Origin of the sequence: Streptomyces sp. NPDC058674 (assembly GCF_042716505.1) — a bacterium.
Taxonomy (GTDB): Bacteria; Actinomycetota; Actinomycetes; order Streptomycetales; family Streptomycetaceae; genus Streptomyces.
In genome coordinates this window covers 1-45,824 of sequence record NZ_JBHXSC010000058.1, presented here as the reverse complement: position 1 = coordinate 45,824, position 45,824 = coordinate 1, and the positions used below count along the sequence as shown (strand labels likewise).

47 protein-coding genes and 8 pseudogenes are annotated in these 45,824 nt (G+C 70.2%); 30 read left to right on the top strand and 25 right to left on the bottom strand.

All coding sequences use genetic code 11. The annotated features are described in order from the left end of the window. Positions 1–161: 161 nt before the first annotated feature. Entirely contained in the window at positions 162–1,115 is a 954-nt protein-coding gene (locus tag ACFWU6_RS25585) for an ABC transporter substrate-binding protein (protein WP_383983256.1), read from the bottom strand. Between the two features lie 369 nt (positions 1,116–1,484). Here ACFWU6_RS25585 and ACFWU6_RS25580 point away from each other — a divergent pair, with 369 nt between their 5' ends. Further along, positions 1,485–2,924 (top strand): pre-peptidase C-terminal domain-containing protein, encoded by a 1,440-nt coding sequence (locus tag ACFWU6_RS25580; protein WP_383983254.1) that lies wholly within the window; start codon positions 1,485–1,487, stop codon positions 2,922–2,924. 130 nt (positions 2,925–3,054) lie between these two features. Here the strand turns inward: ACFWU6_RS25580 and ACFWU6_RS25575 are convergent, their stop codons facing one another. Continuing rightward, positions 3,055–3,348, bottom strand: a complete 294-nt coding sequence (locus ACFWU6_RS25575) for a hypothetical protein (protein WP_383983253.1) — start codon at positions 3,346–3,348, stop codon at positions 3,055–3,057. A gap of 159 nt (positions 3,349–3,507) precedes the next feature. Between ACFWU6_RS25575 and ACFWU6_RS25570 the strand changes: the two genes are divergently transcribed. The 3 genes from ACFWU6_RS25570 (at position 3,508) to ACFWU6_RS25560 (ending at position 7,158) form a co-directional block, all read left to right on the top strand. Beyond that, positions 3,508–4,533 (top strand): BtrH N-terminal domain-containing protein, encoded by a 1,026-nt coding sequence (locus tag ACFWU6_RS25570; protein WP_383802760.1) that lies wholly within the window; start codon positions 3,508–3,510, stop codon positions 4,531–4,533. Between the two features lie 571 nt (positions 4,534–5,104). Next, the gene (locus ACFWU6_RS25565) at positions 5,105–5,686 is read left to right on the top strand and encodes a carbonic anhydrase (protein WP_383983252.1); all 582 of its coding nucleotides are present in this window, start codon (positions 5,105–5,107) and stop codon (positions 5,684–5,686) included. After that, positions 5,683–7,158, top strand: a complete 1,476-nt coding sequence (locus ACFWU6_RS25560; RefSeq protein ID WP_383983250.1) for a SulP family inorganic anion transporter — start codon at positions 5,683–5,685, stop codon at positions 7,156–7,158. The genes ACFWU6_RS25565 and ACFWU6_RS25560 overlap by 4 nt, the downstream gene beginning before the upstream one ends. Positions 7,159–7,294: 136 nt before the next feature. Here ACFWU6_RS25560 and ACFWU6_RS25555 read toward each other — a convergent pair whose 3' ends face one another. From ACFWU6_RS25555 to ACFWU6_RS25525, 7 genes are all read right to left on the bottom strand, one after another. Further along, the gene (locus ACFWU6_RS25555; RefSeq protein ID WP_383983248.1) at positions 7,295–8,224 is read right to left on the bottom strand and encodes an NAD-dependent epimerase/dehydratase family protein; all 930 of its coding nucleotides are present in this window, start codon (positions 8,222–8,224) and stop codon (positions 7,295–7,297) included. A 247-nt stretch (positions 8,225–8,471) separates the two neighbouring features. After that, positions 8,472–8,696 carry a hypothetical protein gene (locus tag ACFWU6_RS25550; RefSeq protein WP_383983246.1) on the bottom strand — a complete coding sequence of 75 codons (225 nt, stop codon included), beginning with the start codon at positions 8,694–8,696 and terminating at the stop codon, positions 8,472–8,474. Between the two features lie 354 nt (positions 8,697–9,050). After that, a complete protein-coding gene (locus ACFWU6_RS25545; RefSeq protein WP_383802770.1) occupies positions 9,051–9,209 on the bottom strand; it encodes a carbohydrate-binding protein in 159 nt (52 codons plus the stop codon). Positions 9,210–9,369: 160 nt separating this feature from the next. Further along, the gene (locus tag ACFWU6_RS25540) at positions 9,370–10,302 is read right to left on the bottom strand and encodes a DMT family transporter (RefSeq protein ID WP_383802772.1); all 933 of its coding nucleotides are present in this window, start codon (positions 10,300–10,302) and stop codon (positions 9,370–9,372) included. Between the two features lie 142 nt (positions 10,303–10,444). Then, the gene (locus ACFWU6_RS25535; protein ID WP_383983244.1) at positions 10,445–11,350 is read right to left on the bottom strand and encodes a thioesterase II family protein; all 906 of its coding nucleotides are present in this window, start codon (positions 11,348–11,350) and stop codon (positions 10,445–10,447) included. Beyond that, positions 11,347–12,747, bottom strand: a complete 1,401-nt coding sequence (locus tag ACFWU6_RS25530; protein WP_383983242.1) for an acyl-CoA synthetase — start codon at positions 12,745–12,747, stop codon at positions 11,347–11,349. The genes ACFWU6_RS25535 and ACFWU6_RS25530 overlap by 4 nt, the downstream gene beginning before the upstream one ends. A gap of 303 nt (positions 12,748–13,050) precedes the next feature. After that, positions 13,051–13,335, bottom strand: a complete 285-nt coding sequence (locus tag ACFWU6_RS25525) for a hypothetical protein (RefSeq protein WP_383983240.1) — start codon at positions 13,333–13,335, stop codon at positions 13,051–13,053. Between the two features lie 309 nt (positions 13,336–13,644). On the opposite strand from ACFWU6_RS25525, the gene ACFWU6_RS25520 reads away from it, so the two are divergent. The 3 genes from ACFWU6_RS25520 to ACFWU6_RS25510 all read left to right on the top strand — a co-directional run bounded on the left by ACFWU6_RS25520 (position 13,645) and on the right by ACFWU6_RS25510 (position 15,045). After that, the gene (locus ACFWU6_RS25520) at positions 13,645–14,052 is read left to right on the top strand and encodes a hypothetical protein (protein WP_383802780.1); all 408 of its coding nucleotides are present in this window, start codon (positions 13,645–13,647) and stop codon (positions 14,050–14,052) included. Between the two features lie 3 nt (positions 14,053–14,055). Then, positions 14,056–14,406: a protease inhibitor I9 family protein gene (locus ACFWU6_RS25515; RefSeq protein WP_383983260.1), complete on the top strand. Its 351-nt coding sequence runs from the start codon at positions 14,056–14,058 to the stop codon at positions 14,404–14,406. A 126-nt stretch (positions 14,407–14,532) separates the two neighbouring features. Next, the gene (locus tag ACFWU6_RS25510; protein ID WP_383802781.1) at positions 14,533–15,045 is read left to right on the top strand and encodes a GNAT family N-acetyltransferase; all 513 of its coding nucleotides are present in this window, start codon (positions 14,533–14,535) and stop codon (positions 15,043–15,045) included. 139 nt (positions 15,046–15,184) lie between these two features. Here the strand turns inward: ACFWU6_RS25510 and ACFWU6_RS25505 are convergent, their stop codons facing one another. Then, positions 15,185–15,418: a hypothetical protein gene (locus ACFWU6_RS25505; RefSeq protein WP_383802783.1), complete on the bottom strand. Its 234-nt coding sequence runs from the start codon at positions 15,416–15,418 to the stop codon at positions 15,185–15,187. Positions 15,419–15,865: 447 nt separating this feature from the next. Between ACFWU6_RS25505 and ACFWU6_RS25500 the strand changes: the two genes are divergently transcribed. Next, positions 15,866–16,222 carry an STAS domain-containing protein gene (locus ACFWU6_RS25500; RefSeq protein WP_383802785.1) on the top strand — a complete coding sequence of 119 codons (357 nt, stop codon included), beginning with the start codon at positions 15,866–15,868 and terminating at the stop codon, positions 16,220–16,222. A 203-nt stretch (positions 16,223–16,425) separates the two neighbouring features. Here the strand turns inward: ACFWU6_RS25500 and ACFWU6_RS25495 are convergent, their stop codons facing one another. Next, positions 16,426–16,908: a hypothetical protein gene (locus ACFWU6_RS25495; RefSeq protein ID WP_383802787.1), complete on the bottom strand. Its 483-nt coding sequence runs from the start codon at positions 16,906–16,908 to the stop codon at positions 16,426–16,428. Positions 16,909–17,173: 265 nt separating this feature from the next. Here ACFWU6_RS25495 and ACFWU6_RS25490 point away from each other — a divergent pair. Further along, positions 17,174–17,556 (top strand): annotated as a pseudogene (locus ACFWU6_RS25490) (transposase); the annotation flags it as partial. Between the two features lie 36 nt (positions 17,557–17,592). Here the strand turns inward: ACFWU6_RS25490 and ACFWU6_RS25485 are convergent. Beyond that, positions 17,593–18,099 (bottom strand): hypothetical protein, encoded by a 507-nt coding sequence (locus tag ACFWU6_RS25485; protein WP_383811618.1) that lies wholly within the window; start codon positions 18,097–18,099, stop codon positions 17,593–17,595. 297 nt (positions 18,100–18,396) lie between these two features. Here ACFWU6_RS25485 and ACFWU6_RS25480 point away from each other — a divergent pair. Then, a pseudogene (locus tag ACFWU6_RS25480) lies at positions 18,397–18,702 on the top strand (transposase); the annotation flags it as partial. A 393-nt stretch (positions 18,703–19,095) separates the two neighbouring features. Here ACFWU6_RS25480 and ACFWU6_RS25475 read toward each other — a convergent pair. Next, positions 19,096–19,929: a 2OG-Fe dioxygenase family protein gene (locus tag ACFWU6_RS25475; protein ID WP_383983238.1), complete on the bottom strand. Its 834-nt coding sequence runs from the start codon at positions 19,927–19,929 to the stop codon at positions 19,096–19,098. A gap of 241 nt (positions 19,930–20,170) precedes the next feature. Here ACFWU6_RS25475 and ACFWU6_RS25470 point away from each other — a divergent pair, with 241 nt between their 5' ends. The 4 genes from ACFWU6_RS25470 to ACFWU6_RS25455 all read left to right on the top strand — a co-directional run bounded on the left by ACFWU6_RS25470 (position 20,171) and on the right by ACFWU6_RS25455 (position 23,534). After that, positions 20,171–21,724 (top strand): alpha/beta hydrolase, encoded by a 1,554-nt coding sequence (locus ACFWU6_RS25470; RefSeq protein ID WP_383983236.1) that lies wholly within the window; start codon positions 20,171–20,173, stop codon positions 21,722–21,724. Between the two features lie 445 nt (positions 21,725–22,169). Next, positions 22,170–22,604, top strand: a complete 435-nt coding sequence (locus ACFWU6_RS25465) for an RNA polymerase sigma factor (protein ID WP_383983234.1) — start codon at positions 22,170–22,172, stop codon at positions 22,602–22,604. Continuing rightward, positions 22,549–23,091: a M48 family metalloprotease gene (locus tag ACFWU6_RS25460; RefSeq protein ID WP_383983232.1), complete on the top strand. Its 543-nt coding sequence runs from the start codon at positions 22,549–22,551 to the stop codon at positions 23,089–23,091. The genes ACFWU6_RS25465 and ACFWU6_RS25460 overlap by 56 nt, the downstream gene beginning before the upstream one ends. Positions 23,092–23,297: 206 nt before the next feature. Beyond that, positions 23,298–23,534 (top strand): hypothetical protein, encoded by a 237-nt coding sequence (locus ACFWU6_RS25455; protein WP_383802799.1) that lies wholly within the window; start codon positions 23,298–23,300, stop codon positions 23,532–23,534. A 67-nt stretch (positions 23,535–23,601) separates the two neighbouring features. Here the strand turns inward: ACFWU6_RS25455 and ACFWU6_RS25450 are convergent. Beyond that, positions 23,602–23,826, bottom strand: a pseudogene (locus ACFWU6_RS25450) (transposase); the annotation flags it as partial. Between the two features lie 663 nt (positions 23,827–24,489). Here ACFWU6_RS25450 and ACFWU6_RS25445 point away from each other — a divergent pair. The 4 genes from ACFWU6_RS25445 to ACFWU6_RS25430 all read left to right on the top strand — a co-directional run bounded on the left by ACFWU6_RS25445 (position 24,490) and on the right by ACFWU6_RS25430 (position 26,933). Continuing rightward, on the top strand, positions 24,490–24,738 hold the full coding sequence (locus ACFWU6_RS25445; RefSeq protein WP_383983230.1) for a hypothetical protein: 249 nt from the start codon (positions 24,490–24,492) through the stop codon (positions 24,736–24,738). Between the two features lie 89 nt (positions 24,739–24,827). Further along, a complete protein-coding gene (locus ACFWU6_RS25440) occupies positions 24,828–25,346 on the top strand; it encodes a MarR family winged helix-turn-helix transcriptional regulator (protein ID WP_383983228.1) in 519 nt (172 codons plus the stop codon). A gap of 145 nt (positions 25,347–25,491) precedes the next feature. After that, positions 25,492–25,965 carry a hypothetical protein gene (locus tag ACFWU6_RS25435; RefSeq protein WP_383983226.1) on the top strand — a complete coding sequence of 158 codons (474 nt, stop codon included), beginning with the start codon at positions 25,492–25,494 and terminating at the stop codon, positions 25,963–25,965. Between the two features lie 101 nt (positions 25,966–26,066). After that, entirely contained in the window at positions 26,067–26,933 is an 867-nt protein-coding gene (locus tag ACFWU6_RS25430) for an NmrA family NAD(P)-binding protein (protein ID WP_383983224.1), read from the top strand. A 119-nt stretch (positions 26,934–27,052) separates the two neighbouring features. Here the strand turns inward: ACFWU6_RS25430 and ACFWU6_RS25425 are convergent, their stop codons facing one another. From ACFWU6_RS25425 to ACFWU6_RS25410, 4 genes are all read right to left on the bottom strand, one after another. Continuing rightward, positions 27,053–27,199 carry a hypothetical protein gene (locus tag ACFWU6_RS25425; RefSeq protein ID WP_383983223.1) on the bottom strand — a complete coding sequence of 49 codons (147 nt, stop codon included), beginning with the start codon at positions 27,197–27,199 and terminating at the stop codon, positions 27,053–27,055. A 125-nt stretch (positions 27,200–27,324) separates the two neighbouring features. Then, positions 27,325–27,588 (bottom strand): hypothetical protein, encoded by a 264-nt coding sequence (locus tag ACFWU6_RS25420; RefSeq protein WP_383983221.1) that lies wholly within the window; start codon positions 27,586–27,588, stop codon positions 27,325–27,327. Between the two features lie 138 nt (positions 27,589–27,726). Next, positions 27,727–28,617, bottom strand: coding sequence for a DUF1206 domain-containing protein (locus ACFWU6_RS25415; RefSeq protein ID WP_383983220.1), 891 nt, complete (start codon positions 28,615–28,617; stop codon positions 27,727–27,729). Positions 28,618–28,663: 46 nt separating this feature from the next. Continuing rightward, complete coding sequence (locus tag ACFWU6_RS25410; protein ID WP_383983218.1) at positions 28,664–28,882, bottom strand: hypothetical protein; 219 nt, start codon at positions 28,880–28,882, stop codon at positions 28,664–28,666. Positions 28,883–29,566: 684 nt separating this feature from the next. Between ACFWU6_RS25410 and ACFWU6_RS25405 the strand changes: the two genes are divergently transcribed. The 6 genes and pseudogenes from ACFWU6_RS25405 (at position 29,567) to ACFWU6_RS25380 (ending at position 33,907) form a co-directional block, all read left to right on the top strand. Beyond that, a complete protein-coding gene (locus ACFWU6_RS25405) occupies positions 29,567–30,004 on the top strand; it encodes an NfeD family protein (RefSeq protein WP_383983216.1) in 438 nt (145 codons plus the stop codon). Positions 30,005–30,008: 4 nt separating this feature from the next. Next, positions 30,009–31,061, top strand: coding sequence for an SPFH domain-containing protein (locus ACFWU6_RS25400; protein ID WP_383983214.1), 1,053 nt, complete (start codon positions 30,009–30,011; stop codon positions 31,059–31,061). Between the two features lie 148 nt (positions 31,062–31,209). Continuing rightward, positions 31,210–31,437: pseudogene (locus ACFWU6_RS25395) on the top strand (D-alanine glycine permease); the annotation flags it as partial. Between the two features lie 267 nt (positions 31,438–31,704). Then, on the top strand, positions 31,705–33,027 hold the full coding sequence (gene nhaA / locus ACFWU6_RS25390; RefSeq protein ID WP_383802819.1) for a Na+/H+ antiporter NhaA: 1,323 nt from the start codon (positions 31,705–31,707) through the stop codon (positions 33,025–33,027). Further along, on the top strand, positions 33,027–33,488 hold the full coding sequence (locus ACFWU6_RS25385) for a hypothetical protein (protein ID WP_383983212.1): 462 nt from the start codon (positions 33,027–33,029) through the stop codon (positions 33,486–33,488). Before nhaA ends, ACFWU6_RS25385 begins: the two co-directional genes overlap by 1 nt. Before the next feature lie 119 nt (positions 33,489–33,607). After that, a complete protein-coding gene (locus tag ACFWU6_RS25380) occupies positions 33,608–33,907 on the top strand; it encodes a hypothetical protein (protein ID WP_383983210.1) in 300 nt (99 codons plus the stop codon). Positions 33,908–34,195: 288 nt separating this feature from the next. Here ACFWU6_RS25380 and tpg read toward each other — a convergent pair. From tpg to ACFWU6_RS25345, 7 genes and pseudogenes are all read right to left on the bottom strand, one after another. Further along, a pseudogene (tpg, locus tag ACFWU6_RS25375) lies at positions 34,196–34,421 on the bottom strand (telomere-protecting terminal protein Tpg); the annotation flags it as partial. A gap of 9 nt (positions 34,422–34,430) precedes the next feature. Next, positions 34,431–35,090 (bottom strand): annotated as a pseudogene (locus tag ACFWU6_RS25370) (transcriptional regulator); the annotation flags it as partial. Between the two features lie 524 nt (positions 35,091–35,614). Continuing rightward, positions 35,615–36,406, bottom strand: a complete 792-nt coding sequence (gene istB, locus ACFWU6_RS25365; RefSeq protein WP_383983208.1) for an IS21-like element helper ATPase IstB — start codon at positions 36,404–36,406, stop codon at positions 35,615–35,617. Next, positions 36,403–38,058: an IS21 family transposase gene (istA, locus tag ACFWU6_RS25360; protein WP_383983258.1), complete on the bottom strand. Its 1,656-nt coding sequence runs from the start codon at positions 38,056–38,058 to the stop codon at positions 36,403–36,405. The genes istB and istA overlap by 4 nt, the downstream gene beginning before the upstream one ends. A gap of 153 nt (positions 38,059–38,211) precedes the next feature. Continuing rightward, positions 38,212–39,062: pseudogene (locus ACFWU6_RS25355) on the bottom strand (transcriptional regulator); the annotation flags it as partial. A 2-nt stretch (positions 39,063–39,064) separates the two neighbouring features. Continuing rightward, positions 39,065–39,289: pseudogene (locus tag ACFWU6_RS25350) on the bottom strand (transposase); the annotation flags it as partial. Positions 39,290–39,353: 64 nt separating this feature from the next. Then, positions 39,354–39,947: a TetR/AcrR family transcriptional regulator gene (locus ACFWU6_RS25345; RefSeq protein WP_383802825.1), complete on the bottom strand. Its 594-nt coding sequence runs from the start codon at positions 39,945–39,947 to the stop codon at positions 39,354–39,356. 108 nt (positions 39,948–40,055) lie between these two features. Here ACFWU6_RS25345 and ACFWU6_RS25340 point away from each other — a divergent pair, with 108 nt between their 5' ends. The 6 genes from ACFWU6_RS25340 to ACFWU6_RS25315 all read left to right on the top strand — a co-directional run. Beyond that, the gene (locus ACFWU6_RS25340) at positions 40,056–40,676 is read left to right on the top strand and encodes a flavodoxin family protein (protein ID WP_383983206.1); all 621 of its coding nucleotides are present in this window, start codon (positions 40,056–40,058) and stop codon (positions 40,674–40,676) included. After that, the gene (locus tag ACFWU6_RS25335; protein ID WP_383983204.1) at positions 40,673–41,752 is read left to right on the top strand and encodes an NAD(P)H-dependent flavin oxidoreductase; all 1,080 of its coding nucleotides are present in this window, start codon (positions 40,673–40,675) and stop codon (positions 41,750–41,752) included. The genes ACFWU6_RS25340 and ACFWU6_RS25335 overlap by 4 nt, the downstream gene beginning before the upstream one ends. A 1,001-nt stretch (positions 41,753–42,753) precedes the next feature. Further along, positions 42,754–43,626 carry a hypothetical protein gene (locus ACFWU6_RS25330; protein ID WP_383802833.1) on the top strand — a complete coding sequence of 291 codons (873 nt, stop codon included), beginning with the start codon at positions 42,754–42,756 and terminating at the stop codon, positions 43,624–43,626. A 54-nt stretch (positions 43,627–43,680) separates the two neighbouring features. Continuing rightward, positions 43,681–44,304, top strand: a complete 624-nt coding sequence (locus ACFWU6_RS25325) for a hypothetical protein (RefSeq protein ID WP_383802835.1) — start codon at positions 43,681–43,683, stop codon at positions 44,302–44,304. Between the two features lie 280 nt (positions 44,305–44,584). Continuing rightward, positions 44,585–45,418, top strand: a complete 834-nt coding sequence (locus ACFWU6_RS25320; RefSeq protein ID WP_383802838.1) for an MBL fold metallo-hydrolase — start codon at positions 44,585–44,587, stop codon at positions 45,416–45,418. Between the two features lie 225 nt (positions 45,419–45,643). After that, positions 45,644–45,824 (top strand): dienelactone hydrolase family protein (locus tag ACFWU6_RS25315; protein ID WP_383983202.1); only part of this gene is annotated, 181 nt, incomplete at its 3' end.

Genomic DNA, 45,824 nt, shown 5'->3' with positions numbered 1-45,824 from the left:
GTCGTTCTTGGCGAGGGAGCCGGCCGTGCCGGCGAGCGCGGCGGCGGCGGCCGCGGCGGCCGCCCAGCGTCCGTAGTGGCGGACGGGGACGACCTGCAACTCGTCGTCGGGAGTGGGATCTTGGCGGGTCGCGCCGGCGGAGGCGGTTGCGGCGGCCATGGTCAGTTCACCCCGGCGTTCTTCGTGGCCTCCTTGACGGCGATGGAGGCAACGCCGTACTTGTCGAAGATCTTGGTGACCGTGCCGTCGTCGATCAGGGCCTGCAGGGCCCGCTGGATGGCATCGCTGAGCTCGGGGAGCTTCTTGGACACGGCGATGCCGTTGGGGGAGGCTCCGTAGCCTCCTGCCGCCGCCGGGTCGTCGACGACCTCGAAGGTGTTGCCGCCGTCGGCGGTCTTCGCGGTCCAGCCCGCGGCCGGCTTCGTCTGGACCTGGGCGACGACCTTGTCCGAGCGCAGGGCGAGCTGGGCGTCGGAGTCCTTGGGGAAGGTCTGGATGTCGATGGCGGCCCTCCCCGCCTCCTTGCATGCGGTCTGGTGTGCTTTCAGGAGGTCGAGCTGGTTGGTCGCCGCCTGGACGGCGACCTTCCTGCCGCACAGGTCGGTCAGGGTCGCGATCTTCTCGGGGTTCCCCTTGACCACCATGATCCCGGAGCCGGAGACGGAGTAGTCGACGAAGTCGACGACCGCCTGCCGCTCCTTGTTGTCGGTCATCGCGGACATGGCCGCATCGAACTTCCCGGCGTGGATCGCCGGGACGATCCCGTCGAACTTCTGCGGGGCGAACGCGAACTTCACGCCCAGCTTGGCCCCCAGGGCCTGGCCGAGGTCGTAGTCGAGTCCGGTCAGCTCCGGCTCGCCCTCGCTCACGAACATCTCGAAGGGGGCGTACGGCACGTCGGTGGCCACCCTCACCGTCCCCGACTTCCTGATCGCCGCGGGGAGCGCGTCATGCAGGGCCTTGTCCTGTCCGATGGTCACTCCCGCGACGGCGAGCTGCTCCCTCGCGGCCGCGGGGGCGGGGTCGGTGGTGTCCGAGCAGGCAGTGAGCGTGACGAGCGCGGTCGTGGCAGCGAGTGACGCTGCGAGCAGGTAACGGGTCGGACGGGTGTTCATCAGGATCGAACCTCTCCGGTCTCGGGCCGACGGGAGTGTTCGCCGTCGGCTGCAGACTGGAAGTTACAGAACATGCAGATCCTTGGCTAGATGTAGCGCCCATTACATCCGGGTACGCATCCGTTTCGGACACCTACGACTCTCGCTCACGCCTCTTCTCAGGAGGTCAAGCACCCTGACCGACAGCGCGCGCGGCGAATATCGCCGTACATCTACCGTGATTCTTCCGCGGCTTGTAAGTTCCGCTACCACAGCGAAGCCGGTGGGCGGGAGAGCGTGACGCGCCCCCTCCCGTCCCGAGGCATCGCCCAGCCGTGCCCGCGTGCCGGGCTCACCCCCTCATCCCCTCCCCCACCCTCCGGAGCATCCATGGGCATCCAGTCCGGGCGGGCGAAGGCGGCCTCGGCCGTCGTCGCTCTCCTCACCCTCGTCAGCACGCTCACCGCGGCAGGTTCAGCCGAGGCGGCCGCCACCCGCATCCGCTTGGGCAGCGCCTCGGACGTCAGCCGCGCGTCCTGGCAGGGTCCCGCCTTCACCATGAACGGTGACGGCAAGATGATCCCCGCGTCCATGAGCGCCGCCATCGACGCCATCCGCGGCACTGCCGGGAGTCTTGACGTCGTCGTCATCGCCGGGTCCGCCCCGACCACCGGAAGCCCCACTCCGGAGTGTGACGCCGCCCTGGCCCTGCCCGGCGTCAACTCCTGCACGAGCTGGACCCTCACCGCGGCCTCGGACGGCGGCAACAGCCAAGTGAACGCCGACGTCCGCAACGCGGAGTTCGTGTACTTCGCGGGCGGCGACCAGTGCCGCTACGCCGCCTGGAAGGGCAGCGCACTGGAGGCGTCCGTGGAATCGGTCGTGGCCAAGGGCGGCGGGTCCGGGGGCGGCAGCGCCGGCCACCACGTCAACAGCCCGGTGGTCTACGACGCGTGCAAGGGCAGCGTCACCAGCGCCGAGGCCCTCGCGAACCCCTACGACAGCTACGTCACCTTCACCACCGGCATGTTCGACTGGCCGAACTACGGCGGAGTCATCAACGACTCGCACTTCGCCGCGCGCGATCGGATGGGCCGCACCATGGCCTTCGTGGCCCGCGCGATCAAGGACGGCCGGACCTCGGGCGGCAAGGCCTGGGGCGTCGGCGTCGAGGAAGGCAGCTCCCTGCTCCTCGACAAGAACGGAAAGGCGACCCTCTACGGCAAGGAGGCCTACGTCGTCCTCGGCGACCACCAGCCCGAGCGAGCGACCTCAGGCAAGCCCCTGAGCTTCTCCGACTACAAGATCTGGCGTCTCGGCCCGGGGCAGAGCCACGACTTCAAGAACCGGCCCGCCTGCGGCTACTACCTCCGCAGCGTCACCGACGGCGTCATCGACGCCAACCCCTACTCCGGCACCCCCCGGACCACCTGTGAAGCACCCGGCGGAACGACCCCGCTGGCCGAGACCGAGGCCAACGACACCCGCGCCACAGCCGACGACGCCACCGCCCTGGCCTACCCCGCCGCACTCACCGGCACCATGAAGTCGACCACCGACCGCGACCACTTCCGCATCTCCCTGGTGGCCGGCGAGCAGATCACCGTCCAATGCACCATCCCCGACGGGGCTTACGACGCCGACCTCTATCTCCTCGACTCCACCGGCAGCACCATCAGCAGGTCCGTGAACGACGGAGTGGGCGCAGACGAGTCCCTCACCCACACCAGGACCGCCACGGGAAGCGGCACCTACTACATCGAACTCGACGCCTACCGCGGATCGGGCAACTCGCCCTACACCTGCGCCCTTACGAAGACGAAGCCCTGACCTCTCGCGCCGAAAGAGCCACAGGCGCCGCGTAGTTCGCCGTACTCCCGAGCCGGCGGCCCGGGTGGACGGGCCCGGCGTCAGCCGGGCCCGTCGTGCGAATCGGCGGTGCGGCGGCCGTCAGCCCGTCTCAGTTGCCGATGCCGGAACTGCCGATGCCCGAGTTGCCGATGCCGTGGCTACCGATGCCCGTGTTGCCCAGGCCCGCGTTGCCCAGGCCCCAGTTGGCGACACCGGCGTTGCCGATGCCGTCGTTGGCGATGCCCGCGTTGCCGATGCCGTCGTTGGCGATGCCCGCGTTGCCTACGCCGTCGTTGCCGATGCCCGCGTTGCCTACGCCGCGCCCCGGCCCCGTGTCGTCAGCACTGGCTGCCCCGGCACCGCAGATGACCAGCAAAGCCGCGGCACCCAGCGCGGTCGTCACACGGAGAATGGTTGTGCGCATCGTCCTGTACCTCTCAGTTTGCGGATCTTTGCTCACTATCTGTAGCACGCGAATCCATCCAATATGGGGATGAATGCCCGAAAATACCGTGTCGTCTTCGCGGCGTTGCCGCATGGCGAGGGAGGAAGAATGAGCGGCATGACCATGGTGGAAGACATCGACGCCCGCGGTATGCAGCACTGTGAGACCACGGCCCTGGGCGTGCTGCTGCGACACGAGGGGCTCGACTTGTCCGAGCCCATGCTGTTCGGGCTCGGCTCCGGGCTGTCCTTCATCTACTGGGACAGCAAGAGCATGGGCTTCCCCTTCCTGGGAGGCCGGGTCAAGCCGTTCGAGCTCACCAGGCGCCTGGCCGCCGTACTCGGACTCGAGCTGCTGGTCGGGGAGACGACTTCTGAGCGAAAGGCGTGGCAGAACGTGGCGGCGCCTATCGACGCCGGTCGGCCGGTCGGCCTGCAGCTCGACAGCTACCACCTGGACTACTTCAGCACCAAGACGCACTTCGGCGGGCACGTCGTGGCCATGTACGGCTACGACGAACGGGACGCCTACCTGGTGGACACCGACCAGCAGGGTGGAGCCGTCTCGACCAGCCTCGCCGGCCTGGCCAGGGCCCGGGCCGAGCGCGGCCCCATGACCGCCAGGCACCGCTCCTTCACCCTCACGGTGCCCCGCAGCCTGACGCCGCCTCGGGACGGCATCATCCCTGCGATCAAGACCTGCGCCGAGGCCTTCCTCCGCCCGCCCATCGCGAACCTGGGCTACCGGGGCATCGAGAAGGCCGCCGAACAGGTGCCCACGTGGTTGCGGCGCAGCAACAGTCCGCAGGAGGATCTGCCACGGGCCGCCGTCCTCATGGAGCGGGCCGGCACCGGAGGCGCCCTGTTCCGCAATCTGTACCGGGACTTCCTCGCCGAGTGCGCCCAACTGATCGAGAGCAGCCACCTGCGCACCGGCCACAGGCTGTACAGCGAGGCCGCCACCCTCTGGACACAGGTGGCGGCACTCATCGGGACGGCGGGCGAATCCGGCGACGCGGAGTGCCTCGTACGGGCCGGCTCCGTCCTCCGCGAGCTCTCACGCGTCGAACGCGATGCCATGCAGGCGCTCAGCATGCTCGAGAGCCCGGTCCGAGCCCGGCCCGGAGGACGCCGGGTTTCCTGAAGGGCGGCCCCGGTCGCCGCCGCCGCACGGCACGGCGTGGCGGAGCACTCGCCGATGAAGACTCATCGAGGCTCTGTCTCGATCATTTGAACGAAATCAAGGACCGATTCACGCCAAGGAACCTCACACTTTCGGGCTCTCTTCAGCCGGACGCGCCGAGTTAACCGCGCAAACACTTCCGTCGGGCTACCGTATTCCTTGACCAATCCTTGACTCACGCTTTGTCTGTACAAGGGGTGCTGGATGTCCGGGAGGGACGGATATGGCGAGGTGTGACAGGCGGGATCGCGCTCGCGATCCTTTCCGTCGGGCAGCTCACCCTCTGCTCCCGGCGCACGCGGCGGTGTTCACACACGCGCACGGAGCCCGGCACGCTTGCGGCCGAAGACCAGTCCGGAATTGAGCCATCTGTGAGGTGCCGCGTGTCGGCACCTGGAACGGTGACGGCTGTCTCGGCGGGGCCGGCAGGCCTCCGCGCCCGCCCGCAACGCCCGGCGGCAGCCACACCCTCCTCCCCCACGCCCTGCCCGTCCGACGCGCTGTCCTGGCGCGCCAGGAGGATCGAACACGCATGCAGCCCCTCATCGACAACGCCCGCTCGTTCGGACAGCGCCCTGAGGAGTTCGCCAGACTCGCCGAAGGCCAGTCCCCCCAGGCCCTGTTCATCACGTGCTCTGACTCCCGGGTCGTACCGGCCCTGATCACCGGCGCCGCGCCCGGCCAGCTCTTCGAGCTGCGCACCGCGGGGAACATCGTCCCCCCGTACGCCTCCGAGCGCCCCACCTCCGAGGCCGCCACCATCGAGTACGCCGTGAACGTGCTCGGTGTCCAGGACATCGTCGTCTGCGGCCATTCGCACTGTGGTGCCGTCGGAGCGCTGGTGCGCGGCGACGACCTGGACCCCGTCCCCGCCGTACGGGACTGGCTCGCGTACGCCGCGAGCCGGCCGGTGTCGGCCGACCCGGACGACCCGGCGGTCGCCGCGTCCGTGCAGCACCACCTGCTCGCCCAACTGCTGCGCCTGCGTTCGTACCCCTGCGTGGAAAAGGGATTGGCCGAGGGTCGTCTACGGGTGCGCGGCTGGTACTACGAGGTGCACACCGGAGCCGTACTCGAACACCGCGCGGACACCGATACGTTCCAGGCCCTGTGAGCGGCGCGGTGAATGCTGTGATCAAGTCTCCCCATCTGAGGCAGGACTTCGCCGCCTCCCTCGTCGTCTTCCTCGTCGCTGTGCCGCTGTGCGTCGGCGTGGCCGTGGCTTCCGGTGTCCCTGCGGAACTCGGTCTGGTCACCGGCATCGTGGGTGGCATCGTCGCAGGGCTGATGCCCGGCAGCAGCCTGCAGGTGTCCGGGCCGGCCGCGGGTCTGACCGTGCTCGTCTTCGAGGCGGTCCGCCAGTTCGGGCCGGCCGCGCTCGGCGTGATCGTGCTGTTCGCCGGGCTGCTCCAGCTCCTCATGGGCGTGCTCAAGCTGGGCCGCTGGTTCCGGGCCATCTCGGTCTCGGTGGTCGAGGGCATGCTGGCCGGCATCGGGCTCGTGATCATCGCGGGCCAGTTGTACGCGGCGGCGGGGCTGAAAGCGCCTGCGTCCGGCATCGACAAGATCGCGGGGCTGCCGGAGGCGCTCGCCCGGGCGTTCGGCAGCCCCGCGGCCCTGGCCTCGCTGGGGGTGGGAGCGGCCACCATCGCGGTGCTGGTGCTGTGGCAGCGGATGCCGAAACGGGCTCGGGTGGTGCCTGGCGCGCTCGCGGCGGTGCTGCTGGCCACGCTGGCCACGCTGGCGTTCGGGCTGCCGGTGGCCACGGTAGAGGTACAGGGGCTGCTCGGTGCGATCCAACCGCCGGGGGCCGACGCCTTCGGACGCATGGCCCAACCGGCCCTCCTCGGCACCATCCTCGCGTTTGCGTTGATCGCCTCCGCCGAAAGCCTGTTCAGCGCTGCGGCCGTGGACCGGTTGCACGACGGACCGCGCACCGAGTACGACAAGGAACTCATGGCACAGGGCGCCGGCAACACCGTGTGCGGGCTGCTCGGTGCGCTGCCGATGACCGCTGTGATCGTGCGCAGCTCGGCCAACGTCCAGGCGGGCGCGAAGACCAAGGCTTCCCGCGTGCTGCACGGCGTGTGGCTGCTGCTGTTCGCGGCGCTGCTGCCGTCCGTGCTGGAGTTGATACCGCTGCCCGCCCTCGCCGGCGTCCTCGTGCACGCGGGTTGGAAGTTGATCCCGTTCCGGCAGGTCGTGCCGCTGTGGACGACGGACCGCGGTGAGGCCGTGATCCTCGTGGTCACGGCCGTGATGATCGTCGCGGTGAACATGTTCGAAGGCGTGCTCATCGGTCTGGCGCTGTCGGTCGCCAAGACGGCTTGGCAGGCCTCGCACGTCAAGCTGGAGGTCATCGACGAGGGTGTCGGCTCAGTCAAGGCGAATCTGTCCGGCAACGCGACCTTCCTGCGGCTACCCAAGATCCTCGACAGCCTGGAGGCGCTGCCTCAGAACCGCCCCGTGGAGCTGAACCTCTCTGGACTGCACCACGTCGACCACGCCTGCCGCACGGCGCTGCAGAACTGGGCCGAGCGGCACAGCGCGGCCGACACGGAGCCGGTGAGGGTCACGGCGCCGTAGGCGCACGCCCCGCCGCCCAGCGCAGCTCTCGGGCCGACCGCCTCGGAGGAACGTCGGGTTCGGCGTTTCACGGCGGTAGCCCGGGACGCCGCCCCCGCCGGCCGCCATGAGCTGATACCCACCATCACGTCGAGGGCTACCGCCCGCACTGCGCGCGGTACCAGTCCCCGTATCGGCCGAACTCCTCGACGAACCCCCGCCCCGGCGACGCCGACACCAGATCCCACAACCGGCTGCTGTCGTACCAGTGGTCCACCGCGAGGAACGACAACCGCCGGCGCAACACCGGATCCAAACCGTCCGGACCCGCCAAGAACGCCAACGCCCCCTCCAGATCCACCTCCCCCGCCGGCAGCGCCAACCCCAGCTCACCCGCCACCGTCTCCACCAACTCGCGCCCCGACACCGGCACCGGATGCCCCGCGTGCCACACCCCCGCCTCCGCCTCCCCACACACCGCGAGCTCCGCCAACGCCCCCGCCAGCGCGTCCACCGACACCATCGACATCCGCGCCCGCCCCCCGTCCACCCAGAACGGCAACCGCCCCAACAACTCCACCAACGACGGAACGACCCACCGATCCCCCCGCCCGTACACCAGATGGGGACGTAACACCGTCCCGCCCGCCGCCAAGACCAACCGCTCCCCCGCAAGCCGCGTCACACTCACCACCGACTCCGGCCCCTCAGCCAACTCCCCCTCCACAGCGCCCTGATGCACCCCGTCCCGATACACCGCAGCCGTCCCCAGCTGCACCACCCGAGCCACCCCACACCGCTCCGCCTCCGCCAACAACGCGGCCGTCCCGTACTCGTTCACCGCCCGGCACTCCTCCAGCGACCCGCTCACCCGCGCAGCCAGGTGCAACACCGCCCCCACCCCCTCACACACCCCGCGTAGCGACTCAGGCCGCGCCAGATCCCCCCGCACGCCCTCAACACCCGTCGGCACCTGCCCCCGGTGCACGACCGCCCGAACCCCCACACCCCCCCGGACCAACCGCTCCACCACGGGCCCGCCCACAAACCCGGCCGCCCCCACCACCAGAACCAGCCCAGTGCTCATCACCCACCCACCCCACCACAACACACCCCCAGCCCGCCCCCACACCCGCCAACCCCACCCCGGGACGAACCGCACGAACCACCACACCCCCGACACCGGCACAGCACGGATCGGCGCCCCACTGCACGGACCTGCGCCGGACACACAACCGCCCCGCACCGAAAGACACCGGGCGGGGCAGGGCAGGGCAGGGCAGGGCAGGGCAGGGCAGAAGACTACGGAAACCACGCGCAGACGGCGGTAAGGATCAGTGGATGACGCTGAAACTGCGCCACGGACGACTCGCCGGAGCCGTCAGGTCCGACAACGTGGTGGCCACATACACACCGTCGTCCCCGTCCACCTTCTTGCAGTTCGCCGTCCGGTACAACACCACGTCCACCCGTGTGTTGTTCTCCACGTGCGTAGCACCGCGCGGGATGTCGATCCGGTGACACCCCTTGACCAACGTGTTGGAGTACGACACCTCCACCGGCGAATCGTGACCCCTGAAGCTCAACATGCCCACCGTGCTCCGCCCCAGACCCGAGCATGCCGAAGCGGCGAACAACACCGCCACCACTCCCGCCGACACACCCACAGCACCACCACGGCGACGAGGGCCACGACCAAGACCACGACCACAGAACATGACACGGACCCCATCCAGACGGTGCCGACAGGCCATGCCCGCATCCTCCCCCGCCACCACCCAAGCGGCACCTCCAGCGCGGCCAACCGGATGGACGCCCACCACCCTGGGGTAGCCGGACGGCGCCTACGGCGTCCGAGGGGCGCCGGCGGACAAGCCGGACGGGGTACGCGCCGCGGGCGGCGTCCGCCGCTGTCAGACCGCGTGCTGCCAGAGCTTGACGGCGGTTTTCGGGTTGCTCGCGGAGTTCGACTTGTGCGCCGCCAGACAGCGGTACTGGCGGCCCAGATGGACGACCCGGTCGCCCTGGCCGTACTGCCGGTTGACTTTCCATTCCGAGAATCCCGCTGCCATGTGCATGTCCCTTTCGCCACCGCCGGCCCATCGCCGGCCCGTCCGATCTTCGCACGGCACGACGGAGCCGACCGACACGCCCGGAAGGCAGCCGGGGGCCAGGGGCGGCAGGAGAAGGGCGAGGGAGAAGGGCGGGGGGGAGACGGGCGTGGGCAGGGCCCTACGCGCTCGTCCGGGGATCCCGGACCGCGTCGACCGGAGCCGGGCGCGCGGGGCGGCGGCGGGAGACGGCCACTCCGGCCAGGCAGATCGCACCGCCCAGCAGGGTCAGCCAGCCGGGGATCTCGTCCAGGGCGATCCAGGCGATCAGCACCACGACGGCCGGCACCGCGTACGTCGTCGCGCCCATCTTCCCCGCGGTCGTACGGGAGAGGGCGTAGGACCACGTCGTGAAGGCCAGGGCCGTGGGGAAGAGGCCCAGGTACACCATGTTGAGCGTGGCCGTGAGCGGGGCATCGGGCAGCTGGGTCACCAGCTGGCCCGCGAAGGGAAGGGTGGCCGCGGTACCGACGAAGCAGCCGTAGGCGGTCACCTGGAGCGGGCTCGCGTACCTCAGCGCGGGCTTCTGCGACACGACACCCGCACCGTAGGTGAGGGCCGCGATCAGGCAGAGCACGACTCCGAGCACGGAGGAGGAGCCCCCGCGGGAGGTGGAGAAGCCCACCACCACGGCGCCCGCGAAGGAGACGGCCATGCCCGCCAGCAACATCCGCGGGAAGCCCTCCTTCAACAGCCAGCCACTCAGCAGAGCGATCACGAGGGGGCCGATGTTCACGATCATCGCTGCCGTACCCGCGTCCACCTCCTGCTCGCCCCAGTTCAGCGCCACCATGTACAGGCCGAACCAGAGCACACCGGACAGCGCGATGCCGGGCCACGCCCCCCGCGGCGGCAGCGGGACCTGCTTGACGACGACCACCAGGCCCAGGGCGAGCGACGCCGTCGCGAGCCGTCCCAGAGCCAGCGCTCCCGGCCCGAAATGTGCCGCCGACACGCGAATCGAGACGAACGCGGAAGCCCACAGCACGACCGTCACCAGAGCTGCCGCCACGGCGCGGTGATCGGTCCGGACATCGTCAACCCTATGATCCATGTGCGCCAACCTACCGACCTCTTTCCCGAACCCCTACACCCTTTCTACGGGGCCGGGGCCGGGGCCGGCGCCGGGGCCGGGACCGCGCACGGCGCCCGCGGGGCGGCGCATGGCCTCCCGCGGCTCCAGCGGTGTCGCCGGGCTACCGGCCCGGGACGGACCCGGCGCACGCGCCGAAGGCCACCATGTCCTCGGCGATGGCCCGGACCACCGCATCCGCATGGTCCACCAGGTAGAAGTGGCCCCCGGGGAATCCGCGACAGGTGAAGGCCTCCGCGGTCAGGTCCCGCCAGGCCATCGATTCGGCCACCCCGGCCCGCGGGTCCTGCTCGCCGCAGAGCACGCTCACCGGGACGCGGAGGGCGGGCCCTGGCTCGTACCGGTAGCTCTCCACCGCCCGGTAGTCCCCGCGCAGTGACGGCAGGATCAGCTCGCGGAAGTCCTCGTCGGCGAGGAGCAGCGGGTCGGTGCCCGCCAGGGCACCGAGGTGGGCGAGCAGTTCCTCGTCGTCGCGCGGGTACGCCTCGTCCTCCCGGTGGATGAGCGGGGAAGGCCTTCCGGAGACGATCAGTCCGCGCAACACGTCGGATCCGTCCTCCGGTCCGCCGGCCTGCATCCGGCGTGCCAGTTCGAAGGCGATCATCGCGCCCATGCTGTGCCCGAAGAGCACCAGAGGCCTGTCCAGCCAGGGCCGGAGGGCTTGGTGCACGCCCTCCACCATGGCCTCCAGACTGCCCGGCACCGGTTCGGCGAACCGGTCCTGGCGGCCCGGGTACTGCACCGTCAGCACCTCGGCGTACGAGGCCAGGTCCCGGGAGAAGGGGAAGTAGAAGGAGGCGTTGCCGGCGGCGTGCGGGAGCAGCACCAGCCTCGGGGCCGGCCCCGGCGGGGCGGGGTGGAAGCGGCGGATGCACGGATCGGCCCCGGGGCCCGGGGCGCGGTTGCCCGCGGTGGCCTGGCCCGAGACGTGCTGGCCCGGGACGTGCTGGCCTGGGACGTGCTGGCCCGGGACGTGCTGGCCCGGGACGCCGGTGTGCGCGGCGGTCATGTCCGCTCCTCGAACTCGTCCGTCAGCAGCCGCTTCTTCTGCGGCTTGCCCATGGCGTTGCGCGGTACGGCGGTGATGAACCGGACCTCGCGCGGCCGTTTGTGTACCGACAGGTGCGCCGCGACGAAGTCGGTGAGCTCGGCCCCCGTGACCCCCTCGGCGACGACGAAGGCCACGAGCCGCTGGCCCAGATCCGGGTCCGGGACGCCGACCACGGCGGCCTCGCTCACCCGGGGGTGGTCGAGCAGCGCGTTCTCGACCTCGCCCGCGCCGATCCGGTAGCCGCCGGACTTGATCATGTCGGTGGAGGCGCGGCCCACGATCCGGTGGACGCCGTCGGCTTCGTCGAGGGCCGCGATGTCACCCGTACGGAACCACCCGTCGTCGGTGTAGGCGGCAGCGGTGGCTTCGGGACGGCCCAGGTATCCGGTGAACAACGTGGGCCCCGTCAGCTGCAGTTCACCGATCTCGGCGCCCGGCTCGGCCGCGATGCGGGTACGGATGCCCGGCAGCGGGGTGCCGACCGTGCCCGGGCGGACCTCGCCTCCCGCGCGACCGCTGACGGTGATCAGCGTCTCGGTCATCCCGTACCGCTCCACGGGCCGGTGGCCGGTGAGGGCTTCGAGGTCCCGGAAGACGGGGGCGGGCAGGGCCGCGCTGCCGGACACCAGCAGCCGGGCCCCGGCGAGGGCGGCGGCCGCTTCCGGCGCGGCGGCGATGCGCGACCACACGGTCGGAACTCCGAAGTACAGGCTGCCGCCCGCCGCCGCGTAGGCCTCGGGGGTGGGGCGGCCGGTGTGCACCAGGCGGCTGCCGGTACGCAGGGCACCGAGCACGCCGAGGACCAGGCCGTGCACGTGGAACAGCGGCAGGCCGTGGACCAGGGTGTCCTCGGCGCTCCACTGCCAGACCCCGGCGAGCGCGTCCAGGTCGGCGGTGATGGCGGCGGCGGTCAGGACCACACCCTTGGGCGGTCCGGTGGTGCCCGAGGTGTACAGGATCAGAGCCGGGTCCTCGGACGCGTACGCAGACGTGGACGCGTCCCCGGTCGCGGAGGCGAAGGCGGGGGCCGTCGAGCCGGCGGCGAGGGTGGCGTGCTTGCGGGCGAGGTCGACCTCGATCCGGGTCGCCCCGGAGTCGCGCAGGATGTGCTCGCGCTCGGCGGGACCGGCGTCGGGCGGCAGCGGCACACAGGGCACCCTCGCCAGCAGGGCGCCCACCACGGCAGCGACGGTCTCCAGCGACGCCGTGGCGGTAACGGCGACGGCCCGGGTTCCGGCGATGTCGGCGGCCACCGCACGGGCGGCGCCGAGGAGTTCCTCGTAGGAGGCACTGCGCCCGGCGACGGTGACGGCGTCCGCGCGGTCCCCGTAGGCACCGGTGAGGGCGGTCAACATGGCGGCGACTCCCGTGGCGAGACGGCGGTGGTTACAGGCCCTCACCCTACGGGGAGAGCATGGCCGCCCGTCCCGCGCACCCGTGCATGTGGGGAGGCCCGGGCGCCGCTCGCTCACCCTCCCGCCTCCGGCCCGTGCGGTCACCTCGGGATCCCGTTGGCCGGGTCCGTGCTGTGAGCGCGACGGCCCGTCCGCACGAGAAACCCCCCTTCGTCAGCCCGAAACCCCGCCGGGGGCGGTATCCCTCCGGGAGCGGTGATCTCGCCCGAGAGCGGTGATCCCCCCCTGCGGCGGGGGCTCCCGTCACGGGGCGGTGCGCCAGCTCGGACGGGTGGCGGCGGCCCGCGACGTGGCGGCTCTGCGCCGGCCGGCCGCGGGCGACCAGCGGGCCGCAATCTCACGCTCCACGTCCTCTTCCTCGCGTATGTCGCGTACGGCTTCGGGCAGGCGCGCGACCATGGCTGCCGACAGCGCCACGGCGACCGCGGCGACCTCCTCGGGCACCGGCGAGCCGCTGGTGATGCGCCAGGTCAGTGGGGACGGCTCCCCCGCCGTCTCCTGGGCCGGAGCCCGCGCCCGCGTCATCATCGGTTCCTCCACCCCGGGGGACGGCCGCCCCGCGCCGAAGGGCGCGAACGGGGCGGACAGGCCCGCCCGGCCGCCCCCGTAGGGCCACCGGGCCGGTCCACCCATTGTGCTCCCCGGCCCCTTCGGTTGCTCGGCCGACGGCCGGGCAACCGGGCGCGGGCACGCCCCGGCACGACGCCGTCCGGTTCGCGCGGCCGCGATCGACACGCCGGGACGGGCGGGGGACGATGGGAAGGACAGACGCAATTCGGCCCGGGCGCCCGCCTCCCGTGGGCCGGCGGCCGGACTCCCTTCCGGGAGGAACACACGATGAACCGACGCCTGCGTTTCGCTGTCTTCACTCCGCTGGTGGCCGCCTCGTTCGCCGCCGCCCCGATCGCCTTGGGAGCGGGCCCTGCGGCCGCCGCACCGACTGCCACCTGCTCCATCTCCGGCGTCTTCCCCGACGGAACCGTTCACCTCTCCGGTGGTGGCTTCACCCCGGGGACCGCCTTCCTCTCCTCACCGACGGCCGGAGGCGGGTCCTTCACCATCGCTGCCAACGGCGGCTTCCAGATGCTGAACGTGGAGAACGCCAAGTACACCGTGACCCAGAGCAACCAGCACACCCAGTGCAGCGGCTTCAAGGGAACGGACCAGGACGCCCAGCAGGACGAGGACCGGAACACCGACCAAAACACCGACCAGAACACCGACCAGAACATGCAGGACGACTAACGCCTGTCCTTCCGACCGTGGGATGACCGCGCGCACGGGGGTCGAGTCGAGCTCGGGATCAGTCATCGCCCGGACACGTCCTGGTCGACCGTCGATGCGGGCGGGACGAGACTCAAGGCCGGGTGCCGTGCGGCCGAAGGAGCAGGGAGCGGAGAGCACCCGCTCCGCCGCCCGCCACCTTCGTCCCTCTCCGTAGAGGATGCGCACTTCGTCTACCGTGACGCGGTACGCGGCTTCGCCGCCGAGCTGGACGGGGGGCAGCTGGAAGCCGTACGGGCGCACCCGGAGGTGACCGGTGTCGAACGGGACGCCGAAGCCGTCGGAGCGCTCGTGGAGCCGGTGTCGGTTGCATGAGGGGTGACGGTCGCGCAGCGTTCGTCACCGTGCGCCCGCGCTAGCCAGCAGCGGCTTGCGCGGGTGGTCGTCCCGGTCGGCGCCCCTGCCAGTTCAGCGTGCGGGGAGCGTAGTTACCCTGTCGTCATGTCTGAAGCGCCACCCCTACGACCTGCGGCTCCCGCCCTGCGGCTGGAACCCGTCACCTCACGGAACTTCGGCGCCGTGTGTGCCGTGCAGGTGCGCCCCGATCAGCACCACCTAGTGTCTCCGGTGGTGAAATCGCTGGCGGAGGCCTACGTACACGGCGAGGCCGCCTGGCCGCGGGCCGTCGTCGACGGCGGCGAGGTCGTCGGCTTCGTCATGGCCTTCCTCGACTTCCCCTGGGACCCCGACCGGGATCCGGGCGACGTGCGCTCGGGTATCTGGCGGCTCAACATAGGCGCCCGCCAACAGGGCAAGGGATACGGCCGCTTCGCGGTCGAAGCGGCTGTCGAGGAGATCCGCCGCCGCGGCGCGGACCGGGCGTACGTCTGCTGGGACACGGGCCGGCACAGCCCCGAACCGTTCTATCTCGGGCTGGGCTTCGAGCCCACCGGTGAGTTCAGCGGCGACCAGCGGGTGGGCGTCCGCCGGCTCGGCGGGCCCTCGTCCCGCTGAGGGCCAGGCCGCACCGGCGGTACAAGACGTCGGTCCGCTGACTTCGGTCCGCTGACTTCGGTCCGCTCGGCGCTCTCCCGCTCAGACCCCGCGGGATGTGTGCGGTCCGTCCGTGTACCCGGGGCCCGGGGAGGGGCACTTACGTCCGCTCCTCCTCGACCTGCGGCGATCCGGCGGTCGCGGGCCGGGCCCTGCCCGGATTGGCCCTGCTCACGCGTTCCGAGTCGGCCGGCGGCGCCGTCGACCCCGTACCCACCCGTGAGGGCGCTCCCGGGTCCCGTCCGTGGTCATCGGCGGTACCACCCTGGTGCTGGAGGCGGGGGGCCGGGGCCTCCGTGTCCTTGCCGCTGGGGTCTGGTTCGGTGGCGGACATGATCCTCTCCTTCCACAAGCGGTATGAGCGGTACGAGCGGTACGAGCGGCATCTGATGGGGTTCCGTGGCGCGCCGCGCTCCTCCCGCACAGCAAGTCTCCCACCTGCCTGTTCGGGGGTGCTAGGGGCGCAGGGAAGGGCCCCTCGGTCAGGGCGCCCGGGCCGCCCGCCGAACACTCCGGCCGCCCTTTCCATCTTGGATACGCGAGAAACCATAGCGAAGCCAGTGTCCAATCTCTACTCCGCCTGAGGTAGATTTCTACTCGTTCTGCGATGAGGTAATCGACCCCCACCCGCCCACATCGCGCTGTCATGACCCACGCACCGCCCGACGGGGCGGCCGCAGCGACAACCACGACCACGGGGCACCTGACCCCCCTCCGGAAACACCGACCGCAACAGCGGGCTGCCGCGGTGCACGCCCGTCGATCCAAGGAGCGATCCCGCATGACCGAACAGCCCGCCTCTCAGGCCGGCGGTGGGGACATCACCGTGGATGTCCTGGACCACTCCGTCGTGGTCCGCCCTGTCGGGGAGATCGACATCGAGTCGGTCTCCTCCCTGCGCCTCGCCCTCAGCACGGCCGCCACCCACTCCGCACCGGACCGGCCCGTGGTGATCGACTGCTCGCGGTTGACCTTCTGCGACTCCTCGGGGCTCAACGCCCTGCTGACCGCCCGCCGCACTGCGCAGGAGGCGGACACCGTCATCCGGTTGGCGTCGCCCAACCACCAGCTCCAGCGCCTGTTGGAGATGACGGGCACCCTGACCCTCTTCGCCGTGGATCTGGAGCCGACCGCCTGACTGACCGGCCCCCCGGAACGGACCGGGTGCGGCATCGGGTTCACGGCCTACCCGGAGATCCCAGTCATCGATCGTCTCGCGCATCGGTGGGACTTCAGGCGGAGGAACGGACAACGGCCCCCGGGCCCGTCCGGCATTGCCGCGAGGAGCCCGCTGACGGGGGAAAACGGTGCCGCCGCCCGCTGGGGGGACTCTCCTGTCGGCTAGTTGTAGTAGCCGTCGACGTAGATGGATACCTTGTCGCTGGTCTCGCGATAACCGGCGAGGGAGGAATTCCAGTAATCGACCGTGGACTGGGCTGACCACCACGCTCCATAGGTCTGATTGACCACATTCGAGGCAGTGGTGCACTTGAAGGAGTCGCCGCTCTTCATCCACTTCATCACGACGCAGGTCCAGCCGCCGTAACCTACTCCAGAGCTACCCGGGCCGTAGGTAAGCGAGATGTCGCGCACATAGTGCTGCACATTCGGGTTCGCGTTGGTCATGTACACAGTTACTTGGCCGTTTGCCTGATTCATCAGCCCGTGACCACAGGTCTGCATGGAGAGACCGGGCGTCGAACTGGAGACCGCTTTCGTAAGACACAGGGAAGAGCCGGCCTGGGCAGGGCTGGAAATTCCGACGACAGCCACCGCAGTTGCTCCCGAAACTGCAAGGGAGGCGATGCTCTTCTCGAAGCGCATGAAGATCCCCTGACCGTGAGTGCCATGCACGATGATGACAACGGATGCACGGTACCCAAGTGACGGTGGGCACACCATAGTGCCCACCTCCCCCGCATCAACGGGTTTCCTCCGCCCACGCCCACCCGCGAGGGCGACAGGTTGATCACGGAAGGTCTCGATCACCGTGGCTAAGAGGTCGTTTCATCTGGACTATCTGTATATTGGCCGCTTTCTAGAGTGCGGAATGGCGGTACAGAAGAGATGGGAGCGGTACGCCGGAAACATGCCGAAGCGACGCCCGTATCCGAGTGATCTGTCCGATGCCCGCTGGGAGTTGATCGAGCCGGTCCTTGCGGCCTGGCGCTTCGAGCGCCGGGGCCGGGCCCTGGGCTTCGGCCGGCCGGCCGGCCGGCCGAGCATGACCTGCGCGACATCATGGACGCGATCTTGTACGTGGACCGGACCGGGGTCCAGTGGCGCTACCTCCCGCATGACTTCCCGCACTGGAACACCGTCTACGGCTACTTCGCGAAGTGGCAGCAGGAAGGCGTGTTCGCCCAGCTCAACGGTCTGCTCAGGCAACTCCTACGGGAGAAAGAAGGACGGGACGCAGAGCTGTCGGCCTGTGTGATCGATGCCCAAAGCGTCAAGACCTCCACCAGCGTCCGTCACGAATTGAGCGGCAGGCTCGGTGTTCCCGGATCAGGCGCGGAGCAGTGAGGCGTGGATGCGGGCGATGGCCCGCAGCACCTCGTCGCGGTTCTTGGCCTGCTGCATCCATGCGGGCAGGCGGGCCACCACAGTCATCTTCCGGCCGTGGTCGTGCCAGGGAATCCCTTCACGCAGCGGCGCCCGCACGAATCGCCTGACCAGGTCAAGGTGTTCCAGATCGTAGGCCCATACCCACCCGTGCCGGGTTTCGGTCTGCAGCCACAGACGGACGCCGAAATACGGGTCCGTGGCCGGCTCGTCCCGGTCCCGGTGCAGGGCCACACCTCCACGGCTCCGTTCCTTCGCCGTCCCGCAGTTCCGGCAGACGAGACGTCTTGGTGCAAAGAGGTACGGATCGTGCCCCCCGGCCGGCTCCGGTCCTGCCACGACGTGAGCGATCTTCTCGCAGCCGGGACAGCACACGAGGACCGACGCGAGGAAGTCGTACTTCGTGCTGCGTGGGTCCCGGAACCGATGGTGTGTGGAGATCGAGCTCATCAGACCAGTATGCGAGCCAAGCGCCGAAGACTCCTACGGGATAAATCTCAAGCTAAAGGGCTGTCCCGTAACTGTCAGGAGAGGCAAGTGAACGGGCTCAGACTCCCTTGTGGTCTGCTGTTGGCCCAGCGACGGATGTGCGGGTCGGGAAGGGCCCGGCAGGAGTACCAGCAGGTCGTGGACCAGCTCTGTTCCTTCGCGAGCGAGTGCGCTGAACTCTTTGCCAGAACGGAAACCAGGCACTGAGCCTTCCGACCTGACGGCTGGACGCCGACAGCTGATGCGATGTGAGATCGGATCGAGCCGCTGATGCCGGCCGATCCGGTCCGCGGTCGGCGACGGGCCGATCAGCGCCGAACCCTCGAGGCCATCGCGTGGAAGTACCGCACATGCTCGCCCTGGCGGGGCCTGCCCGCAGAGCTCGGCTCGTTCCGGACCGGCCACACACGGTTGAGCAGATGGGCCACGGACGGCACCTGGGAACGCATCCTTGCCGCGGTCCTGGCAGTGGCCGACGCCGGTGACGGCGTCGGCTGGACCGTGTCGGTGGACTCCACCTTCTGCCGAGCCCACCAGCACGCCGCCGGTGCCAGGAAGAAGGGGCTCTCCAGGCCGGGCCGAACCCTGGAGGCCGGGGGCGCGGGCAGGCAGTGTTCTGTCCGCACCGGAGAAGCCGGAGCGCTCGACCTCAGTGTGCGCAAGGTGGGGGACCGCGGCACGATGACCCTCTGCACCGAGGGTGTCGAAGACCCCGACCGCGTCGCCGTCAACCGCGAGGTCCTGCTGGACGCGCTGACCGCCGGGGCGGCACCGACTGGTTCTGGAGCTCGGCACCCCCAAAGCGCCGATCGCGGTCTGCCGACCCGACGACGAGGGCTCCTTCTCGATCCTGATGCCGGTCCGTCTGGAGGACTGCCGGTACGTTCACCGTGGTCCGGCCGGCCGAGTGGCGGGGGGGATGTCGGGTCCGGGTCCAGGTCCGTGTCCGTGTCGGTGTCACAGCTGGGGGACGTAGGGGGCGAGGCCGACGATGAGGATGGAGCGTTCGCCCGGCCCTGGCTCGGAGCCCGCCCGGACCGGGCCGACGTAATGGCTGACCCGGTGATCGTGAACGGCGTAGCCCTCCAGTGGGTGGGTCAGGGTGAAACGGGCGTGGATGTCCGCCCAGGGGTCCTCGGGCTGGAGGCCCGCGCTGTCCGGGGTGGCGATGACGTTCTGCCCTCCGGTGACGTTGGCACGGCTGATCAGGTGGGCGAAGGTGAACGTGCCGGCTGAGCCTCCGTCCTGGTGAAGGCAGTTCGGGGAGGAAACGGCGTCCTGACCGGGATGGTCGACGCGGAGTTTGATGAAGTGGACACCAGCCCACAGCGGCCGTCTTCCCAGGTTCGCCAGGGACAGGACCTGTTCGATGTCCCAGCGCAGGAGTCGCAGCAGCAGAGGGTTGCCCAGCAGCGTCTCGGGGACGCCGGGGAGGGCGCGCCGCGTCGGCGGGTGCTCGGGTTCGTTCTGGCCGACGGCGAAGTCGGTGACCGTACCGTGCACGGGGTCGGGGGTTCCGGGAATCCAGGACAGTTCGTCCTTCCACGGGAGGTACACGGCATGGGAGTACCGGCGGAACCGATTCGTTCCCGGAGCGTACGGGTCGGGCGGCAGATCCGCGAAGGCCTCCCGCATCCCGGCCAAGTCCCTCGCGGCGGCGGAGCCGAGCGGGGTGATACCGAGCTGCTCAGCGCCGTAGCGGGCGAACCCGCGCTCGCGCAGGCCCGCCAGGCCGTCACCCGGACCTCCCGCATCGGAGTTCGACCGCACCTCGGGCTCAGCCTTTTCCACGTGTTCCTCCCACAGGTCACCACCAGGGCCATCGCCCCGGCGGCCCGTGCCGACCTTACGCACGCCTGCCCCGTCACGCCCCGGCTCGACGCGGACGGCGACGGGGCGGCGCCGGTGGCGGCCGACCCGGTGATCAGACCACAGGATGACGCTTGGCACCCGGCCTCCGCATACCTTCGAAGCGTGGCGCGACGCGAGTCGTGGTCAGCCGTGGTGGACGGCGGAGCAGGAGGAGTTCAGCGTGCGTGGACGTGTGGGGACCGCCGTCGGAGCCGGACTGGTGGCGTGGGCGTGCGTCGCCGTGCTGGGTGCGCAGCCCGCTGCCGGCAGCGGGGCGGGCGGCCTGTCGGGGGACGGCGCGCCGGCCTCTTCACTGCGCCAGAGCGTCACATGGCACCGTTGCCAGACCTCGCCTGAGGACGCGGAAGGCGGGGAACTGGACGACGCCGGCGCCCAGTGCGCCGAGGTCATGGTGCCGCTGGACTACAGCCGTCCAGGCGGCCCGACCGTCAAGGTGGCGCTGTCACGGCTGGCGGCCACCGGGCCGGGACAGCGGCGGGGGGTGCTGTTCTACAACCCCGGCGGTCCCGGCGTGCCCGCCATGTACCTCGCGCTCAAGTTCCGGCAGGCCGAGCCCACGGTCGGCGCCCGCTACGACGTGATCGGAATGGACCCCCGCTTCACCGGGCGGAGCACTCCCCTGGACTGCCAGTGGCCCCTGCCAGGCGTCGGTGCCGCCGGGCCGGACCGGGAGGGCTTCGAGCGGAGCGCGGCGCTCGCCCGGGACCTGGCCTCGAACTGCACCCGCCACCGTGAGGTGCTGCCTCACGCCTCCACCCGGAACACGGCACGGGACATGGACGTGGTCCGGGAGCTGCTCGGAGAACGGCGGCTGTCCTACGTCGGCTCCTCGTACGGCTCCTATCTGGGACAGGTGTACCTCCAGATGTTCCCCCGCCGCGTGGACCGCGCGGTCCTCGACAGCGCTCTGGACCCCGACCGCTTCGGCCCCGAGCTGACGAACACCCAGGGGCCCGCCATGGCCGCCGCCATGGAGAACTGGGCGGCATGGGCAGCCCGCCACCATGACCGCTACCGGCTGGGTGCCACGGCTGCGGACGTGCTGGCCTCGGTACGCGGCATCGGCTCGACCGTCGACCGCGGCCCGCTGCGGGTCGGCGGCCATCAGGTCGACAGCCGGACGCTGCCCCAGGTGCTGTGGAGCGTCTCGGCCGGGGACGACGAGGCGACGTACGGCGACTTCGCCGCCATGGTCCGCGTGCTGGACGACGCCGCACGCGGCCTGGACGCCGTCCCGACGCCCCTCCTGGAAGCGGTCCTGACCGGCCTGAACTCCCCTGACGCCGGCGGGGTCGCGGCCGTGCAGACGGCGATACTGTGCGCGGACCGGCAGGCCTCCCGCGATCCCGAGACCTACTATCGTGCCATCCAGGCGCACCGCGGTGACGAGCCCGTGTTCGGCTCCTTGGTCTACCACCTCACTCCCTGCTCGTTCTGGCCGACCGCTCCCGCCGAGCCGCCGACCCGGGTCCGCAGTGACGTGCCGGTCCTGATGGTCGGCGCGGACGGTGATCCGGCGGCCACCTACGAGGGCCAACGACATGCTCACCGGGTCCTCGCCGGGTCCCGTCTGGTCACGCTCCGCGGTGCCTTCCACCACACCGTCTACGCGGGGCTCTTCGCCCCCCGGAACGCGTGCGTCGACCGTGCCGTGAACCACTACCTGATCGACGGCGTCCTGCCCTCCCGGGATACGAGCTGCCGCAAGCCGTAGGCCTCGGTGGGGAACGGGTCGGCGCGGCCCTGGAGGCGGGCGCGGGGTACCTCCGCCGGGCGCGGCGCGGGGTGTCCGTACGCCTGTGCCCACCTGTCTGAGGAAATTCCGTTCCACGGGTAAACCCGGTGGCCCGCCACGGGTGTTGAGGGGCGTTGCAGTCGGCAGGGCACCTGTTGGCGTTACGTGGTCGGCAGGGGATGTGGTCGGGTATGTGGGAATCGGTGGTGCTCGGCGTACTGGTCGCTGCGGTACGAATCGCCCTCCACGTGGTGGCCTGGCGGCGAGAGCTGGCCCGTGAGCGTGAACGGGGCCGACTGGTACTCGCCGCGCTGCGCCTGGCGGGTCAGGGTGTCCAGGTGGAGGACCGCCGTCCGGACGGGGGCGTCCTGATCGCGCGGGGTGGTGGTCCGGCCGCGTCGGCTGGCCGGGAAGGGGAAGCGCGATGAGCGGGGGGACGGGCGGTGGGACGGGCGGCGTCCGGGCCGGTGCGACGGAGCCCGCATCGGCGGGCGGTGACGGGACTGCGCAGGACGGACGCGATCCCGTCGACTTCGACGTGTTCTTCACGGCTCACCGTCCGGCCCTGCCAACCCGGGCCGTGATGCTGTGCGGCAGCCGTCAGGACGCGGAGGACGCCGTTCAGGACGCCTTCCTCACGGCGTTGGAGAACTGGGACCGGGTCAGCACGTACGACCAGCCGAACGCATGGGTGAGTCTGGTGATGCGGAGGAATCCGCCTCACCGACACCGTCAACGCCTACGCCGGCGAACGCAGCAAGCTTCTGGGTCTGGTCGGAGACCCCCGCACCCTGGACCTGGGCATGCCCCTGCTCCTGGGGCTCACCAGGGACGAGCTGCGCGCGGTCCTGTGTCATGAACTGGGGCATTACGCGGGCCGGCACACCCGGCTGGCCGCCGTCAGTCACCGCGGCAGCGCCGCCCTGGAACGCACCGTCCGCTACCTGGCGGTCCTGGAGACCGACCAGACCAGCGTCAAACCGCCGGTGCGCCTGCTCTTGAAGCTCACCAAGGCGTACCACGGCGTCTACCTGCGCCAAACCTTCGCCGTACGGCGCAGTCAGGAGCTCGAAGCGGACGCCGCGGCGGCCCGAATCGCCGGGGCACACACGTTCGCGCGGGCCCTACGGGCCGTGCACCCGCACCGATCCGCCGCCGTCCTCCCCGCCGCCCGGCACTCGGAACGTCTGGCCCGACGCGTCGCTCCCGCCGCTGACACTTCCGACGTCCATCCCCTCGCCGCCGCCCGGCGGGCTCACCCGTCTGCCGCTCCTGCCGGTGAAGTAGTACCGGTGCCGGCCGCACCCGTCAGCCCGGCGGCCCGGCCGTACCCGCACACGCCCTGACCGGCCCCTGGACGGCGCGCCCTGCCCGCGCAACCTCCTCCGACCTCGCCCCTGGCGTGGCGAGTGGCCCCCCCCTTACGCGGACAGAGGTCCCCTCACCGCGTTGAACTGCGCAAATCAGGGAATGCGAAGGCAAGCCGCTTGTAGGACGTGCGGAGCGTGTGCGGGCCGAGGCCGCACGCCCCCTGTGTGAGGAGATGCCCTCCGTGAGTACCACCCCAGCGCTGATACCGGGTTCCGTCTTCGATGCCGCCTTGGACGCCGCGTACGAGACGCACCGCCGGTTCCGGCATGGTCCGTTCGCCGAGGCCTGTCCGACCTGTCATGTTCCCGCGGGCGAGCTCTGCCTGGCCCGGCGCAGTGTGCACGTCGCGCGCCGCCGGGCCCATCGGGCCCGCCCGGAGCGCATCGGAGTTCCACGGCTGGCGGCGCTCGTCCGCTGAGTGCCCTCACCATCAGGGGCCGTATCCACCGGGATGGATTCATTCAGCGTCCGTTTCGATGCCCGGCGACGGCTTGGGCCAGGTCGGTGCCTGCGGGCAGCGGGCGGTGCACCGGCGCGTCGGTGCGGATGATGTCGGCGAAGACCAGGGCGTCGCCCGGGTCCGACTTCTTGCGGCTTACCCCGTGCCGGTCGCGGTAGCGGGAGGCAGCCATCGGATTGACCGCATAGATCCTCCGAGGGCCCTGTCGCAGCGTGGCGATGAGCAGGCCGCGGCTGGTCTCGATGGCGGCCACCGGGGGGAACTGCTGCTGTCCGCGGGACTCGATCACGACGCCGGAAAAGACACTGGCCCGCGTCGGGGCGGCCCTGCGGGAATGGCGCGAGTGGCGGGAATACCTCGCCGGCTGGTTCGAGGCGTACCCCTTGGACCTGACCGACATCGAGGATCCGCGGATCTTGTGGGAGCGCGCGGCGAGGAATCTGATCTTGCTGGTCGTCCACCGCACCGGTTGCGCAGCGCTGGTACGGCCACTGCCGCCAAGTGCTCACCTGGTTCCTCAATCGCTGGGGAGTGGCGCCCGACGTGGCGCGACGCTTGGTCGACGAGGCGATCGGTGGACGGTTCCACAACTGGACCGGTCCTGACAGGCTGGTGGTCGACGACGTCGCGGAACAGCTTGCGCTGTCTCTGCAGCCGGCCGATGGCCGCACCCGCGCGGACGCGCCGACTCAAGACCACTTGCAGCGCCGGCTCGCGGTACGCGAATCGGTGCCGTGGCACGAGATCCCGGACAACGGTACGGACGGACCGGTGGTGCCCCTTCGCGACGGCGCGGTGGAGGACTTCCGGGCCTTCGGCGGCGCCATCCGCACCGCCGTCTCCGACCTCCCTGCCCGGGTATGCGGCCGGCGACCCGGGAGCCCCAGCCCCCGAACTGCCGGTCGCCCTCGACATGCCGACCAAGGTCGCCGACTTCCTCCGCACCGCCGAGCCGGCGGCCGCCGAGCGCGCCGCACTCGACCTGGGCGTGACCGTACGGCGAGGCCAGGGCTACACCTTGCGCGCTACCGCCATCCCCGCGATCCACCGGCGACCCTGGACCTCTGCCGGCCCCTCGACGCCACTGCGGCGGTTCCGGCCCGGCGCAAGGCCCGTCGCCGAGTGCGCGAACGGGGTCAGCGCCCACGAAGCCCCGGCCTGACCAGGATCAGCGGCGTAGCGTCGTACCGATGGTCCAACGCCGTCGGTCCTGTCTTGACAGCCCAAGTGATTAGCCGCCATATTATTTGCATGACGAGGGACGGAACCGATGGCGAGGCGCCCACACTGGACCAGGCCCGGCGGCAGCTCGAGCACTACGGCTTGCAGGTCGATCCGCAGGCGGTGCTGGTCGCGGTGCGCCTGATCTCGGCGGGCGCGAGGGTAGGCCGGGCGGCCGAGGCGCACTTTGCCAGGTTCGGTCTGTCGACGGGGCGCTACCGCCTGCTCGCCGACCTCGAAGATCACGGCGGGGAGAAATCCCCCTCGCGCCTTGCAGTCGACCTCGATGTCTCCAGGGCCACGGTCACCGGCCTGCTGGACGGCCTCGAACGCGAGGGCCTGATCGCCCGCCGCCCGTCCACGGAGGACGGACGGGGCACGGTGGCCGTCCTGACCGCGCGCGGGGCGCAGCGCCTGCGCGACATGGCGTCCGAGCATTTCGGGCGGCTCGAGGCGATGGTGGGCGGGCTTTCCGTCGAGGAGCGTGCGATCTTCCTGGATCTGCTCGCCCGCGTTGTGCGTGGCAGTGCGGCCCTGGCCGCCGACTGACCCGGTTTCCCAGCTGGCCTGCCCCCGCCCTCCAAGCAGGGCCCCTTTTTTACGAGGTAATAGTTAGCTGCCTAATTATATTGGGGAGCAGGCCTGAGCCGCCGCAACCCTTCGCTTCCCTCACACGAACGAGAAAGAGACCAGCATGCCCGCAACGAGAGACAGAACCAGCCGAGACCGGGCAGCCTCCCGGCCATCCCGGCCGTTCACCCTGTGGCGCGAGGTGCTGACCGCCTACGCCGCCCCCGCGCTGATGGCCGGCACCTCCGGGATCGTCACCGGGCAGCAGGACCTGGCCGTAGCCGCCTGTACCTCCATCGCCGGCACCTCCGCCGTGGTGGCGTTCCTGGTCGGCACCTGGCTGCGGAACGGCGGGCAGCCCCGACGGTGGACCACCACCACCCCGCGCGTCGCCCTGACCGCCGCACTCGTCATCACCGCCGCCGGCGCGGCGGCCCTGCTGGGATGGTTCACCGCCCAATGGCTACCCGCCCACGTCCCGATCCCCCCTACCCCGTGGCTGGAGCGCCTGCGCGGCGACCTGCCCGTCTCCGCAGCCCTCGCCACCACCATCGTCACCCTGCGCTGGCGCAACACCATCACAGCGTCCCCGACGTAGCCGAACCCGGCACCGGGCCCACCCGTCCCACGAGCCCAAGCCCGACCGAGCCCAGCCCGGCAGCACCCGCCGCCGGGAAGTCACCAAGGAATGAGCAGACGATGATCGTTGTCATGGGAGCAACCGGAGCAACCGGGAACGCCCTGCTCCACAGCCTCCTCGCACTCGGCGCACCCGTCCGCGCACTGACCCGAACCCCGCACGGGCCGATCCCCGGCATGACCGGCGCACACCATCCGCCCGTCGAGGTCCAGTACGCCGACGCCGCTGACCCCCACTCCCTGCGCACCGCCTTCAACGGCGCCGGCCAGCTCTTCCTCACCATGGCCAACAGCCCCGCACAGGTCGAACTCGAAACCCGCGTCATCGACATCGCCGCCCACGCCGGCATCGGACACATCGTCAAGATCTCCGCACCCGCCGCCGAACCCGACTCCCCGGTCGCCATCTCCCGCGGACACCACGCCGTCGAGGAACACCTGCGCGCCAGCGGCCTCACCCACACCATCCTGCGCCCCTACGCGTTCATGCAGAACCTCCTGCGCCTGGCCCCCACCGTCGCCCGGGGCATCATCCTCGGCACGACGGGCGACGCGCCCTGCAACCACATCGACTGCCGTGACATCGGCGACGTCGCCGCCGCCGCCCTCACCAGGCCCGACATCACCGGCGGCACCTACACCCTGACCGGATCCGAAGCCGTCTCCTACCCCGGCCTCGCCTCACGATTGACCGCCCTGACCGGCAATCAGATCCGCTACGTCGGCCTCACCCCGGACGAACTGCGCCACGACCTCATCCACAACGCCCGCATGCCCACCTGGCTCGCCGACCACGTGACGGAGATCCAGCAACTCGCGACTACCCGGCCCGAAACCCCCACCACCACCGTCATCGACATCCTCGGCCGCCCGCCCCGCACCCTCGACGCCTTCCTGCACGAACACCAGGCCCACTTCCACCGATAGGACGCCGCCCCAAGCCTGGTCACGAAACTGCGAACCGTCCCGCCGCACGAGGCAGATGAGCAGTCATCGCTCGGCGGTGGGCGAACGTTGCGCACCCTGGGCGCCGGCGCGGTCCTCGGCTACATGGAGTTCTTCGACGAGAAGATGGCGACCCCGACCGCGGTCTGCCTGAACGACACCTGGACCATCCGCACGCCGACGGACCGGATGCGCACGATGGCCGAGACCGACCCGCCCCTGATGAAGGCCCTCGGCATATCGGCCACCGACCCACATCTTGAGGGTGCCTTCGTTTTCGGCCCGCGGCCATGTGGTCGGTGCGTACGTCCACTCCTACACGGCCCGGTTCCGGGGCGGTCGCACCTGCACCTTCCCGCCAGCGCGACGAGCGTCAGTCGTGGTCGTACGCATCGGCGAGCACGCCCGTCAGCGCCTGGGTGATGTCCTCCCGCAGGCCGTCGTGCCGGGGCCCGAGGGCGTGCTCCGGGGCGGTGCGCTCCTCCCCGTAGCGCCATACGGGACCCTGCAGCAGCCGCGGACGCTCCCAGCCGTAGCGCGGATGGACGTGGCCGTGCAGGTGCTCCCAGGAGTTCCCCCGTACCTCGTAGTTCAGCCGGCGGAATTCCTCGTCGCGCTTGCCGCACGCTCTCTGCACGGCTTCGCCGAGCAGAGAGAGGTCGAAGAGGAAGAGGGCCCGGTGGGCCCCGCGGATGTCACGGCCGATCCCTCCCCGGGGCCTTGGTGCAGCGGGCGGTCGGCAGCGTACGGGCAGGGGGCGGCGCGAGCAGGACGGTCAATCGGCATCGCGGCTGATCGGCTGCCCTGCCGAGGCGTCGTGTTCCGGGGCTTTGCGCCAGCGGGCCTCGCAGAACGAGTAGAGGCCGAACAGCAGAAGCCCCACCGCCGCCGCGATCAGCAGCATCGGCCCGGCCGGCGTATCGGCGAACGAACGCAACGTCTCGTCCAGGCCCTTTGCCTCGCTGGCGTCGAAGCGCACCGCGGCCAGGAGAACGAACAGGCCGGTCGCCACCGCGACCACTCCGCACGCCACGCCGCCGATGATGCCCAGCGCCGCGACGATGCGCCGCGTCGTCCGGCTCATCCGGTCTGTGCGGAGGTTCTTCTCGAACTTCCGCATCAGGCTGCGTACGACGATCACCACGCCCACGATGGCCAGCACGGCCCCGAACACGCCGACGAGTACCCGGCCATAGGGCCATTCGAGCACGCGCGCGGTGTAGTCCTTCGACGCCTGGTCACCGGCGCGGGTGCCTCCGGACCCGCCGACCAGCGCGGTCTGCATCACGCCGATGCAGATCACCAGGTAGAAGACGGCCAGCCCCAGGGAGCCCAGGCGCCGGGTCCACTTGTCACCGCCTTCCGTCGCCTGCCCGAATACGGCCTCGGAAAGGCGCCACAGCGCCATCGCCGCCAACCCCACCACCAGCGCCCACAGCAGCACCTGGCCGTAGGGCTGCTCGCCGATGGTCCGCACCGCCCCGGACCGGTCGGCCTCCTTGCCACTGCCGCCGCCGGTACCGATCCGCACGGCGAGGAGCCCGACCAGAACGTAGATCACTCCCCGCGCGCAGAGCCCGATCCGGGCCGCAACCTCCATGGCGCGGCTGTCGGCCACACGCTGCCCCGGAGTCTTGCCCTGGGCGGCGTCTTTCTCGGTCGCCATACCCGACACCTCCCCGTGCGCGGACAATGGAGCCCAGTCACAGCCGCTACCCCCACCATGGCACCACGCAGCGCACCCGACCAGCGCAGCCCTTCGCTTCCAGAGTGCGGATGGCCGTGTCGTCGCCGTCGCGGACCGCCCGCACGATCTCCTCGCCCGTCTCGCGTACGGACGGATCGATGCCGTCCGGAGCGGCCGGGGCGGGGCCAAGGCAGGCCGATCCGGCAGCCTCGCCCGACCCGGCGCCCACCGGGGAGCCTGGCACTGCCGTCAGCGTCGGGCGTCAACGCCAGCCGGCACCTTGCGGCTGGCGCCGCGCGGTCTGTCATGCACGGTGGCACCCGGCCACCGCCCCCACAACGTCAGCCGTGGAACGCCGATGTTGCCGCCGGGTGGCCGGACGAACGGACCATTCCCGCGTACGCGGGGAAACGCAAGCCGTCCCTGCCGGGAACTCCAGCCGGTCGATGCACTGCCCCCGGGCGCCGTTCCGGCTGATCCCGTGACGGCGTGGCGGGCCAGAAGACGCCGGCGCCGTGGGAGTGATCCTGACGATCACCGGTGCCGCTCTCTGCACGCTGCCCGGTGAGCGGCCCCGGGCTCGCGGCCGCTGACGCACTCACTCTGGCGGCAATCGCCGCGTGATGGTGTGCTTCCCGCCCGGACTCGCGCCCCGACACCCAAGTGATCACGGAGCGGGAGCCGGGGCAGGCAACCCCTCCTTCGGTCGATGCGGTCGCTGCCAAGCACGCGTCGCCCGTGCAGCGCGCGGTGTCCCGGGCTCGTCCCGCAATCCGACATCAACCCGACATCCTCATCCCGCCCAAGACGGCTGGCCTTCCACCGCGGTGTCCATCGAACCCGGCGGCCGGTTCCCGGCAGAATTATCGGGTAAAAACTCATAAAAGGTGACAGTTAGCGCTTTCTTCACCACGAGGAGGCGTAGGGCATGGATCCCTGGCTGGTCTGGCTGATCGTCGCTCTGGTCCTGGGCGCGGTGGAGATCGTCACTCTCACCGCTGCGCTCGGGTTGCTGGGCGGCGCAGCGCTGGTCACAGCAGCATTCGCCGCTGTCGGTTTGCCCCTGCCCTGGCAGTTTCTGGTGTTCGCGGTCATATCGGCCGTCGGCGTGATTTTCGTTCGTCCGGTCGCGCTTCGTCGCCTGTCCACGCCGCCGGGCGGGGAAGGGCGCTTCGGGGTCGACGCCCTCGTCGGGGAGGCCGCCTACGTGACAGCAGAGGTGTCGAAGCTGGGCGGCAGAGTCCGTATCGGCGGCGAGGAGTGGACGGCGCGGACCTACGACGAGACGCTGGTGATCCCTCCCGGCGCGGCCGTCGATGTCATGGAGATCAAGGGCACCACCGCGCTCGTCTATCCCCGGGAGTGAGCCCATGGAGCTTTCCGCGTTCCTCATCGCCGGCCTGCTCGTCGCGGTGCTCGCCGTCCTCACCGTCGTGCGGGCCGTACGAATCGTTCCGCAGGCCCGCGCACGAAACGTCGAGCGGCTCGGCCGCTACCACCGCACCCTGAAGCCCGGTCTCAACGTCGTCATCCCGTACGTCGACCGCGTCTACCCGGTGATCGACCTGCGTGAGCAGGTCGTCTCCTTCAAGCCGCAGCCGGTCATCACGGAGGACAACTTGGTCGTCGAGATCGACACCGTTTTGTACTTCCAGGTCACCGACCCGCGCGCGGCGGCCTACGAGATCGCCAACTTCCTCCAGGCGGTGGAACAGCTGACGGTCACCACGCTGCGCAACGTCGTCGGGTCCATGGATCTGGAGAAGACCCTGACCTCGCGGGACACCATCAACAACCAGCTCCGCGGTGTCCTCGACGAGGCAACCGGCAAGTGGGGGCTCAGGGTCAACCGGGTGGAGATCAAGGCCATCGACCCGCCGCAATCCATCAAGGACGCGATGGAGAAGCAGATGCGGGCCGAGCGGGACAAGCGGGCCGCCATCCTCGGGGCCGAGGGGCAGCGCCAGTCCCAGATCCTCACAGCGGAAGGCGACAAGCAGTCCGCCGTCCTGCGCGCCGAGGGCAACCGGACCGCCGAGATCCTCCGGGCCGAGGGCCAGTCGCGGGCCATCGACGAGGTGTTCCAGGCCGTACACCGCAACGACCCCGACCCCAAGCTGCTCGCCTACCAGTACCTCCAGATGCTCCCCCAGCTCGCACAGGGCCCCGGAAACACGTTCTGGGTAATTCCCGGCGAGGTCACCTCCGCCCTCCAGAACGTGACGCGCGCCTTCTCCGAAGCCCTCCCCCAGTCCGCGGCGACCCGCGAGGCGTCCTCCGACGACCTGGCCGTCCAGGCCGCGAACGACGCGGCGAAAGCCGCGGAAGCCGCCGCCGAGGCCCTCGCCGACGCCGCAGAAGCAGACAGCCGGACCGCAGGACGCGGCGCTGGGGCCACACCGGCCTCCGGGTCACCGAACTGAGTCCGCCGGCACCGCGACGATTCAACACCGGGTTGGTGTCCGCTTCGTGGAGCCAGCGGAACAGCGACCCGCACCCGGTCGCCCGACGGCTCGCGCGGAAGGCAGCCGCAACGCAGAAGGGTCTCGCCCGCCTGCCGTACCCAATCTGCTGTTCGCCGTCGCCGGCTCGCTCCTCACCCTGCAGACTCTGATCGACATGGCCGGCGCGGTCCTGTTCATGCTCGCCGTCATCAACATCATCGGCCTCGACCTGCCGGCCCCCGTCGTCAAGCGGGAGCTCAACCCCTTCCTCGACTTCGTCCGCCGCCGCGACGTCGGCCTGGACACCGGAGCAGACGAGGACGAAGACCGGGAGCCGGTGAAGACCACCGTCTGACCGTCCCCCCGGTGACCCGGCGGCCCGGCGGCCGGCTCCTGAGCGGGCTCGTACACACCTCGCGGCGTGGTGTGTACGAGCCCGCTCGTTTGCGTTTCAGCAGGTGAGAAGCGCTCTGGCGGTATCCGGCCATCTCCCCTAGGGTGTAAAGAACGCGTCAGCAGGGCAGCCGAGCTGCCGATGGCGCGCGGTGTGCCGGGAAGTCTGGTCGGCGAAGTAGGGCCCGTGTGCCCATGTCCAGCCGACGCCCCCCGAAAGGCCGCCACCATGAGCGACCCGCGCTCCCGCATCGTCTTCGGACTCATGCCTTGGCCCGAGCGCCAGGCCATCGCCTCCGCCCTGCGCACCGAGACCGTCGGCGGGATGGTCCTCCTCGCCGCCGCCGTCATCGCACTGATCTGGGCCAACACCCCGTTCAGCAGCGTGTACGAGTCGATCCGCGACTTTCACTTCGGGATACCCGCGCTCGGCCTGGACCTGTCCGTCGGGCACTGGACCGCCGACGGACTCCTCGCGGTCTTCTTCCTCGTCGCCGGCATCGAACTCAAGCGAGAACTCGTCGTCGGTGAACTGCGCACCCCCGCCACAGCCGCCCTGCCCGTCATCGCCGCCGTCTGCGGCATGGCCGTACCGGCGGGACTGTACGCGCTGACCGCGGGCCTCGGCGGCGGCAGCCTGGACGGGTGGGCCGTCCCCATGGCCACCGACATCGCCTTCGCCCTCGCCGTCCTCGCCGTCATCTCCACCCACCTGCCCTCCGCCCTGCGCGCCTTCCTCCTCACGCTCGCCGTCGTCGACGACCTCGGCGCGATCCTGATCATCGCCGTCTTCTTCACCAGCGACCTGAACCTCTGGGCGCTCGGCGGTGCCTTCGCCGGTCTCGCCGTCTTCTACTTCCTCCAGCGCCACCGGATCCGCGGCTGGTGGTGGTACGTCCCGCTCGGCGTCGCGATCTGGGCACTGATGTACAACGGCGGCGTCCACGCCACCGTCGCCGGCGTCGCCATGGGTCTCATCCTGCGCACCACCCGCGACAAGGGGGAGAACTCGCCCCCCGCCGCCCGCGTCTCCCACCTCATGCACCCCTTCTCCGCCAATGTCGCCGTTCCGCTCTTCGCCCTGTTCGCGGCGGGCGTCAGCATCTCCGGACCGGCCCTGGCCGCAGTGTTCACCACTCCCGAGCCGCTCGGCGTCGTCATCGGACTCGTCGTCGGCAAGGTCCTGGGCATCTTCCTCGGGACCTACCTCGCCGCCCGATTCACCAAGGCCGAGCTCAACCCCGACCTCGCCTGGGCCGATGTCCTCGGCCTGTCCGTCCTGGCCGGGATCGGCTTCACCGTCGCCCTCCTCATCGGCGAACTCGCCTTCCCCGGCCAAGAGGTCGGCGAGCACGTCAAGGCCGCCGTCCTCATCGCCTCCCTCACCGCCGCCGTCCTCGCGGCCGTACTGCTGCGGCGACGCAACACCCTCTACAAGCGCCTGTACGAAGAAGAGAACATCGACGCCGACAACGACGGCATCCCCGACATCTACCAGCACACCCCGGCTGCCGATGGCGCCACCGCTCGCAGGGACGGGCAGCCCACCTGATGGCCGGCGCCGACGCCTCACTGCTGGCGCCCGCGATCATCATCACCGCCCTGGTCATCCGCACCGCCGTCACCGAGCTCCGGCATCCGGGCAGTGCCCGGCGGCAGTGGGCGTACGCCACCAGCCCCCGGGCTCTGGCGGCCGGGGCGACGGTCGCCGCGGCCACGGTCCTGATCAGTGGTACCCGCTTCGGGTGGGCGGCGGCGGTCTGGGCCCTGCTCATCGGGGCGCTCACCGCCTTCCTCACCGGCCGCGACACCCCGGCCGCCTCAACTCACCCGAGCAAGGAGCGACCCGTGCCGGAACGACGGATCGGCAAGGTGCTGGCCGCCATCGGCGCGCCCCTCACCCTGGCCGGGGTGGCGATGTACTTCCTGCCCGGACCCGGCGTCCCTGTGCTCATGACCGGGTTGTCCTTGCTCATTACCGGGCTCGTCATGGCTGCAGTCGGCCGCCGGTAACGCTCACTTCCCGCCGCTCACCGCCCCGCACCGTCCCGACACCGACACCGACACCGACACCGACACCGCACCGCCACCGCCACCGCCACCGCCACCGCCACCGATAGGAACCCACGACGATGATCTGGCAGTGGATCGGCCTGGCAGCCTTCTCCCTCACCCTGCTCCCTATCGGACTGGCCATGGCCGCCGGCCGAGTACCTGCCCGGCTGCGCGCCAGGCTCGCGCCAGTGCGCGGCCACGGCTGGGTCCTCCTCGCCATCTACGCCGTGGCACCCCTGAACGCGATCCCTCGCCTGGCGGGGGCCTCCCCGGAGTTGAGCCTGGCCCTCACCGCCGCCGCCGGGATCGTCGCGGTGGCCGGATGCCTGATGCTCGGCCTGGCCCGCCTCGCAACGGCCGAGAAGGGCGCCCCATGACACGGACGGCACTCCTACGGACCCCCCTCTGGTCGTTCGTCGCCTGGTGGGCAGCCCTGACCGGCATCCTCTGGTTGGCGGGCACGGTTCTCGGACACTCCGCGCCGCTCACCGGATGTGCCGCATCCGCCGCTCTCCTGGTCGCGGTCGGCGAATGCGGTGACTGGCTGCGACGACGCTGGACCGCACGACGAGGCGACCGTTCAGCGCCCTAGCGTGCCCGCCGTTCTGCACCGGGCACCCCTTCGCCTTGGCCTTCGCCCTGATCTGGGGCTGCCAGCGCTTCTACACCTCGCGCTCCAGGCGCGCGGCGAGGTCCGGGCGCGGCTTCTTGATCTGGTCCTTCACGTACCGCTCGACGGTGCGCTGGGAGATCCGCAGCATCTGGGCGACCGCCTTGGTGCCCTTGAGCTGCTTGACCAGGTAGCGCATCTGCGCGCCGGCCGACTTTGGTGCCGGGCGGGTGAACACCCTTCTGCACCGCGGCCTCCAGGCCGTCCTCGAACAGGCTCATCGCCTACTCCTACTTTCCGTTGTCGATGTCGGTGACGGTGCCGTCCTTGATGTACCGGGCCAGGTTGAGCTCCGGCGCGTCGAACCACTCCCGAACTTCCTCGCCCCACAGAACGTCCTGCGTGCCTTCCCACTTCACGAGGCCGGGGTTGATGCCGAGCTTGAACCCGCCGGGCAGCGGCTTGCCCTCCCGGTAGGGCAGGAAGTCCAGCGGCGAGGGCCCGTTGGAGGCGTAGACGACGCAGTCGGACAGGATCGCGATCGGGTACTGCCCGGTGAACGCGGCGTGCTTGACGATCTTCCGGTGCAGGGTGATCCGGGTGCGGGCGATGACCGCCGCCCGGATGTCCGGCCGCCACGTCGGGCGGGACAGGGCCCGCCACGGCTCGCCCGGCCGCCAGCCCTCCCCGCGCGGGCGCTCGCGCAGCTTGCCCAGGCCGCCCTTCACCGTCGCCTTGACCGCCGAGACGACGATCGCCAGCTCCGAGTCACGGGCGTTGTAACCGTCCATCGCCGCAAGGAAGTCCTCCCGCGACAGGTCGGCGTCGACGCCGAGGTCGGCCACCGTGGCGAGGTACGCGTCGCGGAGCCGGTTGTACCAGCCGTCCAGGTAACGCCCGTTCTCGTACCGCACCCACGCCTCGATCGGGCAAACCTCGTAGCCGAGCTCCTGGGTGGCTATGACGACTTCTTTGGGAGTCGTTTGTCGAGGAGTTCGGGAGGCGTGGGACTCGGGGTTGAGTGATCAACATCGTTGAGTTTTGATGTCGATAGCGTGTGCGATCGAAGGCTGCGGTCTGCTTCATAATCCAGCTGTGGACATATCCGATGAGGGACAGCCGCTCGATCCCGTCTGGCATGAGATCAACAACAACGTGTGTGGTGGCCTGTCAGGTGCCCCGAGTGCTTCGTTGGTGGCCGAGCGGTTCATCGGGGCGGGCTGGAGTTCCAGATCGGCATCGTGGGAGTCGTATGAGGTCGAGACCAGCTGGTGCCGCATAGAGGTGGACCCGACCGAGGGCGACACTCTCCTGAACGGAGTCGTCGATCCTCAACGGTTCGAAGATCTGGCAGCACTGCTGACCCGGTTCGGCCTGCGGTTCAGGCTTGAGCTCTATGACGATGAGGGAGGGCTGCTGAGGGAGATCGAAACTGGAGCTCCGTCAGAGCCTCAGGACGCAGTCCCGCGGCCCCTCAGCCGGCTGCTCGCTCCGCTTGGGCTTTGGTCGCGGCGAGGCGGTAGGACTCGGTTCCGGTCTGGATGATGTTGCCGCCGAAGGTGAGGCGGTCGACGATGGCCGCGCAGAGCCGGGGGTCGGTGAAGGTCTTGGTCCAGCCTCCGAACGATTCGTTCGAGGCGATCGCCACACTGTTCTTTTCCTCCCGTTCCGTCAAAACCTGGAAGAGGAGTTCGGCGCCGCGGCGGTCGAGTTCCATGTAGCCGAGTTCGTCGATGCAGAGCAGGTCAACGCGGCCGTAGCGGGCGATGGTCTTGGTCAGCTGCTTCTCATCCGCGGCCTCGACAAGCTCGTTCACGAGTTTCGTGGCGAGGGTGTAGCGGACCCGGTGGCCCTTCATCGCGGCCTCGGTGCCCAGCGCGATCAGCAGGTGAGACTTGCCGGTCCCGGAGTCGCCGATCAGGCAGAGCGGCTGGCCCTTGCGAACCCACTCGCACTTGGCCAGCGTGTGGATGGCCGCCGGGTCAACGTTCGGATTGGCGTCGAAATCGAAGGCACGCAAGGACTTATCGCGGGGAAAGGCGGCGGCTTTGATGCGACGCTCCGACCGGCGTCGGGCCCGGTCGTCGCACTCAGACATCAGCAGCTCGGCCAGAAAGCCCCGGTAGGACATCTGCTCGCGGGAGGCCGCGGCCGCGAGGTCCGGAAACTGACTTCGGATGGTGGGCAGCCGCAGCATGCGGCATGCCTGGTCGATCGCGGTGGTGGCGGCTTCCTCGGTCAGTTTGCGCTGGCGGGGGACGGTCATGTCGCTTCTCCCTGGCTGGTGCCCTGGCCGCCGGTCCGGCGGCGGTTGAGTAGTTGGTCGTAGCCGGCCACCGAGGGAAGGGGCCGGGTGTCGGGCGGCAGGTGGGTCAGCCGGTAGTCGGCGAGGAAGGTCACCGTCGCGTGCTCCTCGACGGATGGGGCAAGCACCTCAGGTGCGGGAGCTTGGGGCGCGGGAGCGTCGCCATCGGCGGCCTTGCGGGCCTCCAGCGCGACCGCGTCCGCCGTCAGAGCGCCGGCCCGGAAGGCCTCTGCCAGGCCGGCGACCACGTGCTCGTGCCGCATGTGACGTCCCAGCAGCAGGACCTGGATCAGGGCCCGGGTGCCTTCGGCGTCTCCGTGGGCCGACCGGACCGCGGCCCACCAGTTGTCATGGACTGGGGTGAACCTGCCGGCCGAGCGGGCCTGCTCCAGCGCGGTCGAGCCGGGGAAGGCGCCGGGCTTGCGGATGAGGGCTTCGAGGTAGTGGTCCAAGACCAGCTGGGAGCCGCCCCTGGTGCTGAGGCGCTCGTGCCGGGCAATCTCGCTCCGGCCGTCATAGACGACCAGGTCATTCGCGTTGAGGAGCACGCGGACCGACTGGCCGATGAGCCGGACGGGGACCGAGTAGCGGTTGCTGCGGACGGTGATCTGGCTGTAGCGGTCCACTCGCGGGGTGAACCAGCGGCCCGTCTCGAAAGGCTCCTCCGGCAGCGGTTTCAGCCGTGGCTGTTCAGAGCGGAAGTACTCGCCGATCGTGTGGGGGCGGGAGCTTATCCGGCGGGCCTCGTCGTCGATGTCCCACTGGTCGACCATCGCGTTGAGCTGGGCCAGCGAGTCGACGACGGGCACGGGGACGAAGTGGTTGCGCCGGAAGTAGCCGACCTGGCCCTCCATTCCGCCCTTCTCGTGAGCGCCCTCGATTCCAGGCCGGCAACAGAACGCGTCGACGCCCCAGTGCGAGCGGAACTGGGTCCATCGTTCGGCTTCCACCCGCATGCGTCCCAGTCCGATCACCCGGGAGACCGCGGCCTTCAGGTTGTCGTAGCGGACCCTGCCGCGGGGAACGCCTCCCAGGGTTTTCAGCGCGTGGACGTGGCCTTCGATGAAGGCCTCCTGGCCGCAGGATGCGAAGACCCGGTGGACTGCCTTGCCCGAGTACGACAGGCGGAAAGAGAACAGGTAACAGCGAGTGGGGACCCCGGCCAGCACGATGTGCACGTCCCCGAAGTCGACCTCGGCCTCCGCGCCGGGGATGTGCGACTGCGGGATGAACACCGACTCCGGGCCCCGGCCAGCGAGCAGCAGGATCTGCTTTCGGCGGCCGGCGACGTAGGAACGGACCATCTGGTACGAGATCTCGTAAGCGCCGTGCTCGTCGACCAGGCGGTCGAAGATCCGTTTCGCGGTGTGTTTCTGCTTCGGTGGCGCGTCCAGATCCGCCTGCAGGAAGCCGTCGATGATCCGCTTGTAAGGATCCAGCCGGGTCGTCCGGGGGCGGTGCTTCTTGCGCGGCTCCGGCCACTGCGCGTCCAGAGCTCTGCGAACGGTCCGCCAGGTCACGCCGTACTTGTGCTCCAGCGCACGCATCGAAATGCCGCCCAGACGGTGGTCACGACGGATCGGCGCGTACAGCTCAACCTTCGACTTCGGCATGCGCATGGAGACCCCCAGTGGGAGAAGCACACCCAGCGTCCCACCACAAGACTTCAACTGCCGTCAAAACAAAGCAACATCATCAGGCTCGGTCAGGACTGCCTTCCGCAACCGTCAACAAACGCCTCCCTCAATCAACGACATAGCCACCTGGGCGTAGGCGACGGTGGGCGTCGCGTACCAGGCCGGGCCGGTCGGGCGCTCGCCCTCGGGCGTGAACGGGGAGGGCAGCAGGCTGCCGTCCAGCTCCACCCACTCCTTGCCGACCTTCACGCGGGACAGGCCGACGTGGGAGAGGTCGACCAGCCAGGAGCCGGGCAGCTTCGGGTCGAACGCGGGGGCCTTGACGTGCGTCGCCTCGCCGAGGCCGACCGGCAGGCCGTTTGCTCCGGCGGCGAAGGCCATGTTGACGTCGATGCCGACCAGGTGGCGCAGGGTGCACTCCGCGTCGGTCATCGGACGGGCCCAGTCATACGCCTCCTCGAACAACTTCTCCGCCGGGCCGCGCACGTGGAACCGCGGGAGGTCCTTGAGGACGGGGTGCCCGTCGGGGACCTCGCACGGTGGCCAGTTCATCGGGTCGATGGCGTCCTTGCCGAGCGAGCCGGGGTTTTGCTCGGAGTGCCGCTTGCCGTCGGCGTCGGGCTCGGAGGCACGGGTCGGCGGGTGCAGGGCGGTCATCAGCTCCAAGCCGGTTACAGCGGTGGAGCCGCGCGGCGTCATCACACGGGAGGCGTAGACGCCCAGGACGCGGGCGAGTTCGGCAGGCGGGAGCTGCCCGGCCTCGCCCCAGTGCCGGGTGTCGAGCGCGTTCCACGACGGGATGCACAGCTGCACGCAGGCCCGCTCCGAACCGGTGGCGGGTCGGTAGATCCTCGCCCACGGCCCGAACCCGCGCTTGGTCAGCTTCCACTCCGCGCGGGCCAGCTGCTTGATGACCTTGTGGTCTCCGGGATCCGCCCGGCGTGCTTCTCCTCCTCGGTGAGCGTGACGGGCAGGCCGTAGGGCGCCGCCAGCAGGTCATCCCCGATCCGAAGCCCAGTTCCTGCGGGAGGTGCTCCCACGCGATCCCTGTGGGGAGCACGAACAGGATGCCCTGGAACACCAACCGGTCCGGATGCCGCCTCCGCCCTGGACGACGAACTCGACGCTCCACCTTCGGCAGGAGCGGTTCGATCACCGCCCAGAGTTCATCGTCCACTTCCCACGGCTTCCGCCGAGCACCCCGCACCCCCAGATCAACGCTCTCAGGGCCATCCAACCAGCCCGAAGATCATTTCGTTAGGGGTTGTAAGTCAGGCACCGAGCAGCATCAGCGTGTGCGGCCAGAGGTCGTCGAGCACTGCCGGATCGTTCTTGAGCTTGGCGAAGAGAACCATGCCCTCCAGTTGGGCGACGAGGGCTCGGGCGGTTCCCACCGAAGCCCGGTCCGCCGGGATAGCACCCTCGGCTGCCGCGTCCCTGAGAACGGTGGTGACCAGTTGGATCTGTTCGTCGAAGATCTCCTTCAGGCGGGCCTGGATGTCCGGCTCCCGGGTGCTTAGCTCTAGGGCTAGGTTGCCCAGGAGACAGCCGTCGATCGTGCCGGAGTCCTCTTTCATCCGTCGCTGGACAGCCGCTATGGCGTCGAGCAGCCGCCGCAGCCGGTCGAGGGCCGGAGTGGGAGCGGACAGCTCCCCAGCCCAGCAACTTCGCTCGCCTTGCCAGTAGGCGTCGACGACCTCGACGGTGAGGGCTTGCTTGGACTCGAAGAAGTGGTAGAAGCTGCCCTTCTTCACCTCGGCACGGGTGCAGATCTCGGCGACGCCGAGACTGTTGTAGCCGCGGCTGCGCATGAGTTCGCCGGTGGCTGCAAGGAGCCGTTCGCGTGCCGTGCTATTGCGTCCCATGACGGTCACTATACGGGCGGTCAACTATGTGGATTTTTAGTTGACCGGTCGTCTAGCATTCGGGGGGTCGGCAGGCAATCGGCTCGCCGCGCTCCAGGAGGCTGCCCCATGGTTGTACCCTCGACCACCGTCGTCATCGCCTATCACAGCGGATACGGGCACACCGCCCGTCAGGCCGCCGCTGTCGCCGAGGGTGCGGACTCCGTGCCCGGAGTCCGCACCGATCTGCGAGACGTGGCGGTCCTCGACGAGAGCCTGTGGACCGCCCTCGACGCGGCCGAGGCGATCGTCTTCGGCTCCCCCACCTACATGGGCTCGACCTCTGCGGTCTTCCAGCACTTCGCCGAGGCGAGCGCGCCCGTCTGGGCCGAGCGGGGTTGGCAGGACAAGCTTGCGGCCGGCTTCACCAACTCCGCCGGGGTCAACGGCAACAAGGACAATGCCCTGCTGTCGATGACCGTCTTCGCCGCCCAGCACGGAATGACCTGGGTGCCGCTGGGCCTGGCGCCCGGATGGATCTACTCCTCCGAGGGAACCCCTGAGGACCTCAACCGGCTCGGCGGCTTCGTCGGCGCGATGGCGCAGTCGCCCTCCGACCTCGGTCCGGAGCAGGCGCCCGGCACGGCCGACCTGCACACGGCCCGGCACCTGGGAGAGCGCGTTGCACGGGCCGCGCGTCGTCAGGCCCTGGGTCGCGAGGCCGAACTCGTTTCGGCGGTGAGAGGATGAGGCCGGGACGTCTCGGCGAGCTCCTCGGCATCGAACTGCCTTTCATCCAAGGTCCGTTCGGCGGCGGACTCTCCTCCGTCGAGCTGGCCGTGGCGGTGTCGGAGGGCGGCGGGCTCGGCTCGTACGGGGCCCACATCCTCCTCCCGGAGGAGATCGGGGATCTGGTAGCACGGCTGAAAACGGGCACAGACCGGCCGTTCGCGGTGAACCTGTGGGTTCCGCTCGATGGTGAATCCGAACTCCAGCCGTCCGACATGGACCTGGCCTCTCATGTGGCGCGGCTGCGGCCGTACTACGAGGAGCTCGGCGTCCCCGCCCCCACCGCCGCCGACGTGGCCGCGTGGCCGGACTTCCACGCGCAAGTAGATGCCCTGCTCGCCGCCGCCCCGCCGGTCATCAGCCTCGTGATGGGGCTGCCGCCCCGGCGTCTGGTCGAGGAAGCCAGGCGGCTCGGCATCGCGCTGATCGGTACAGCGACGACCGTCGACGAGGCCATCGCGCTGGAGATCTCGGGCGTGGATGCGATCGTCGCTTCCGGCAGCGACGCGGGCGGCCACCGGGGAGCCTTCCTGCGCCCCGTGCGGGAGTCCCTGGTGGGCACGTTCTCGCTGGTCCCGCAGGTGGTGGACGCGGTCGCGGTCCCTGTAGTCGCCGCGGGCGGGATCGCCGACGGTCGCGGCGTCAGCGCAGCCCTAGCTCTCGGCGCGGACGCGGTCCAGATTGGCACTGGCTTCCTCGCCTGCCAGGAGTCGGGAGCGAGCGTGGTCCACAAGGAGACGCTCGGCACCCCCGGGGCCCGTACGACGGTCCTCACCCGCCTGTTCTCGGGCCGCACAGCCCGGGGCATCCCGAACCGCTTCGTCCGCGACATGGCACCCCACGAGGACCACGTACCGCCGTATCCCGTACAGAACGCCCTGATGCAGCCGATCCGCCGGGCTGCGGCGGCGCAGGGCAGGTCCGAGTACGTGAGCCTATGGGCCGGCCAGGCGGCAGCGCTGGCCCAGGAGTCACCGACGGCGGGCTCGTACCTCGCCGACCTCGTCAACGAGGCGGACAGGCTGCTGAAGAGCTGACGGCCTCGCCGTTGCCGGCCGGGCGGTGGACCTCGGGTAGGCGTTGCCATCCCTGAAAGGAGGGGTCCCTGAGGCACTGTCATCTTTTCCAGCGGGCTTGATACTGGTGGGCTCGCGTATTCAACTGTCGCGAGTATTGCTGCCAAAGCGTCGGTTCAGGCATTGTGTGTCGGGGTGCCGCAGGTCATGGTCTGTGCTGGCAGCCCCTCGCGCTCTGGCCGGTAGTGGATAACCTGCCTTCATGCCGCTGAATGTCCCCAAAGAGATCAAGCGTGTGAACAAGCAGGTCCTCGTAGAGCTGAGTTCGAAGAGCGAGCGCCTCAACCTCGGCAGGGGACGCAAGCCGATCGGTCCGCCGGTCGGCGTAGCGAAGCTGAGACCGCTGAACGAGCGCCATGCCCTCCTCGGCCTCGCCGAGGACTGTTCCACCACCACCGTCGTCTACGACCTCGCGCCATACCCGCCCCTGCGGCCGGCACGGCCACGGCACCGGTCGCCGCCCGGTCGGCTGCGCCTCGCGCACGTCCGACGCGGGCGGCGTACCCATGACGCGGACCCCCGCTGTTCTGCAGGATCGCACCATGCGTACGCCCAGGCGCCGGAGGCGTCCGGGCGTAGGCAGGTCAGTTCTGGAAAATCGCCTCGAGCAGGTCGCCGGCCTTCGTGGCCAGGACCTTCGAGGACCTCAAGGACCTCCGAAGGACGGCCGGCACATCCGCCGGCCGTCCCACTCGGCCATGGACATCTGCCGCGGGGCGGGAAGAGAACCGTTGCCGAAGGCATCGGCACTTTCCACGGTCCCTCCCCGGCCCGGGGAGCCGGCCGGCTCGCAGGCGACGGACGACGAGGGCCCGCCCGGTCGACACCACCTATCGAGAGCGGGACGATGGAAACGATTGAGGTGTTCCACCGCACCCTCCCCGCTGCGCTGGCGGCAGGAAGGCCGCGGACCACCCGTCCGCTGACGGATACCGCACGGACGGAACGCGAGGGAGACGAGCATGTCCCCGAGAACCGCATCCGCCCCGCACCACCGCCCCGGCCGGCCCGTGCGGGTGTCCCTCGTCCTGGCCGCCGCAGGCGTCCTGGTGGCCGGCCTGACCACCTCCGCCGCCGCCCAGGACCCGATATACAACCCTCCACGCCTGGTGAGCCTGCAACTCCAGGCACCCAACGTCACCGTCGTGTTCCGGGACAACTCCGAGCCTGACTCCGGCTTCTTCATCGAGCTGACGGAGCGGGACAACCCGACCTACGCGAGGATCTCCAAAACCCTGCCCGGCACCAACGCGCCAGGTGTGGGCAGGACCGTCACCCGGTCCGTCAACGCCGGCATCAAGCCCGGCATCGCGTACTGCGCCACGGTCAGGGCCTCGGTGCACGCGGAGGACCCCGTCCTGTTCGACCTGGAGGACGCCGTCACGGACCCGTCCAACAAGGTCTGCGCGAACCCCACCGACGCGGCCAATCCGGCAGGCTCGCCCACCAACGCCTCACTGGGCACGATCACGGGCGAGGCGGAACCGGCGGCCGGCACCAACCGCAACTTCTGGCTGCCCTACGGGAATGCCGGCGCCGAGGTCAAGGGCGCGGTGATCGAGGTGGCCACCTCCGGAGCCTTGTCGATCAGGAGACCCCCGGAGAACGGCACCTTCAGCGGCTTCCAGTGCGTGCAGTCGGGGGCGGTGGCCGGCAGTACGAGCGGAGGTTTCCGCTGCACCGGTGGCACTCTCAAGGCCGGGGAGAAGAACCAGATCCCGGTGCTGGTGAAGGTGGGGACAGCGGGGGCGGGCGCCATCCACGCCTCGATCCGCGTGCCCGGCGACACCAATCCCGGGGACAACAACAGCACGCACACCGTGCGCGTCAAGTGACCGAGCCCGGTAGCCGCGCCACGTAGACGCTTCGGACAGAGGGGACCGCTGAACATGGCCCGCAACCATCGACGATGTCTCACCGCGCTCGGCGCGACGCCGCTCATCGCCCTGCTCGCGTTCGCTCCCGGCGCGGCGGCGACGACCCAGCCCACCGCCCGTGCCGTGCCGAACAGCTGCCACGGGCTGAGCTCGGCCACCGACCAGTACACCCTGGGCTGCCGCGCCGGCGTAAAGCTGGGCACCGCAGCCGGCAACAAGAACGGCAGCCCTCCCATCTGCCAGAAATTGCCGCCTCCGTTGTCTCCGGTCAAGCCCGACGCGTACGAGCAGGGTCTCCGCGTGGGCTACCAGTTGGGCTACGACCGCGCATTCGCGGCCTCGTACAAGCGGAACTGCGCGAAGAAGCCGCTTCCCTCACCGTCGGTCCCGAAGCCGCCTCCGGAGCCCCAGAACAAGACCCAGACCCTGGAGGGCATGGCCGCGGCGGGCCAGGCGGCCGGCGCCACCTGGGGACGCGATGACGGCAAAGCCTGCACTCGGGCCCATGCGGAGCTGGTCCCGCCGGCGAAGCCGGACGCGTTCGTCAGCGCTTACCAGAACGGTTACCGCGTCGGGTACGACACCGCCTACGACGAGGCGTACCGCACGAACTGCCTGAACAAGAAGACTCCTTGACCGCTCCTGGCTCTCGGTCAGCTTCGTCCCCGCCGGCGGGTGGTCGCAGAGACCGGTGCCCGCGCCCTTCGGCGCCTGGGTTCCGGTTTGGCGCCCGGTTCGCGCGGGGTCACGGCCGGGTGTTCGGCGGGCCGACGAGACGCCCGGCCCGGCGCCGACCCAAACGTACCGGTCGCGCGGGCCCGCAGCGGGGCTCCGGAGTGCCGTACCGGCCCCACAGGGGGAAAATAGTCGAAGGTACGCCCTGCTCCGCCGCTGGGAGGGGACCACGGAGACCGCCATGAGCATGCAGAAGATCGGAAGCGACACCACGGTCCTGGCGGACTGCATCGAGGTGCCGGGCATCGGCTTCCTCCCGGTCAACGCCTTCGTTCTGCTCGCCGACGAGCCGGTCGTCGTCGATACGGGCCTCAGCCTCCCCGACCGGGACTTCCTCAGCGCCCTCGGCTCCGTCATGGACCCCGCCGACGTGCGCTGGATCTGGCTCACCCACCCCGACCGCGACCACACGGGCGGCCTGTTCGACCTGCTGGGCGCCGCCCCCCAGGCCCGCATCGTGACCACGTTCATCGGCGCCGGAATCATGTCGACCGAGCACCCCCTGCCCATGGACCGCGTACGCCTGGTGAACCCGGGCCAGTCGCTGGACGTGGGCGGCGGCCGTACGCTCCGGGCCTTCCGGCCGCCGCTGTTCGACAACCCCGCCACCGTCGGCTTCTACGACGACCGGACGCGGACGTGCTTCACCTCCGACTGCTTCGGCGGGCCGATGCCGAGCGCGGAGGTCGCCGTGGACGGTACGGCCGCCGACCTCCATCCCGAGGACCTGCGCGCCGCACAGCTGCTGTGGGCCACCGTGGACAGCCCGTGGGTCCATACCGTCGACACCGGGAAGTACCTCGCCACCCTCAAGCCGCTGCGTGCCATGGACGCCGAGACCGTGCTGTGCACCCACCTGCCGCCGGCCGTCGGCCTCGCCTCCCGCATGCTCGACACCCTCGCCGCGGCACCCGGCTCCGACCCCTTCGTCGGCCCCGACCAGCAGGCGCTCGAGCAGATGCTGGCGGGCTTCGAGCCGGGACCCGGCGACGCCGTCCCGCCCCAGGCCACGTGAGGCCGCCTTCGTACGCCGCAAACTCTCCCTCGGCACCCGCGCCCGCGCCTACGGCACCGCCTGCATCCACGAACACGCCTGCGTCCGGCTGCTCCCTCCCACGCCCCGACCCGGCCCAGCGCGGCAGACTGTCGATCCGCGACAACCCCATGGAGCACCCGCGCTGTTCTGCCAGCGGCAGAACAGCGGCCGGACCGCGCGCGATGATCACTCCAGTCCAGTCTCATGGCGACGATTGCGACGCGTACCGTCGAGTACCCGGCCGACGGTTTGACGATGATCGGGCACCTCGCGCTCCCGGCCGGTACCGGCCGCCGGCCCGCGGTGCTGCTCGGACCGGAGGGCATGGGACTGAGCGACGTCGAGCGCCGCCGGGCCGATGCCCTCGCCGAGCTGGGATACGTGG

Coding starts and splice junctions, on each gene's coding strand:
- ACFWU6_RS25440 (WP_383983228.1), top strand. CDS start 24,828: ATGACGAGGGACGGAACCGATGGCGAGGCGCCCACACTGGACCAGGCC.
- ACFWU6_RS25545 (WP_383802770.1), bottom strand. CDS start 9,209: ATGGCAGCGGGATTCTCGGAATGGAAAGTCAACCGGCAGTACGGCCAG.
- istB (WP_383983208.1), bottom strand. CDS start 36,406: ATGACCGTCCCCCGCCAGCGCAAACTGACCGAGGAAGCCGCCACCACC.
- ACFWU6_RS25485 (WP_383811618.1), bottom strand. CDS start 18,099: ATGAGCTCGATCTCCACACACCATCGGTTCCGGGACCCACGCAGCACG.
- ACFWU6_RS25415 (WP_383983220.1), bottom strand. CDS start 28,617: ATGGCGACCGAGAAAGACGCCGCCCAGGGCAAGACTCCGGGGCAGCGT.
- ACFWU6_RS25325 (WP_383802835.1), top strand. CDS start 43,681: ATGGCCCGCAACCATCGACGATGTCTCACCGCGCTCGGCGCGACGCCG.
- ACFWU6_RS25495 (WP_383802787.1), bottom strand. CDS start 16,908: ATGCGCTTCGAGAAGAGCATCGCCTCCCTTGCAGTTTCGGGAGCAACT.
- ACFWU6_RS25340 (WP_383983206.1), top strand. CDS start 40,056: ATGGTTGTACCCTCGACCACCGTCGTCATCGCCTATCACAGCGGATAC.
- ACFWU6_RS25430 (WP_383983224.1), top strand. CDS start 26,067: ATGATCGTTGTCATGGGAGCAACCGGAGCAACCGGGAACGCCCTGCTC.
- ACFWU6_RS25335 (WP_383983204.1), top strand. CDS start 40,673: ATGAGGCCGGGACGTCTCGGCGAGCTCCTCGGCATCGAACTGCCTTTC.
- ACFWU6_RS25585 (WP_383983256.1), bottom strand. CDS start 1,115: ATGAACACCCGTCCGACCCGTTACCTGCTCGCAGCGTCACTCGCTGCC.
- ACFWU6_RS25460 (WP_383983232.1), top strand. CDS start 22,549: ATGCCCCTGCTCCTGGGGCTCACCAGGGACGAGCTGCGCGCGGTCCTG.
- istA (WP_383983258.1), bottom strand. CDS start 38,058: ATGCCGAAGTCGAAGGTTGAGCTGTACGCGCCGATCCGTCGTGACCAC.
- ACFWU6_RS25380 (WP_383983210.1), top strand. CDS start 33,608: ATGATCTGGCAGTGGATCGGCCTGGCAGCCTTCTCCCTCACCCTGCTC.
- ACFWU6_RS25330 (WP_383802833.1), top strand. CDS start 42,754: ATGTCCCCGAGAACCGCATCCGCCCCGCACCACCGCCCCGGCCGGCCC.
- ACFWU6_RS25525 (WP_383983240.1), bottom strand. CDS start 13,335: ATGATGACGCGGGCGCGGGCTCCGGCCCAGGAGACGGCGGGGGAGCCG.
- ACFWU6_RS25405 (WP_383983216.1), top strand. CDS start 29,567: ATGGATCCCTGGCTGGTCTGGCTGATCGTCGCTCTGGTCCTGGGCGCG.
- ACFWU6_RS25580 (WP_383983254.1), top strand. CDS start 1,485: ATGGGCATCCAGTCCGGGCGGGCGAAGGCGGCCTCGGCCGTCGTCGCT.
- ACFWU6_RS25570 (WP_383802760.1), top strand. CDS start 3,508: ATGACCATGGTGGAAGACATCGACGCCCGCGGTATGCAGCACTGTGAG.
- ACFWU6_RS25505 (WP_383802783.1), bottom strand. CDS start 15,418: ATGTCCGCCACCGAACCAGACCCCAGCGGCAAGGACACGGAGGCCCCG.
- ACFWU6_RS25320 (WP_383802838.1), top strand. CDS start 44,585: ATGAGCATGCAGAAGATCGGAAGCGACACCACGGTCCTGGCGGACTGC.
- ACFWU6_RS25530 (WP_383983242.1), bottom strand. CDS start 12,747: ATGTTGACCGCCCTCACCGGTGCCTACGGGGACCGCGCGGACGCCGTC.
- ACFWU6_RS25445 (WP_383983230.1), top strand. CDS start 24,490: ATGCCGACCAAGGTCGCCGACTTCCTCCGCACCGCCGAGCCGGCGGCC.
- nhaA (WP_383802819.1), top strand. CDS start 31,705: ATGAGCGACCCGCGCTCCCGCATCGTCTTCGGACTCATGCCTTGGCCC.
- ACFWU6_RS25565 (WP_383983252.1), top strand. CDS start 5,105: ATGCAGCCCCTCATCGACAACGCCCGCTCGTTCGGACAGCGCCCTGAG.
- ACFWU6_RS25465 (WP_383983234.1), top strand. CDS start 22,170: ATGAGCGGGGGGACGGGCGGTGGGACGGGCGGCGTCCGGGCCGGTGCG.
- ACFWU6_RS25435 (WP_383983226.1), top strand. CDS start 25,492: ATGCCCGCAACGAGAGACAGAACCAGCCGAGACCGGGCAGCCTCCCGG.
- ACFWU6_RS25510 (WP_383802781.1), top strand. CDS start 14,533: ATGTCTGAAGCGCCACCCCTACGACCTGCGGCTCCCGCCCTGCGGCTG.
- ACFWU6_RS25500 (WP_383802785.1), top strand. CDS start 15,866: ATGACCGAACAGCCCGCCTCTCAGGCCGGCGGTGGGGACATCACCGTG.
- ACFWU6_RS25540 (WP_383802772.1), bottom strand. CDS start 10,302: ATGGATCATAGGGTTGACGATGTCCGGACCGATCACCGCGCCGTGGCG.
- ACFWU6_RS25400 (WP_383983214.1), top strand. CDS start 30,009: ATGGAGCTTTCCGCGTTCCTCATCGCCGGCCTGCTCGTCGCGGTGCTC.
- ACFWU6_RS25555 (WP_383983248.1), bottom strand. CDS start 8,224: ATGAGCACTGGGCTGGTTCTGGTGGTGGGGGCGGCCGGGTTTGTGGGC.
- ACFWU6_RS25520 (WP_383802780.1), top strand. CDS start 13,645: ATGAACCGACGCCTGCGTTTCGCTGTCTTCACTCCGCTGGTGGCCGCC.
- ACFWU6_RS25535 (WP_383983244.1), bottom strand. CDS start 11,350: ATGACCGCCGCGCACACCGGCGTCCCGGGCCAGCACGTCCCGGGCCAG.
- ACFWU6_RS25385 (WP_383983212.1), top strand. CDS start 33,027: ATGGCCGGCGCCGACGCCTCACTGCTGGCGCCCGCGATCATCATCACC.
- ACFWU6_RS25345 (WP_383802825.1), bottom strand. CDS start 39,947: ATGGGACGCAATAGCACGGCACGCGAACGGCTCCTTGCAGCCACCGGC.